The organism is Pseudacidovorax sp. DMC4 (genome assembly GCF_056314265.1).
Window position 1 is genome coordinate 555,981 of record NZ_JBQUYR010000001.1, and the last position, 55,945, is coordinate 611,925.

At 69.9% G+C, this 55,945-nt stretch carries 50 protein-coding genes (2 of these 50 only partly in view); 18 read left to right on the forward strand and 32 right to left on the reverse strand.

Translation table 11 applies throughout. The features are described from left to right. The 4 genes from ACT54X_RS02525 to ACT54X_RS02540 form a co-directional block, all read right to left on the reverse strand. Positions 1 to 469, reverse strand: the 5' end (the start) of a protein-coding gene (locus ACT54X_RS02525) for a pirin family protein (protein WP_476344856.1). The gene continues 479 nt to the left of window position 1, outside the view; the window shows 469 of its 948 coding nt (coding positions 1-469); it begins with the start codon at positions 467 to 469; its stop codon lies beyond the left edge, outside the window. A 43-nt stretch (positions 470 to 512) separates the two neighbouring features. Then, the gene (locus ACT54X_RS02530) at positions 513 to 1,064 is read right to left on the reverse strand and encodes a flavodoxin family protein (RefSeq protein ID WP_294369401.1); all 552 of its coding nucleotides are present in this window, start codon (positions 1,062 to 1,064) and stop codon (positions 513 to 515) included. Between the two features lie 69 nt (positions 1,065 to 1,133). Then, entirely contained in the window at positions 1,134 to 1,556 is a 423-nt protein-coding gene (locus tag ACT54X_RS02535) for a DoxX family protein (protein WP_294369404.1), read from the reverse strand. Positions 1,557 to 1,693: 137 nt separating this feature from the next. Beyond that, positions 1,694 to 2,395, reverse strand: coding sequence for a pirin family protein (locus ACT54X_RS02540; protein WP_354318638.1), 702 nt, complete (start codon positions 2,393 to 2,395; stop codon positions 1,694 to 1,696). 170 nt (positions 2,396 to 2,565) lie between these two features. On the opposite strand from ACT54X_RS02540, the gene ACT54X_RS02545 reads away from it, so the two are divergent. The 8 genes from ACT54X_RS02545 (at position 2,566) to ACT54X_RS02580 (ending at position 10,751) form a co-directional block, all read left to right on the forward strand. Continuing rightward, positions 2,566 to 3,519 carry a LysR family transcriptional regulator gene (locus ACT54X_RS02545; RefSeq protein WP_476344859.1) on the forward strand — a complete coding sequence of 318 codons (954 nt, stop codon included), beginning with the start codon at positions 2,566 to 2,568 and terminating at the stop codon, positions 3,517 to 3,519. A gap of 131 nt (positions 3,520 to 3,650) precedes the next feature. Further along, positions 3,651 to 4,709 (forward strand): NAD(P)/FAD-dependent oxidoreductase, encoded by a 1,059-nt coding sequence (locus ACT54X_RS02550; RefSeq protein ID WP_294369412.1) that lies wholly within the window; start codon positions 3,651 to 3,653, stop codon positions 4,707 to 4,709. Beyond that, positions 4,706 to 5,617: a tRNA glutamyl-Q(34) synthetase GluQRS gene (gene gluQRS / locus ACT54X_RS02555; RefSeq protein WP_294369871.1), complete on the forward strand. Its 912-nt coding sequence runs from the start codon at positions 4,706 to 4,708 to the stop codon at positions 5,615 to 5,617. The genes ACT54X_RS02550 and gluQRS overlap by 4 nt, the downstream gene beginning before the upstream one ends. After that, positions 5,614 to 6,354 carry a tRNA (guanosine(46)-N7)-methyltransferase TrmB gene (gene trmB / locus ACT54X_RS02560; RefSeq protein WP_476344862.1) on the forward strand — a complete coding sequence of 247 codons (741 nt, stop codon included), beginning with the start codon at positions 5,614 to 5,616 and terminating at the stop codon, positions 6,352 to 6,354. The genes gluQRS and trmB overlap by 4 nt, the downstream gene beginning before the upstream one ends. Before the next feature lie 93 nt (positions 6,355 to 6,447). After that, positions 6,448 to 7,035 (forward strand): HD domain-containing protein, encoded by a 588-nt coding sequence (locus ACT54X_RS02565; RefSeq protein ID WP_476344864.1) that lies wholly within the window; start codon positions 6,448 to 6,450, stop codon positions 7,033 to 7,035. Between the two features lie 76 nt (positions 7,036 to 7,111). Beyond that, on the forward strand, positions 7,112 to 7,885 hold the full coding sequence (locus ACT54X_RS02570) for a class II aldolase/adducin family protein (protein ID WP_476344866.1): 774 nt from the start codon (positions 7,112 to 7,114) through the stop codon (positions 7,883 to 7,885). 48 nt (positions 7,886 to 7,933) lie between these two features. Further along, positions 7,934 to 10,216, forward strand: a complete 2,283-nt coding sequence (bglX, locus tag ACT54X_RS02575; protein ID WP_476344868.1) for a beta-glucosidase BglX — start codon at positions 7,934 to 7,936, stop codon at positions 10,214 to 10,216. Between the two features lie 172 nt (positions 10,217 to 10,388). Then, the gene (locus ACT54X_RS02580; RefSeq protein WP_294369423.1) at positions 10,389 to 10,751 is read left to right on the forward strand and encodes a hypothetical protein; all 363 of its coding nucleotides are present in this window, start codon (positions 10,389 to 10,391) and stop codon (positions 10,749 to 10,751) included. Between the two features lie 118 nt (positions 10,752 to 10,869). Here ACT54X_RS02580 and ACT54X_RS02585 read toward each other — a convergent pair whose 3' ends face one another. The 8 genes from ACT54X_RS02585 to ACT54X_RS02620 all read right to left on the reverse strand — a co-directional run bounded on the left by ACT54X_RS02585 (position 10,870) and on the right by ACT54X_RS02620 (position 18,306). Continuing rightward, entirely contained in the window at positions 10,870 to 11,820 is a 951-nt protein-coding gene (locus ACT54X_RS02585; RefSeq protein ID WP_476345101.1) for a Bug family tripartite tricarboxylate transporter substrate binding protein, read from the reverse strand. A 299-nt stretch (positions 11,821 to 12,119) separates the two neighbouring features. Then, complete coding sequence (cynS, locus tag ACT54X_RS02590) at positions 12,120 to 12,563, reverse strand: cyanase (RefSeq protein ID WP_234192256.1); 444 nt, start codon at positions 12,561 to 12,563, stop codon at positions 12,120 to 12,122. A gap of 49 nt (positions 12,564 to 12,612) precedes the next feature. After that, complete coding sequence (locus tag ACT54X_RS02595; RefSeq protein WP_476344870.1) at positions 12,613 to 13,491, reverse strand: ABC transporter ATP-binding protein; 879 nt, start codon at positions 13,489 to 13,491, stop codon at positions 12,613 to 12,615. Further along, on the reverse strand, positions 13,481 to 14,362 hold the full coding sequence (gene ntrB, locus ACT54X_RS02600) for a nitrate ABC transporter permease (RefSeq protein WP_476344872.1): 882 nt from the start codon (positions 14,360 to 14,362) through the stop codon (positions 13,481 to 13,483). The genes ACT54X_RS02595 and ntrB overlap by 11 nt, the downstream gene beginning before the upstream one ends. Before the next feature lie 13 nt (positions 14,363 to 14,375). Then, complete coding sequence (locus ACT54X_RS02605; RefSeq protein WP_476344874.1) at positions 14,376 to 15,752, reverse strand: CmpA/NrtA family ABC transporter substrate-binding protein; 1,377 nt, start codon at positions 15,750 to 15,752, stop codon at positions 14,376 to 14,378. Positions 15,753 to 15,885: 133 nt separating this feature from the next. Then, positions 15,886 to 16,584: a response regulator transcription factor gene (locus ACT54X_RS02610; protein ID WP_294369434.1), complete on the reverse strand. Its 699-nt coding sequence runs from the start codon at positions 16,582 to 16,584 to the stop codon at positions 15,886 to 15,888. Further along, positions 16,581 to 17,786, reverse strand: coding sequence for a sensor histidine kinase (locus ACT54X_RS02615; protein ID WP_476344877.1), 1,206 nt, complete (start codon positions 17,784 to 17,786; stop codon positions 16,581 to 16,583). The genes ACT54X_RS02610 and ACT54X_RS02615 overlap by 4 nt, the downstream gene beginning before the upstream one ends. Positions 17,787 to 17,835: 49 nt before the next feature. After that, entirely contained in the window at positions 17,836 to 18,306 is a 471-nt protein-coding gene (locus ACT54X_RS02620) for a nuclear transport factor 2 family protein (RefSeq protein ID WP_294369435.1), read from the reverse strand. 112 nt (positions 18,307 to 18,418) lie between these two features. Between ACT54X_RS02620 and ACT54X_RS02625 the strand changes: the two genes are divergently transcribed. Continuing rightward, the gene (locus ACT54X_RS02625) at positions 18,419 to 19,018 is read left to right on the forward strand and encodes a TetR/AcrR family transcriptional regulator (RefSeq protein WP_294369437.1); all 600 of its coding nucleotides are present in this window, start codon (positions 18,419 to 18,421) and stop codon (positions 19,016 to 19,018) included. A 6-nt stretch (positions 19,019 to 19,024) separates the two neighbouring features. Here ACT54X_RS02625 and ACT54X_RS02630 read toward each other — a convergent pair whose 3' ends face one another. From ACT54X_RS02630 to ACT54X_RS02640, 3 genes are all read right to left on the reverse strand, one after another. Beyond that, on the reverse strand, positions 19,025 to 20,011 hold the full coding sequence (locus ACT54X_RS02630; RefSeq protein ID WP_294369879.1) for a 2-dehydropantoate 2-reductase: 987 nt from the start codon (positions 20,009 to 20,011) through the stop codon (positions 19,025 to 19,027). Positions 20,012 to 20,091: 80 nt separating this feature from the next. Beyond that, a complete protein-coding gene (gene alaS, locus ACT54X_RS02635) occupies positions 20,092 to 22,716 on the reverse strand; it encodes an alanine--tRNA ligase (RefSeq protein ID WP_294369439.1) in 2,625 nt (874 codons plus the stop codon). A 99-nt stretch (positions 22,717 to 22,815) separates the two neighbouring features. After that, positions 22,816 to 23,361, reverse strand: coding sequence for a 2'-5' RNA ligase family protein (locus tag ACT54X_RS02640; RefSeq protein ID WP_294369444.1), 546 nt, complete (start codon positions 23,359 to 23,361; stop codon positions 22,816 to 22,818). 226 nt (positions 23,362 to 23,587) lie between these two features. Between ACT54X_RS02640 and ACT54X_RS02645 the strand changes: the two genes are divergently transcribed. The 4 genes from ACT54X_RS02645 to ACT54X_RS02660 all read left to right on the forward strand — a co-directional run bounded on the left by ACT54X_RS02645 (position 23,588) and on the right by ACT54X_RS02660 (position 26,450). Further along, a complete protein-coding gene (locus tag ACT54X_RS02645) occupies positions 23,588 to 24,412 on the forward strand; it encodes a ferritin-like domain-containing protein (protein WP_294369447.1) in 825 nt (274 codons plus the stop codon). 44 nt (positions 24,413 to 24,456) lie between these two features. Then, the gene (gene nth, locus ACT54X_RS02650) at positions 24,457 to 25,104 is read left to right on the forward strand and encodes an endonuclease III (protein ID WP_476344881.1); all 648 of its coding nucleotides are present in this window, start codon (positions 24,457 to 24,459) and stop codon (positions 25,102 to 25,104) included. A gap of 72 nt (positions 25,105 to 25,176) precedes the next feature. After that, positions 25,177 to 25,932 (forward strand): alpha/beta fold hydrolase, encoded by a 756-nt coding sequence (locus ACT54X_RS02655; RefSeq protein ID WP_476344883.1) that lies wholly within the window; start codon positions 25,177 to 25,179, stop codon positions 25,930 to 25,932. Further along, positions 25,929 to 26,450 (forward strand): nucleoside deaminase, encoded by a 522-nt coding sequence (locus ACT54X_RS02660; RefSeq protein WP_476344885.1) that lies wholly within the window; start codon positions 25,929 to 25,931, stop codon positions 26,448 to 26,450. The genes ACT54X_RS02655 and ACT54X_RS02660 overlap by 4 nt, the downstream gene beginning before the upstream one ends. A gap of 9 nt (positions 26,451 to 26,459) precedes the next feature. On the opposite strand, the gene ACT54X_RS02665 is transcribed toward ACT54X_RS02660, so the two are convergent. The 4 genes from ACT54X_RS02665 to ACT54X_RS02680 form a co-directional block, all read right to left on the reverse strand. Then, entirely contained in the window at positions 26,460 to 27,047 is a 588-nt protein-coding gene (locus ACT54X_RS02665) for a histidine phosphatase family protein (RefSeq protein ID WP_476344887.1), read from the reverse strand. Then, a complete protein-coding gene (gene cobS / locus ACT54X_RS02670; RefSeq protein ID WP_476344889.1) occupies positions 27,032 to 27,829 on the reverse strand; it encodes an adenosylcobinamide-GDP ribazoletransferase in 798 nt (265 codons plus the stop codon). The genes ACT54X_RS02665 and cobS overlap by 16 nt, the downstream gene beginning before the upstream one ends. Before the next feature lie 7 nt (positions 27,830 to 27,836). Then, positions 27,837 to 28,904, reverse strand: coding sequence for a nicotinate-nucleotide--dimethylbenzimidazole phosphoribosyltransferase (gene cobT, locus ACT54X_RS02675; RefSeq protein WP_476344890.1), 1,068 nt, complete (start codon positions 28,902 to 28,904; stop codon positions 27,837 to 27,839). Positions 28,905 to 29,002: 98 nt separating this feature from the next. Beyond that, a complete protein-coding gene (locus tag ACT54X_RS02680; protein WP_294369882.1) occupies positions 29,003 to 30,469 on the reverse strand; it encodes a cobyric acid synthase in 1,467 nt (488 codons plus the stop codon). Positions 30,470 to 30,652: 183 nt separating this feature from the next. Between ACT54X_RS02680 and ACT54X_RS02685 the strand changes: the two genes are divergently transcribed. Then, positions 30,653 to 31,636: a threo-3-hydroxy-L-aspartate ammonia-lyase gene (locus ACT54X_RS02685; protein ID WP_294369461.1), complete on the forward strand. Its 984-nt coding sequence runs from the start codon at positions 30,653 to 30,655 to the stop codon at positions 31,634 to 31,636. A gap of 210 nt (positions 31,637 to 31,846) precedes the next feature. Here ACT54X_RS02685 and cydX read toward each other — a convergent pair whose 3' ends face one another. The 7 genes from cydX to ACT54X_RS02720 form a co-directional block, all read right to left on the reverse strand. Beyond that, on the reverse strand, positions 31,847 to 31,972 hold the full coding sequence (cydX, locus tag ACT54X_RS02690) for a cytochrome bd-I oxidase subunit CydX (RefSeq protein ID WP_114804163.1): 126 nt from the start codon (positions 31,970 to 31,972) through the stop codon (positions 31,847 to 31,849). Between the two features lie 43 nt (positions 31,973 to 32,015). Further along, positions 32,016 to 33,170 (reverse strand): cytochrome d ubiquinol oxidase subunit II, encoded by a 1,155-nt coding sequence (gene cydB, locus ACT54X_RS02695; protein WP_294369465.1) that lies wholly within the window; start codon positions 33,168 to 33,170, stop codon positions 32,016 to 32,018. A 19-nt stretch (positions 33,171 to 33,189) separates the two neighbouring features. Then, positions 33,190 to 34,779, reverse strand: coding sequence for a cytochrome ubiquinol oxidase subunit I (locus ACT54X_RS02700; protein ID WP_294369470.1), 1,590 nt, complete (start codon positions 34,777 to 34,779; stop codon positions 33,190 to 33,192). Positions 34,780 to 34,833: 54 nt separating this feature from the next. Beyond that, a complete protein-coding gene (cydC, locus tag ACT54X_RS02705) occupies positions 34,834 to 36,546 on the reverse strand; it encodes a thiol reductant ABC exporter subunit CydC (protein ID WP_294369471.1) in 1,713 nt (570 codons plus the stop codon). A gap of 27 nt (positions 36,547 to 36,573) precedes the next feature. Beyond that, entirely contained in the window at positions 36,574 to 38,253 is a 1,680-nt protein-coding gene (gene cydD / locus ACT54X_RS02710) for a thiol reductant ABC exporter subunit CydD (protein WP_476344893.1), read from the reverse strand. Between the two features lie 214 nt (positions 38,254 to 38,467). Next, entirely contained in the window at positions 38,468 to 38,704 is a 237-nt protein-coding gene (locus ACT54X_RS02715; RefSeq protein WP_234192278.1) for a hypothetical protein, read from the reverse strand. A 69-nt stretch (positions 38,705 to 38,773) separates the two neighbouring features. Further along, positions 38,774 to 39,544, reverse strand: coding sequence for an IclR family transcriptional regulator domain-containing protein (locus ACT54X_RS02720; RefSeq protein ID WP_017758064.1), 771 nt, complete (start codon positions 39,542 to 39,544; stop codon positions 38,774 to 38,776). Between the two features lie 152 nt (positions 39,545 to 39,696). Between ACT54X_RS02720 and pobA the strand changes: the two genes are divergently transcribed. Continuing rightward, positions 39,697 to 40,878 carry a 4-hydroxybenzoate 3-monooxygenase gene (gene pobA, locus ACT54X_RS02725; RefSeq protein ID WP_294369482.1) on the forward strand — a complete coding sequence of 394 codons (1,182 nt, stop codon included), beginning with the start codon at positions 39,697 to 39,699 and terminating at the stop codon, positions 40,876 to 40,878. Here pobA and ACT54X_RS02730 read toward each other — a convergent pair. Genes ACT54X_RS02730 through ACT54X_RS02740 form a run of 3 tightly spaced genes read right to left on the reverse strand, consistent with a single transcriptional unit; the run spans position 40,848 to position 49,506 of the window. After that, positions 40,848 to 47,162, reverse strand: a complete 6,315-nt coding sequence (locus ACT54X_RS02730; RefSeq protein WP_476344895.1) for an alkaline phosphatase D family protein — start codon at positions 47,160 to 47,162, stop codon at positions 40,848 to 40,850. The two genes, pobA and ACT54X_RS02730, sit on opposite strands and share 31 nt — an antisense overlap. A gap of 18 nt (positions 47,163 to 47,180) precedes the next feature. Then, positions 47,181 to 48,881, reverse strand: coding sequence for a hybrid sensor histidine kinase/response regulator (locus ACT54X_RS02735; protein WP_476344897.1), 1,701 nt, complete (start codon positions 48,879 to 48,881; stop codon positions 47,181 to 47,183). Beyond that, positions 48,871 to 49,506, reverse strand: coding sequence for a response regulator (locus tag ACT54X_RS02740; protein ID WP_017759062.1), 636 nt, complete (start codon positions 49,504 to 49,506; stop codon positions 48,871 to 48,873). Before ACT54X_RS02740 ends, ACT54X_RS02735 begins: the two co-directional genes overlap by 11 nt. Positions 49,507 to 49,699: 193 nt before the next feature. Between ACT54X_RS02740 and aat the strand changes: the two genes are divergently transcribed. From aat to ACT54X_RS02755, 3 genes are read left to right on the forward strand one after another with little or no spacing between them, the layout of a single operon-like run. Beyond that, a complete protein-coding gene (gene aat / locus ACT54X_RS02745) occupies positions 49,700 to 50,479 on the forward strand; it encodes a leucyl/phenylalanyl-tRNA--protein transferase (RefSeq protein ID WP_476344899.1) in 780 nt (259 codons plus the stop codon). Then, positions 50,476 to 51,210 carry an arginyltransferase gene (locus tag ACT54X_RS02750; protein ID WP_294369494.1) on the forward strand — a complete coding sequence of 245 codons (735 nt, stop codon included), beginning with the start codon at positions 50,476 to 50,478 and terminating at the stop codon, positions 51,208 to 51,210. The genes aat and ACT54X_RS02750 overlap by 4 nt, the downstream gene beginning before the upstream one ends. A gap of 43 nt (positions 51,211 to 51,253) precedes the next feature. Continuing rightward, positions 51,254 to 52,075, forward strand: coding sequence for an IclR family transcriptional regulator (locus tag ACT54X_RS02755; protein WP_017759059.1), 822 nt, complete (start codon positions 51,254 to 51,256; stop codon positions 52,073 to 52,075). A 113-nt stretch (positions 52,076 to 52,188) separates the two neighbouring features. Here the strand turns inward: ACT54X_RS02755 and ACT54X_RS02760 are convergent, their stop codons facing one another. From ACT54X_RS02760 to leuA, 3 genes are all read right to left on the reverse strand, one after another. Continuing rightward, complete coding sequence (locus tag ACT54X_RS02760) at positions 52,189 to 53,340, reverse strand: serine hydrolase (RefSeq protein WP_294369499.1); 1,152 nt, start codon at positions 53,338 to 53,340, stop codon at positions 52,189 to 52,191. A 116-nt stretch (positions 53,341 to 53,456) separates the two neighbouring features. Next, a complete protein-coding gene (locus tag ACT54X_RS02765) occupies positions 53,457 to 54,995 on the reverse strand; it encodes a 2-isopropylmalate synthase (RefSeq protein ID WP_294369501.1) in 1,539 nt (512 codons plus the stop codon). 30 nt (positions 54,996 to 55,025) lie between these two features. After that, on the reverse strand, positions 55,026 to 55,945 hold the 3' portion of the coding sequence (leuA, locus tag ACT54X_RS02770; protein WP_476344902.1) for a 2-isopropylmalate synthase. The gene runs 790 nt beyond the window's last position; only the last 920 of its 1,710 coding nucleotides appear in the window; its start codon lies off the right edge, out of view — the gene reads right to left on this strand; the stop codon is at positions 55,026 to 55,028.

The following is a 55,945-nucleotide window of genomic DNA, read 5'->3' on the forward strand; positions in this document are numbered from 1 at the left end:
GCACGCGCACCGGCACGCCCTCCACCTCGGTCGCCGGAATGTCGGCGGCGGCCGTGTGCGAGAAGCTGGGTTCGACCTCCTCATGCTCGCGCGGCAGCGCGCACCAGAGCTGCAGGCCGTGGTTGACGTAGGTCTCGGTCTTGAGCGCCTCGGGCTTGCGCTCGGAATGCACGATGCCGCGGCCCGCGGTCATCCAGTTGATGGCGCCGGGGCGGATCTCCTGTTCGGTGCCCAGGCTGTCGCGGTGCATCATCGCGCCCTCGAACAGGTAGGTGACTGTGGCCAGGCCGATGTGCGGATGGGGCCGCACGTCGTGCTGGTCCTCCGGGGTTTCGGTGGCCGGACCGAAATGGTCGAAGAAGACGAAGGGGCCGACCGCGCGCCGTTGCGCGGCCGGCAGCACGCGGCGAACCTGAAAGCCGCCGCCCAGGTCCTTGGCATGCGGATGGAGCGTGAGAAGGTCGGACATGGCGGCTCTCCGGTTCGGTTGGCGTGGATGGGATGCAGAGGGATCAGGCCAGCAGCTTCAGCGCGCCTTGCAGGCGCTCGCCGAAGGCGCGGGCGGTCTGCAGGTCGCCAGCCGGGATCTCGGCGGGGCTCGCGTCTGCGGGCGAGGTGGTCATCAGGCCACCGAAGCCACCAACGTAGTTGAGCGAGTCGCGGCTGGATTCCTTCTTGTTGCTCGGCACGATGCCCAGGCCAGCCCACAGGCCGCCGTGCTGCATGGCCAGCTGCCAGAAGTAGGCGATGGTGGCGAACTTGTCGCCGTTCATGGTGGCGCTGTTGGTGAAGCCGGCGAAGAGCTTGTCCTTCCAGCCCTGGACGAACCAGACCTTGGACGAGGCGTCGGCGAACTTCTTGAACTGCCAGCTGGGGGCGCCCATGTAGGTCGGCGCGCCGAAGACGATCAGCTTGGCCGCGGCCAGCGTTTCCCAGCCGCCTTCGGGCAGGTTGCCATCCGCGTCGATGGCGATCACGGCGGCGTTGGCGCCTTCTGCGACGGCCTGCGCGACGCGCTGGGTGTGGCCGTAGCCGGAGTGGTAGACGATGGCGATGTCGGTCATGGGAGTTCCAGGTTCAGAAAGGGATTGGAAAAAGATGGGCCGTGGCGCCAGCACCGCGGCCCGCGGGCATCACTTCTTGTCGATGCTGAAACGGCCGGGGCCGAAGGCAAAGAAGGCCAGGAAGCCGCCGGCAATGGCGAAGTTCTTGAAGAAGTTGGTCTTCTGGGCCATCACCATTTCGGGGGGCACGTTCCAGAAGGCATGGCCCAGGAAGGCGGTGGCGACGGTGAACACGGCCAGGATGATGGCCATCAGGCGCGTCTTGAAGCCGACCAGGAAGAGCAGACAGACCAGCAGTTCGACCACCACGGCGATCACCGCCGCCACCTCGGGCATGGGCACGCCGATCTTGCCGAAATAGCCGACGGTGCCGGCAAAGCCGGTGAGCTTGCTCCAGCCCGCCGGCAGGAACAGCAGCGCGATGAGCACGCGGCCGACCAGGGCTGCGGCGTCCTGGGTCGGGGTGGTGTTGGAGGTCTGGGTGATGGCCATGGAAGTAGCTCCTTGCGTTGAAAAAATCGGTTTGGACAGATTGGAAGCAGTGAAAGATGCCGCCGCATGACGGACGGCACCGCGAAGGGAATCGATGAAGAAACGGCCCGCACAGGGCGGGCCGTCTCATTCTGCGATCACGGCGCCAGGTCGAACACCAGCACCTCGGCGTCCTGGCCGCCGGCCAGGCTCAGCTGCGACTCGGCCGCGATCATCGCCGCATCGCCGCCCTGCAGGCGCTGGCCGTTGACGTCCAGCGCACCGCGGATCAGGTGCACATAGGCCTTGCGGGCCGGGTCGAGCTTCAGCTCGGCCGCCTCGTCGCCGTCGAACAGGCCGGCATAGAGCCGCGCGTCGGCATGCATGCTCACGGCGGCGGCTTCGCCTTCGGGCGCCGCCACCAGGGCCAGCTTGCCGCGCTTGTCGGCCACGTCGACCTGCTTCTGCTCATAGCCCGGCGGGATGCCGCGCACATTGGGTTCGATCCAGATCTGCAGGAAGTGCGTGGTCTGGTCGGCCTTGTGGTTGAACTCGCTGTGCATCACGCCGCGGCCCGCGCTCATGCGCTGGACGTCGCCGGGCGGGATCGATTCGACGTTGCCCATGCTGTCCTTGTGGGCCAGCTCGCCGTCGAGCACGTAGCTGATGATCTCCATGTCGCGGTGGCCATGGGTGCCGAAGCCGGCGCCGGCGGCCACGCGGTCCTCGTTGATCACCCGCAGGTTGCCCCAGCCCATGAAGGCAGGGTCGTAGTAGCCGGCGAACGAGAAGCTGTGAAAGGACTTGAGCCAGCCATGGTCGGCATAGCCACGTTCCTGGGACTTGCGGATCTGCAGCATGATGTTGAACTCCTTCGAATGGGGCTGGCGGTGGCGCCTGCTGCGCCGGCCTTCCCCGGTAGGCGGCACCGAACTGCGCCGCGATGGGATGAACTTTAGGCCGGCGGACCCGGCTTGAAACCGCAGTGCATTGAAGACGTCGTTCAAATTTTTTGAATGACAATCCGGCCATGCCCACCGCCCGCGAAGTCCTCACGCCCGACGCCCTGGCCATGCTGCAGACCGTGGTCGACCGCGGCAGCTTCGCCGCCGCCGCCCGCAGCCTGGGGCTGGTGCCCTCGGCCCTCACCTACCGTGTGCGGCAGATCGAGGACGCGCTGGACGTGCTGCTGTTCGACCGCAGCGCCCGCCAGGCCAAACTGACCGAGGCGGGCCGCGAACTGCTGCGCGATGCGGTGCGGCTGTTGGGCGAGATCGACGCGGTGGCGAACCGCGTGCGCCGCATCGCCACGGGCTGGGAACCTCAGCTGACCATCGCCATCGACAGCGTGATCGCCCGCGACCCGCTCTACGACCTGGTGGGCGCCTTCTATGCCCTGTCGCCACCCACGCGGCTGAAGCTGCGCGACGAGACCCTGCTGGGGACCATCGAGGCGCTGACCAGCGGCCAGGCCGACCTGGCCATCGGCTCGGTGCTCGACGCGGACGGGCTGGGCTTCACCGGCACCGGCATCCGCAGCTGTGTGCTGGGTCAGCTGTCCTTCGTCTATGCCGTGGCACCGAACCATCCGCTCACGCGCACCAGCTTGCCCGTCACCGAGGCCATGATGCGCCAGCACCGCGCCGTCGCCGCCGCCGATTCGGCGCGGCTGTCGCAAGGCATGAACGTCAACCTGCTGGCCGGGCAGGACGTGCTCACCGTGCCCACCATGCAGGCCAAGCTGCATGCCCAGCTGCACGGGCTGGGTGCCGGCTTCCTGCCCGAGCCGATGGCCCGGCCCTATGTGGAGGCCGGCCACCTGGTTGCGCTCCCCACCGAACGCGCCGCCCCCACCACCAACATGCATGCCGCATGGCGCGTGCGCAGCGCCGCCCAGCCAGGCCTGGCGCTGCAGTGGTGGCTGTCGCAGTTCGAGCATACGGGCACGCGCGAGGCCCTGCTGACGCAGCACCGCGGCCGCTGAAGGCGAGGCCACTGGCCGGCGGCCCGACCGTACCGGGGACAAACCCGGTCGCCCTGCGTTGGCGCAGCATGGTGCGTCATCGGTGCGGTTAGAGTCGCACGACCATCCCGCTGCCCGCAACACCTGCCGCCATGCCCCTCACCGACGCCGACCGCCCCGATTTCCAACCCCGCCGAATCGCCATCGTGGGCGCAGGCATCGCCGGCCTCGCGGCGGCGCGCACGCTGGCGCAAGCCGGCCTGGAGGTGGCGGTGTTCGAGCAGGCGTCCACGCCCGGCGGACGGCTGGCCAGCCTGGACAGCCGCACCGGCAGCTTCGACACCGGCGCCCAGTACTTCACCGTCCGTGACGAGCGCTTCCGCCGGGCCCTGGACGCCACCGCCGCGCCCTGCCGCCGCTGGAGCGCCAACGCCGTGCGCGTGCTCGATGCCCTGGGCCGGGTGGTCGAAGCCTCGCTGCCGGGCCTGGAACCGCACTGGGTCGGCCTGCCCCGCATGGACGGCCTGGCCGCCCACTGGGCGGCGCCGCTGGGCCATGCCCTGCACCTGGGCACCACCGTCTCGTGCCTGGAGGCCGACACGCTGCAGCCCGGCCGCTGGCAGCTGCGCACACAGGGCGACGGCGACGACCACGCCGTGCATGCCGGCTTCGATGCCGTGCTGCTGACCGTGCCGGCCGGCGCGGCGCGCAGCCTGTTGCAGCCCGTGGCCCCTGCCCTGGCCGCGCCGCTGGCACCGGTGCGCATCGCGCCCTGCTGGTCGCTGCACATCGCCTTCGCGCAGGCCAGCCAGCCCGGCCTGCCCCACCTGGGACCGCAGTGGAACTGCGCCCGCTCCACCCACCACCGCGTGGCCTGGCTGGCGCGCGAATCGTCCAAGCCCGGCCGCGGCAGCATCGAACGCTGGACGGTCCAGGCCAGCGCCCCATGGTCGGCCGAGCACATCGGCGACGACGCGGCCCGCGTGCAGGCCAAGCTGCTTCGGGCCTTTGCCGAGATCACCGGCATCCGCGTGGAGCCCTCCTTCGCCCACGCCCGCTTGTGGACCGAAGCCAAGACCGAGACGCCGCTCGGCCGCAGCCATCTCTGGAACGCCGCCTCGGGCATCGGCATCGCGGGCGACTGGTGCCTGGGCCACCGGGTCGAGGACGCCTTCGTCTCGGGGCTGGAACTGGCGCTGGCCATCCTCTGAGGTCCGTGCCCGGCTACATCGGCCGCTTCGCGCCCTCGCCCACCGGCCCCCTGCATGCGGGCTCGCTCGTGGCGGCGCTGGCCAGCTGGCTGGATGCACGCGCAGCCGGCGGCTGCTGGCTGGTGCGCATCGAGGACGCCGACACCGAACGCTGCCTGCCCGGCATGGGCGAGCACATCCTGCAGCAGCTGGCCGCCTGCGGCCTGGTGCCGGACGAGGCGCCGGTCTGGCAGACGGCGCGCGTCGGTCGTTATCAGGCCGCACTGGAGCGGCTGATCGGTGCCGGCCTGGCCTATCCCTGCGGCTGCACGCGCCGCGAGATCGACGCGGTGCTGGCCGCACAGGGCATCGGCCACGACCGCCATGGCGAGCGCGTCTATCCCGGCACCTGCCGCCACGGCCTGAACGGCAAGGCGCCTCGGGCCTGGCGCTTCGCCACCTGGCGCATGCTGGCGTCGACCGTCGACTGGACCGATCGACGTCTGGGCGCGCAGCAGCAGGATGTGCTGCGCGAGGTCGGCGACTTCGTGCTGCGCCGCGCCGACGGACCCTGGGCCTACCAGCTCGCCGTGGTGGTGGACGATGCCGAGCAGGGCGTCACCGACGTCGTCCGCGGCGCAGACCTGACCGACAACACGCCACGCCAGATCCTGCTGCAGCGCGCCCTTGGCCTGCCGACGCCGCGCTACCTGCACACCCCGCTGGTGCTGGGTGCCAATGGCGAAAAGCTGTCCAAGCAGAACGGCGCCGCGGCCATCGATACCGGCACGGCCACCGCGGCGCGGTTGGCACTGGACGCCGCCGCGCAGGCCCTGGGGCTCCCCGCTGCACCATTGCGAGATGGTGTCCGACAGGCCCTGGAGGGCTGGGTCGCACCCTGGGCCGCTCTCTACAATCCCGCTCCGTGACCGCCGACGAAACGAACGACTCCGCCGCTGCCCCGCCTGAAGCCGGCGACACCGAACATCCCCACCGCCGTATCCGCAGCTTCGTGCGGCGCGCCGGCCGCACCACCGATGCGCAGGCCCGCGCCTATGCGGACTTCGGCCTGCAGTACCTGATTCCCTACCGCCCCGCCCCGCTCGACTTCGCGCAGGCCTTCGGCCGCGAGGCACCCACCGTGCTGGAGATCGGCTTCGGCATGGGCGAAGCCACCGCGCACATCGCGCGCGTGCGGCCGGGCGACAACTTCCTCTGCTGCGAAGTGCATGAGCCGGGCGTGGGCGCGCTGCTCAAGCGCGCGGGCGAGCAAGGCCTGGCCAACATCCGCATCGTGGCGCACGATGCCGTGGAGGTGCTGCAGCACATGATCCCGCCCGGCAGCCTGGCCGGCGTGCATGTGTTCTTTCCCGACCCCTGGCACAAGAAGCGCCACCACAAGCGCCGGCTGATCCAGCCCGGCTTCGTGCACCAGTTGGCCGAGCACCTGGCCCCCGGCGGCTACCTGCATTGCGCCACCGACTGGCAGCCCTATGCCGAGCAGATGGTCGAGGTGCTGGCAGGCGAGCCGCTATTGGCCAATACAGCCGCATCCGATGCGGGTGGTTTCGCGTCCAAGCCGGACTACCGGCCGCTGACCAAGTTCGAGAACCGGGGCATCAAGCTCGGCCACGGCGTGTGGGACGTCGTCTTCACCAGGCGCTGACCGCATTCGCCGCTCCTGTCGTCTGCCGGACAGACGGCGCCCGCTGCGCAGGCCTACAGTGCCGTCTCCCCCACGACAACGACGGAGACGACCATGGCCCACAGGGCGACTTTCGTGCGCATGCAGGACAGCACGCGCGAGGACTGGCAGGCCATCAGTGGCGAGTTCATGCACTTCGCCAGCGGACTGCCCGAGCGCGTGATGGCGCACCTGAAACTGCTCGAAGGCGACTACGGCGGCTTTCCGGTGGACCGCTACACCCACAGCCTGCAGACCGCCACCCGCGCCCTGCGCGACGGCCGGGACGAGGAATACGTGGTCTGCGCCCTGCTGCACGACATCGGCGACACGCTGGGCGCCTTCAACCATCCGGACATCGCCGCCGCCATCCTGCAGCCCTTCGTCAGCGAAGAGAACCACTGGATGGTCAAGCACCACGGCATCTTCCAGGGCCACTACTTCTTTCACCACATCGGGCTGGACCGCGACCTGCGCGAGCAGTTCCGCAACCATCCGTACTTCGAGCGCACGGCCGAGTTCTGCGAGCTCTACGACAACCCGGCCTTCGACCCCAAGGGCGAGACGTTGCCCATCGCCGAGTTCGAGCCCATGCTGCGCCGCCTGGTGGCCCAGCCGCGCCAGAGCATCTACAAGAAGGCCCTGGCCACAGAAGCGGCTTGAGGCGGCACGCTGTCGCTGCCATCCACCCCCGCGACCATTCGACCCTGCCGCCCACGCGGCGCCCTAGGAGACTCCCATGAATGCCACCACCCAAGCCGAACTCAGCGAAGTCCGCCGCCTCGTCTCCGACGAGGAATGGCAGCTGCGCGTGGACCTCGCCGCCTGCTACCGCCTCGTGGCGCTGTACGGCTGGAGCGACCTGGTCTTCACCCACATCAGCGCGCGCATCCCGGGGCCGGACCATCACTTCCTGATCAACCCCTACGGGATGATGTTCGACGAGATCACGGCCTCCAGCCTGGTCAAGGTGGACATGGACTGCAACAAGCTGATCGACTCGCCGTACCCGGTCAACCCGGCCGGCTTCGTGATCCACAGCTGCATCCACGCCGCCCGCGACGACGTGCAGTGTGTGCTGCACACCCACAGCCGTGCCGGCGTGGCCGTCAGCGCCCAGAAATGCGGCGTGCTGCCCATCAGCCAGCAGAGCACCTTCGTGCTGGCCTCGCTGGCGCATCACGACTACGAAGGCGTGGCCGTGCGCGACGACGAGAAGCCGCGCCTGCAGCAGGACCTCGGCCGCAACAACTACATGCTGCTGCGCAACCACGGTCTGCTGACCGTGGGCAAGACGGTGGCCGACGCCTTCCTGCACATGTACACGTTCGAGAACGCCTGCCGTATCCAGATCGACGCCCAGGCCGGCGGCGAGCTGGTCCATGTCAACCCGCAGATCATGGACGGCATCAGCCAGGTGATGAAGAAGGTCACCACCGGCCAGGGCGCCAACATCGCCTGGCCGGCGCTGCTGCGCAAGCTGGACCGCGAGAGCCCGGGCTACAAGGACTGAGCCCGGCCTTGGGCCGGGGACTTTTGACCTTTGTTGACAATTGGCGGCATGCATCGCCGCCAAGCCCTGCTCCGTCTTGCCTCGCTCCCCATCGCCACCGGCCTCGCCGGCTGCGCCGAGCTCCAGAAACCCGCCGAAGCCCTCGCCGAATCCCTGGCCGCCGATGCCCGCATCGAGGCGCTGATCCTGCGCATGACCATCGAGGAAAAGGTCGGCCAGCTGAGCCTCTACGCCCCTGCCGCCGAGGAGATCCTGGGCAATCCGCAGACCGGCCAGGTGGGCCTGCGCCAGCAGCTCGATGACATCCGCGCCGGCCGCGTCATGGGCCTGTTCAATGGCGAGGGGCTGGCGGCCAAGCGCCGCGCGCAGGAGGTGGCGGTGCGCGAATCGCGCCTGGGCATTCCGCTGCTCTTCGGCGTGGACATCATCCATGGCTTTCGCACTGTGTTCCCCGTGCCGCTGGCCGAGGCCGCGAGCTGGGATCCGTCCCTGTCCGAGCGCACCGCCCGCGCCGCCGCCCGCGAAGGCACGGCCGACGGCTTCCGCTGGACCTTCGCACCCATGATCGACATCGCCCGCGATGCCCGCTGGGGCCGCGTCGTCGAGGGCTATGGCGAGGACGTGCTGCTCACCCGCCGCTTCGCGGCCGCCCGCGTGCGCGGCTTCCAGACGGCGGACCTGTCGCGCGCCGACGCCATGCTGGCCACGCCCAAGCATTTCGCCGGCTACGGCGCGGCCGAAGGCGGGCTGGACTATGCCGCCGTGGACCTGTCGGAGCGCACCCTGCGCGACGTCTACCTGCCGCCCTTCAAGGCCGCCATCGATGCCGGCGCCCTGTCGGTGATGGCGGCCTTCAACGAGATCGGCGGCGTGCCCTCCAATGCCAATCCCTGGCTGCTGACACAGGTGCTGCGGCGGGAATGGGGCTTCGAGGGCTTCGTGGTGTCGGACTACACCGCCGACGAGGAACTGATCGCCCATGGCTTTGCGGCCGACGAGCGCGAGGCCGCCCGCCGCGCCTTCCTGGCCGGCACGGATGTGAGCATGCAGAGTGGCCTGTACATGCGCCACCTGCCGGAGCTGGTGCGCAGCGGCGATGTCTCCATGGCACGGCTGGACCAGGCCGTGCGACGCGTGCTGCGCGTCAAGCAGCGGCTGGGCCTGTTCGAGCAGCCCTTCCGCGGACTGCAGGAGGACGCGCCCGGCGCGCCGCCGCGCTTCGACGGCGCCGCCCACCGCCGGCTGGCCCGCGAGGCGGCGCAGCGTTCCATCGTGCTGCTGAAGAACAGCGGCGACCTGCTGCCGCTGCCCAAGTCGGGCAAGCGCATCGCGCTGATCGGGCCCTTTGCGGATGCGCAGTCGCTCTTCGGGCCGTGGCGGCCCTTTCCGGGCCAGCTGCCACCGGTGGGCATCGAGGACGCGATCCGCGCGCAACTGGCCGATCCGTCGCTGCTGAGCGTCGTGCGTGGCAGCGACGTGGAATCGCCGCTCGATGGCGGCATCGCGCAGGCCGTGGCGGCCGCGCGCCAGGCCGACGTGGTGGTCATGACGCTGGGCGAGAGCGACCAGATGTCGGGCGAATCGCGTTCGCGCACCGACATCGAGGTGCCGCAGGCCCAGCAGCAGTTGGCCGAGGCCGTGGCGGCCACGGGCAAGCCGGTGGTCGTGCTGCTGCGCAACGGCCGTGCGCTGGCCCTGCGCGGCGCGGTGCGCAACGCGCAGGCGCTGCTGGTCACGTGGTTCCTGGGCACCGAGACGGGGCCGGCCATCGCCGACATCCTGTTCGGCGACGCGTCCCCCTCCGGCCGGCTGCCGGTGAGCTTTCCGCAGACGCCGGGGCAGGTGCCCTTCTACTACGCGCACAAGCGCACCGGCCGGCCCGATACGCAGGGCGGGCCCGGGCGCTTCCGCACCCGCTACCTGGATGCGACCAACGAGCCGCTCTACGCCTTCGGGCACGGGCTGGGCTACTCGGCCGTGCGCTACGGCGCACTGGAAGTCAGCCCCGGCCGCATGGCGCCCGACCAGCCGCTGCGTGTGATGGCCAGCGTCACCAACGCCGGCACCCGCGCCGTCGACGAGACGGTGCAGCTCTATATCGGCGCCCGCGCCGCCAGCTTCACGCGGCCCGTGCGCGAGCTCAAAGCCTTCCACCGCGTGCGCATCGAGGCCGGGCAGACCGTGCAGGTGCATTTCCTGCTCACCCGCGAGGACCTGCTCTTCACCGGCGCCGACATGCGCCCCACGGTGGACACCGGCGAGTTCGACCTGTGGGTGGGGCCCTCGGCCATCGCGGGGCTGCACGCCACCTTCATGCTCGTGCCCGGCTGAGTGGATGTCACGGCCTTCCTGCCCCGCATACGGTGGAAGGCCAAGACAGCGGCCACACATGCCCATGTCCCCCTGACAGGGCCCATCGGCCCTCTCCCACAGGGTGCACGACGGTCACCGCGCAAGGTTCTTCCATGCGTTGGCACATCGCCGACCCCAGAAGGAGCACACCATGGCCAGAAGCAGCATCCTGGGCAGCGCGGACAACACCCTGCCCCACGACGACGACACCACCCTGCTGGGCCCGAGCGACAACTCGGACAGCGGCAGCGACACGGTGGGCGAGGACGCCTTTCTCGCACGCCCCGAGGACAGCCCCGGCGGGCCCATGCTGGAGCCGCTTGGCGGCGCCACCGATGCGTCCGGCACCGGCGAGCGCGCGGACGTCGAGGGCACAGTGACGCCCGATGCCGACATCCTGCCCGACCGCATCGTTGGCCCCAACGACGGCATGACAGATGACGACGTGCGCGTCGCCGTAGGAGAAATGGTCGAGGACGACGCGGAAGACGAAGGCGAAGACGACGATGTCTGAACGGCGCTCTGAACCGCGGCGCCCCGCCAGCGCATGAACGAAGGGCGGTCCGACTTGCGTCGGACCGACCTTCTTGTGTGCCGTGCACGCGCCAGAAGCGCGAGCTACGCCAACGTGCTCAATCGGCCTGGATGCCCAGTTCCTTGACCACGCGCGTGAAGCGCTCCAGGTCGGCCGCCGTCGTCTTGGCCAGCACGTCCGGCGCGCCACCGACCGGGATGGTGCCCAGCGTCTTCATCTTGGCGGCCACGTCGGGCATCTTGATGATCTCGTTGATGTGGGTGTTGAGCGTCTTCACGATCTCGGGCGACAGGCCCTTGGGACCGTACAGGCCGTTCCAGGCCGTGACCTCGACGTTCTTGTAGCCCAGTTCGGCCAGCGTCGGCACGTCGGGCGCCAGCGGGCTGCGCTGGGCCTGGGCGACGGCGAACAGGCGCATCTTGCCGTCGGCGAGGTAGGGCGCGATGGGGCCGTAGGTGATCCACGTCAGGGGCACATGGCCGCCGGCGATGTCGGTCAGGGCTGGGGCGACGCCGCGGTACGGCACATGGCGGAAGTTGGCGCCGGTGCTCTTGTTGAACATCTCGCCCAGCACGTGCATGGGCGAGCCGCTGCCGGGGCTGGCATAGGCCAGCTCGCTCTTCTTGGACTCGTCCATCGCCTCCTTCAGCGACTTGGCCTTGGTGCCCGGGCCTGCGGCGATGAACAGCGGCTGCGCGCCCGTCTGGATGATGGGCGTGAAGCCGTTCAGCACGTCATAGCCTGCCTGTGGCGTGGTCTTGAGTACCAGCTGTGCCATGGCGAAGGTGTTGGGTGCCATCAGCAAGGTGTAGCCATCGGGCTGGGCCTTGCCCACGAACGCGCTGCCGATCACGCCGCTGGCGCCGGGCTTGTTGTCCACCAGCACCGGCTGGCCCAGGCGCGGGGCCAGCTTCTCGGCGAAGACGCGCGCCAGCGCGTCGGTGTCGCCGCCTGCCGGATAGGCGACGACGATGGTGATCGGCTTGGACGGCCAGTTGCCCTGCGCCAGTGCGGCGCTGGCGGCAGCGACCAGTCCCAGGCCCAGCATCAGGGCGCGGAGTAGTTTCGTGGGAAAGGACATGATTGATTAATAGGTGAAACGACGATTCTTTTCTGAAATACGACAGCGAGATTAAGGGCTGTCGACGGCTTTGGTATGCGGGTTGTTCCTAGGTTAGATGGCTCTTCTGATTCACATATGAATCAACGATCTATTACAGGAACGTTTATGCAGGAAGCATGCCCAAGCAAAACGCCCCGGCGCAGCCTTCGTCGGGGCGTTTTTCGGAACGCTGGCGGACGGTGGTGCGTCCGGCCGGCCTCGCGCACCGTAGCGATGCGCGAGGCTCAATAGGTCTTGTAGGGCAGGAACTTGCCCGACAGCACCACGTTCACGCGGTCGCCCTTGGGATCGGGTTCGCGCACGATGTCCATCTTGAAGTCGATGGCGCTCATGATCCCGTCGCCAAATTCCTCGTGGATCAGTTCCTTGATGGTGGTGCCGTAGACGTTGACGATCTCGTACCAGCGGTAGATCAGCGGATCGGTGGGCACGGCCGTGGGCAGCGAGCCCTTGTAGGGCACGACCTGCAGCCACTTCTGCTCGTCGGCGCTGAGGCCGAAGATCTCGCCGATGGTGGCGGCCTGGGCGGCGTCCAGCGTCATCTGGCCCAGGCAGGCGGCCGTGACCCATTCCTTCGAGAGACCGACCTGTTCGGCCACGGAGGCCCAGGTGATGCCCTTGGACACCTTGGTGGCGATGATCTTCTCGGTGACGTCGTTGCGGTTCATGCGATGGCTCCTTGTGCAGAAAACGGGGGTTGGAAAAAAGAGAGAGGTGTCAGGCGGCCTGCGCGCGGCTGACCAGGAAATCGACGATGTGGTTGCGCAGCTCGTAGTAGCCGGGCAGCCGGTGCAGGCCGGCCCGCGTGCGCTCGCGCGGCAGCGCCACCTGCACCGATTCGGCAATGCCGCCCGGCCGCCATTGGCCGCCCGGGAGTTCGACGCCGTTGCGCATCAGCAGGATGCGGTCGGCCAGCAGGATGGCCTCGTCCACGTCGTGGGTGATCATGAACACCGTCTGCTGCGTGCGCTGGACGATGGCCAGCAGCTCGTCCTGGATCGTGCCGCGCGTCAGCGCATCCAGGGCGCCGAAGGGCTCGTCCAGCAGCAGCATCTTGGGCTCGATGGCGAAGGCGCGGGCGATGCCCACGCGCTGCTTCATGCCGCCCGACAGCTGCGAGGGCTTCTTGTCCAGCGCGGCCGACAGGCCGACCAGAGCCACGTACTTCTCGACATGGGCCGCCACCTGCGCCCGGCTCCACTGCGGCCAGCGCGACTCGACGGCGAAGGCGATGTTGCGACGCACGGTCAGCCAGGGCATGAGCGCATGGTTCTGGAACACCACGCCGCGCTCCAGGCTGGGGCCGCGCAACTCTCGGCCGCCCATGAACACATGGCCCTGGTCGGCCTCGTCGAGTCCAGCCAGCACGTTGAGGATGGTGGTCTTGCCGCAGCCGGAGTGGCCGATGATGCAGACGAACTCGCCCCGGGCCACGCCGAAGCCCACGTCGGCAAACACCGGGCGGCCGGGCTGGAACACGCGGCCCAGGCCCTGCACCTGCAGGAAGTCGCCCGGCGCTGCTGCGATCGCGCCGGTCGCCGGCACCGGGCCGGCCTGTGCGGAGGGCATGGACATGTCGGCGGCCTCACTCCACATAGGTCACCTTCTTCTGCAACGCCGCGAAGCCCAGGTCCAGCAGCATGCCGACCACGCCGATCAGCAGGATGGCGAAGATCACGTGGGTCAGCGACAGGTTGTTCCACTCGTTCCAGAGGAAGTAGCCGATGCCGGTGCCGCCGACCAGCATCTCGGCGGCCACGATCACCAGCCAGGCGATGCCCATGCTGATGCGCATGCCGGTGAAGATGGTGGGCGCCGCCGCCGGAAGGATCACCCGCAGCGCCCGGCGCATCGGCCGCACCTCCAGGGTGCTGGCCACGTTGAGCCATTCGCGCTTGACCGAGGCCACGCCGAAGGCGGTGTTGATCAGCATCGGCCACACCGAGCAGATGAAGATGACGAACACGCCCGAGACCGACGAATCCTTGATGGTGTAGAGCGCCAGCGGCATCCAGGCCAGGGGCGAGATCGGCTTGAGCACCTGGATGAAGGGGTCGAAGGCCTTGCGCATCAGCGGCGACATGCCGATCAGAAAGCCCGCCGGCACCGCCACCACGCAGGCCAGGGCAAAGCCCAGCCCCACGCGCAGCAGCGACCAGCCCAGCTGGATCGCGATGCCCTTGTCGTTGGGCCCGTTGTCGTAGAAGGGATCGGACAGCTCCTCCACGATGGTGCGTCCCAGTTGGGCGGGCGTCGGAAAGCCGCTGCTCTTCTGGATCCCGGCGGCCGGGTCCTTGCCCATCAGCCTGAGGTAATCGATCTGCTCCTGCGTCAGGCCGGCGGTGCTGCCGGCCGTGGCCACCGGCGCGGTGGCCAGGTGCCAGCCGGCCAGCAAGAGCACGAGCAGCAGCAGCGACACGATGGCCGCACGCACGGTGAGCGAGGACGAGGTCCTGTTCATGGCCATGGAGATGCCCGCCTCAGGCCGTCTTCGCGATGGCAAAGCTCTTGAGGTACGCCTCGGGGCGGGCAGGGTCGAACTCCTTGCCCATCACCTTGAAGCGCGGATAGGCGCCCTCCGGCGCCTTCCAGCCGGCCGCGGCCATCTGCTTCTTCGCATCGGTCAGCAGGAAGACCTTCTCGGCGATCTGGCGGTAGTCGATGTCGCCCTTCACATAGCCCCAGCGCTTCATCTGCGTGAGCATCCACACGGCCATGCTCTGCCAGGGCACGGGGTCGAAGTTGGCGCGGTCGGGCACGTTCTTCACCGCGCCCAGGCCATCGGCGTACTTGCCGGTGAGCACCTGCGCGATCACCGTCTCGGGCTGGTTGAGGTACTGCGTGGGCGCGATCACCTTGGCGATCAGCTCGCGGTCCTTGGGCTGGCTGGCCATGAAGGAGGCATTGATCACCGCGCGGTACAGCGCCGCGAAGGTGGCCGGGTTCTGCTGGATGAAGGCCTCGCTCACGCCGAAGGCGCAGCACGGGTGGCCGTCCCAGATTTCCTTGGACAGGATGTGGATGAAGCCCACCTCGTCGTACACCGCCCGCTGGTTGAACGGGTCCGGCCCCAGGAAGCCGTCGATGTTGCCTGCGCGCAGGTTGGCCACCATCTCGGGCGGCGGCGTGACGCGGATCTGCACGTCGGTGTCGGGGTTCACGCCATGCTCCGCCAGGTAGTAGCGCAGCAGGAAGTTGTGCATGCTGTACTCGAAGGGCACGGCGAACTTCATGCCCTTCCACTGCTTCGGGTCGCGCTTGTCCTTGTGCTTGACGTGCAGCGTGATGGCCTGGCCGTTGGTGTTCTGGATGGTGGCCACCTTCATCGGCACCTGCGTCGAGCCCAGGCCCATGCTGATGGCCAGCGGCATGGGCGACAGGAAGTGGCTGGCGTCGTGCTCGCGGCTGAGCATCTTGTCGCGGATGAGGGCCCAGCCCGCGGTCTTGTTGAGCTGGACGTTGAGGCCTTCCTTTTTGTAGAAGCCCAGCGGGTCGGCCATGATCAGCGGCGTGGCGCAGGTGATGGCGATGAAGCCGATCTTGAGGTCTTTCTTCTCGGGCGCGCGCTGCTCCTGGGCCATGGCCTGCAGCGAGGCCACCGGCAGCAGCGAGGCGATGGCGGCACGGGCGGTGCCGGCACCCACCGCCTGCAGAAAGCGCCTGCGCAGCGGCTCGTGCGGAAAGAGCGCCTTCACCAGGCTCGCCTCCACGAAGTCGCGCGAGGCTTCCTCCACCGACGCGGCGGCGGTCGTGTGGTCGCCGGGCGCGTGGTCCTGGCCGCAGGCGCAGCGCAGCATCAGCGGACGGTCGGCGTCGTAGGGGTCGGAGCGGCGGTCGTTGACAGACAGACGGGACATGCTTCACCTCGTTGATGGAATGTCCTCGCCTTGCAACGCGTGGGCCGGAATGGGCCAACACCGATGCGCCCTCGACAAATCGCGCCCGCACCGTCGAGCCCCTGTAGGGCTGCCACTACACGGGCGGCCGGAATCAGGGCCGGGTGCCGCCCTGGGCCAGCCTTTCGGCGTAGAGCGCGAGCTCGACGTCGTTCTTGGTGCCGGTCTTTTCGAGGACGCGCGCCCGGTAGGTGCTGACGGTGTTGGGCGCCAAGCCCAGGCGCGCACCAATCTCGCTCACGCTGTGCCCCGTCGTGAGCAGGCGGAAGACCTGGTGCTCGCGGTGCGACAGCGCTTCGGTGGCGGCGCCGCCGCGGCCCACGGCGGCCGCCAGCGCCTCGGCAGTGGCAGCCGTCACGTGGATGCCACCGGCCGCCGCCTTGCGCACCGCCGCCACCATCTCGTCCGCATCGGCGCTCTTGTTGAGGTAGCCGGCCGCGCCCAGGCGGATGCAGCGCACGGCGTACTGCCGCTCCGGGTAGGTGGAGATCATCACGACCGGCAGCGTGGGCCAGTCGGCGCGCAGGGCCTGCAGCACGTCCAGCCCGTCGCGGCCGGGCAGCGCGATGTCCAGCAGCACCAGGTCGATGCCGGCCCGGCCGCCCAGGGCGGCCACCTGCGCCAGCACCTCGGGCCCGGTCACGGCCTCGGCGGCGACCACGATCTCGGGCGCGCCGTTGGCCGGATCGCCCAGCACCTGGCGCAGGCCTTCGCGCACGATGCGGTGGTCGTCGCCGATCAGCACGCGTACGGCGGCGGGGCGGGAAGCGGTCGTCGGGGTATTTGGCGTCATGGCGCCGGCATGCGAAGGTGCAGCGTGGTGCCCTGCCCCACCGTGCTGTGCACGTCCACCGTGCCGCCGAAATGCAGGGCGCGCTCCCGCATGCCGCGGATGCCGTAGGAGCCCGGCGCGTGGAAGGCCTGCACGGGCGCGCCCGCGCCGTCGTCGCTCACCATCAGGTGCAGGTTGCCGTCCGCCATGCGGATGTCGATGTCCACGCGGTTCGCCCGCGCATGGCGGCCGACGTTGCTCAGCATCTCCTGGAAGATGCGGAACACCGCCATTGCCGCCGGCTCGGGCAGCTCGGGCGCGCCATCCACGGCCATGCGCCAGCCCAGCGCCAGTTCGGCCGACTGGACGAACTCGTTGGCCTGCCACTCCAGCGCCGCCCACAGGCCCTGGTGGTCGAGGATGCTGGGCCGCAGGTCGGTGATGATGCGCCCCACGTTGTCCACGGCCCGCTCGATGAGCTGGCTCATGTTGTCGCACTTGGCGCGCAGCTGCAGGCGCATCGCTTCGGCCTCGGCCGGTTCGCGCGCCTTCTGCTCGCCCAGGCGGCGGTTGACCCAGTCGACGTCCATCTTCATGGCCACCAGCAGGCTGCCGAGTTCGTCGTGCACCTCGCGCGCGATGCGCGTCCGCTCTTCCTCGCGCACCGAGTCCATCCAGGCCGACAGCGCGCGCACCTGGCTGAGCGCAGCGCTCAGCTCGGCCGTGCGCTCCGCCACGCGTCGCTCCATCTCGTCGCGCGATTCACGCATGGCCTGCGCGGCACGCTTTCGCTCGGTGATGTCGACGAAGGTGATGACGGCGCCGCGCACCGTGTCGCCGTCCACGATGGGATAGCTGGAGTATTCGACCGCGAAGCAGCTGCCGTCGCGGCGCCAGAACACCTCGCTGTCGATGCGGCACGGCAGGCCGCGGCGGAAGGCGTTGAAGATCGGGCAATCGGTGTCGGCATAGACCGAGCCGTCGGGATGCGAATGGTGCGTGAGCTCGTGCATGTTGCGGCCCAGCACCTCGGCGGCGTCATGGCCCAGCAGCTCGGCCCCGGCCCGGTTGATGAACATGCAGTGCCCGTCCAGGTCGATGCCGAAGATGCCTTCGCCGGTGGACTCCAGCAGCAGGCCCAGGCGCCGGTGCCAGGGCACGCCATCGCCCAGGTCCATCGGGGAAAGCGCGCCCGCGAAGGCGCCAGGGTCGTGCACAGCCATGCACCATCCGCATGCAACCGCCGTGCCTGCAAGGTGCACGGCGTGCCGCTCAGAGGCCGAGCTCTTCCAGCCCCGGATGGTCATCGGGCCGGCGCCCCAGCGGCCAGTGGAAGCGGCGGTCGCTTTCGGCGATCGGCAGGTCGTTGATGCTGGCGAATCGCCGCTGCATCAGGCCCTGTTCGTTGAACTCCCAGTTCTCGTTGCCGTAGCTGCGGAACCAGTGGCCCGAGTCGTCGCGCCATTCGTAGGCGAAGCGCACGGCGATGCGGTTGCCGCCGAAGGCCCAGAGGCCCTTGATCAGCCGGTAGTCCAGCTCTCGCGCCCACTTGCGCTGCAGGAAGGCGCGCGCGGCCTCGCGGCCGACCGGGAACTCGGTGCGGTTGCGCCAGACGGTGTCCTCGGTGTAGACCTGGGCCACCCGGTCGGGATCGCGGGAGTTCCAGGCGTCCTCGGCGCCGCGCACCTTCTGGGTGGCGGATTCGAGCGTAAAGGGCGGCAGGGGTGGGCGGGTGTCGGTCATCAGAGTCAGGCTCCTGGGGTGGCAAGGGTGGAAAGCGGCCGATGTAGACAGACCTGTCTATATCGGCGGCCGCACGATACTGCATGTAGACAGACCTGTCTACAATGGCGGCATGCCCTCCCCTGCCCCCCAGGATTCCGAGCTGCCTGCGCGCGACCGCATCCTCTCGACCGCCCACGACCTGTTCTACCGCGACGGCATCCGCGCCACCGGGGTGGACCGGCTGATTGCCGAGTCGGGCGTGGCCAAGCTCACCTTCTACCGGCACTTTCCGAGCAAGGATGCGCTGGTGCGCGCCTTCCTGGACCTCCGGCATGCGCGCTGGATGGCCTGGTTCATCGACGCGCTGGGCCGACATGGCGCCGGCGAGGCCGCGCACGGCAGCGCACACCTCCTGCTGCTCGCCGACGTCCTGGACGAATGGTGCGCGCAGCCGGACTTCCGCGGCTGCGCCTTCATCAACACCGTGGTCGAGCTGGCGCCAGCCCTGCCCGAGGCCGTGGCAGTGGCGCAGGTGCACAAGGCCGAGATGACGCAGGTGATCGCGCAACTGCTGCCGGAAGGGCCGCTGCAGGGCCTGCTGGCCGATGCCGCGGCCCTGGCCTTCGACGGCGCCATCGTGCGGGCACAGATGGCCACCGACGAGGGCGGACGGCAGGCGGCCGTCGCGACGCTGCGCGCCGTGCTGTCCGCACTGGTCGCGCGGCGCTGAGCGCCCTCAGAGCCCCAGCGCCTGCCGCAGTTCGGCTGAACCCAGGCGCGGCGGCGGCGCGGGCCAGCCGCCATCCATCAACGCGACCATGCGCGCGTTGCGCGGCGCATCCAGGCCGTGGCCGCGGGCCAATCGGACCACGGCGCCGCACAGCGCATCGACCTCGGTGCGACGGCCCAGCGCCACGTCGTCGGCCATGCTGGAGCGCGCCTTGGCATCGACCTTGAGCATGGGCGCCGCCACGCGGCGGAAGAGCCAGTCCGGCAGGCGCAGCAGCCCGGGCAACCGGCCGGGCTGCACAGCGGTCATCTGTGCGGGTTCGATGCCCGCGGCACGCAGCACCGCCAACGCTTCGTCGATCAGCGCGGCGAAGCAGCGGCGGTAGCCGCGGTCCAGCAGTTCGTCACGCAGCGGCATGCCCGACAGCGCGTTGACGGGGTTGTTGAGGTTGAGCAGCAGCTTGCCCCACTGCACGCCGGCCATGTCGGCATGCAGGTCCAGCGGCAGGCCGGCGGCCTCGAACACCGGCAGCCAGGGCCGCAGCGCCGCATCGTCCTGTGCTGCCAGCCTGCCGGGCGTGCCGCGGTGGTAGGCACCAGGCGCGAGCTCAGCGATGTTGTAGGGCACCATGCCCGGCAGGGCGCGCAGCGCAGGCGCGGCCGCCTGCACCACGCGGTCGTTGCCGATGCCGTTCTGAAGCGAGAGCACGGGCGTGCCGGCCGGCAGGCTCGCGGCCAGTTCGGCCGCCGCCTGTGCCGTGGCGCCGCCCTTGACCGTGAGCAGCACCAGGGCCGGCCGCGAACCGGCCGGAACGGCCTGCGCCAGGCCCAACTGGGGCGCGCCAACGGTGCGGCGCGCGCCATCGCGGTCGGTCAGCGTGAGCCCCTTGGCCGCCAGCGCCTCCACCACGCGCGACCGCCCCACGAAGGTCACCGGCACGCCTGCGGCAGCCAGGCAGCCACCGACGTAACAGCCAACGGCGCCCGCCCCCATGACCAGCACCTCGCCCGGTACGGACGGCTCGGAAGCGACCGGCACGTTCATCTGTATGGAACGAGCAATGCGGCGGCTGATCAGACCCGCTCGGCCACCCAGCCCTGCACCGAGCCCAGGGCCTTCGGCACGGCCGCGGCATCGGTGCCGCCGGCCATGGCCATGTCCGGCTTGCCGCCGCCCTTGCCGCCCACCTGCTGGGCGACGAAGTTGACCAGCTCGCCGGCCTTGGCCTTGGCCGTGAGGTCGGCCGTGACGCCCGCGGCGATCTGCACCTTGGCACCGTCGACTGCGGCCAGCACCACGATGGCGCTCTTGAGCTTGTTCTTGAGCTGGTCCATGGTGTCGCGCAGCGTCTTGGCATCGGCGCCGTCGAGCTTGGCCGCCAGCACCTTCACGCCCTTGACGTCGATGGCCGAGCCGGCCAGTTCGTCGCCCTGGCTGGAGGCCAGCTTGCCCTTGAGCGCCCCGATCTCCTTCTCCAGCGCACGCACCTGATCGAGCACCTGTGCCAGGCGCGGCTGCACCTCGGTGGCGGGTGTCTTGAGCGTGGCGGCCACGCTCTGCACGGTGCCTTCCAGGCCCTGCAGGTAGGCCAGCGCGTTCAGGCCGGTGACGGCCTCGACGCGGCGCACGCCGGCGGCCACGCCCGATTCGCTGACGATCTTGAACAGGCCGATGTCGCCGGTGCGCTGCACGTGCGTGCCGCCGCACAGCTCGCGGCTGCTGCCGATGTCCAGCACGCGGACGGTCTCGCCGTACTTCTCGCCGAACAGCATCATGGCGCCGGTCTTCTGGGCTTCTTCCAGCGGCAGCACGCGGGCCTGGGTGGCGGCATTGGCCAGCACCTCGGCGTTGACGCGCTGCTCGATCTCGGCGATCTGCACCGCGGTCACGGGCGCGTTGTGGGCGAAGTCGAAGCGGGTCTTGTCGGCGTCGACCAGCGAGCCCTTCTGCTGCACATGCGTGCCCAGCACCTCGCGCAGGGCCTTGTGCATCAGGTGGGTGACGCTGTGGTTGCGGGCCGTCGAAGCACGGCGCTCGCCGTCGACGGCGGCCGTGACGGCATCGCCCACCTTGAGCGTGCCTTGCGTCTGCATGCCGTGGTGGCCGAAGACGTCGGCCTTGATCTTCTGCGTGTCCTGCACGCCGAAGACCACGCCCTCGGCCGTGATCAGGCCCTGGTCGCCGACCTGGCCGCCGCTTTCGGCATAGAAGGGCGTGGTGTCGAGCACCACGATGCCGGCCTGGCCCTGGGCCAGCTGCTGCACGGCAGCGCCTTCGTGGTAGAGCGCGACCACCTTGGCGGCCTCCTGCAGGTGCTCGTAGCCGGTGAAGACGTTGCCAGCGCCGCCGTACTCGACCGCGCGCTCCATCTTGAACTTGCCGGCGGCGCGGCCGGCGGCCTTCTGGCGCTCCATGGCGGCATCGAAGCCGGCCTCGTCGACCGTGACGTCGCGCTCGCGGCAGACGTCCTGCGTCAGGTCGAGCGGGAAGCCGTAGGTGTCGTGCAGCTTGAAGGCGACCTCGCCCGGCAGGGTCTTCTGGCCGCCGGCCAGGGCTGTGTCCAGGATGTCCATGCCGTTGGCCAGCGTCTCGTAGAAGCGCTCTTCTTCGGCCTTGAGCGTGTCGGTGATGTGCTGGGCCTGAGCCTGCAGGCGCGGATAGGCGGCGCCCATCAGCGCAACCAGGTCGGCCACCAGCTTGTGGAAGAAGGGCTTCTTCTGGCCCAGCTTGTAGCCGTGCCGGATCGCGCGGCGGATGATGCGGCGCTGCACGTAGCCGCGGCCTTCGTTGCTGGGCACCACGCCGTCGCTCACCAGGAAGGAGGTGGCGCGGATGTGGTCGGCGATGACCTTGAGCGAAGGATTGGCCAGGTCGGTGCAGCCGGTCTCGCGCGCGGCGGCCTTGATCAGCGCGTCGAAGATATCGATCTCGTAATTGCTGTGCACGTGCTGCAGGATGGCCGCCAGGCGCTCCAGGCCCATGCCGGTGTCCACGCAGGGCGCGGGCAGCTTGACCACGCTGCCGTCTTCCTTCATGTCGAACTGCATGAACACGTGGTTCCAGATCTCGATGAAACGGTCGCCGTCTTCCTCGGGGCTGCCCGGGGGGCCGCCGGGGATGTGCGCGCCGTGGTCGTAGAAGATCTCCGAGCAGGGACCGCAGGGGCCGGTGTCGGCCATCATCCAGAAGTTGTCGGACTTGTACTTGCCGCCCTTGTTGTCGCCGATGCGGATCACGCGCTCGGGCGGCAGGCCGATCTCCTTGGTCCAGATGTCGTAGGCCTCGTCGTCGTCGATGTAGACGGTGGCCAGCAGCTTCTCGGCGGGCAGCTTGAAGACCTGCGTCAGCAGCTCCCAGCCCCACTTGAGCGACTCGCGCTTGAAGTAGTCGCCGAAGCTCCAGTTGCCCAGCATCTCGAAGAAGGTGTGGTGGCGGGCGGTGTAGCCCACGTTCTCGAGGTCGTTGTGCTTGCCGCCGGCACGCAGGCAGGCCTGCACCGACGCGGCGCGCACGTAGGGCCGCTTGTCCTCGCCCAGGAACACGTCCTTGAACTGCACCATGCCCGAGTTGGTGAACATCAGCGTCGGGTCGTTGCCCGGCACCAGCGGGCTGGACGCGACCACGGTGTGGCCCTTGGATTCGAAGAAGTCGAGGAAGGTCTTGCGGATGTCCGCAACCGTGAAGGTGGGCTGGCTCATGTGGTGTGGTCGCTCTGTACCGCGGTGCGCCGCGGCTTGGGGGCGCCTGATGCAGGCCCCGATGGCCGGCCCAAGTGCCTGATTTCGCAGAACATTCGATTATAGGTTTGGGGGGGTGGCCGACCCGCCCCGCAAGGGATAGCGCGCCAGCACCTCGTGGTGTACCGGATGCGGTGGCAGCCAGGAGCGCACGAGCAGGAATTCGTCCACCGCCCAGTCGATGACATCGCCCTGGGGCGCGGCGGCCTCCCAGGCGCGGCGCGCCAGCGTGACGTGGGGTGTCCAGGGCGGCGGCGGGGGTGCCCAGGGGCGCAGCACCTGCGCGATGCGGGCATGCAGATCCACCAAGGCGGGATTCGCCTCGGCCAGCAGCACGGCGACGCCGTTGTGCGTCCAGACGCGGGCCCCACCGAGATGCAGGTGCAGGTGCGAGCCGTCCACGCCGGCCAGCGCCTGCCGGATGCCCGGGATCGCCGTATCCGGCTGCGGACCGAGCACCGCCATCGTCAGGTGCAGCCGGTGCGCCTTCGGCCGCTTGGCTGGCTTGGGCCAGTACCACCGCGCCCGGTGGCCGTCCAGCGCCTTCTGGACCGCCGGGCCGGGCATGAGGAAGACGTAGAGGACGGGCGGACGGAGGTCGGTCATTGGACGAATGTGGGCCTTGCCCGCGGAACGGATCTCCCGGCGAAAGCCGGTCGGAGGCTCAGGGCGCCGGCGGTCATCATGCGGTCAGCTGAATGGCATGCGAATTGGGGCATCATCCAGCACGGCTCGGACGGTTCGTGACGATTTCCTACTGAATGGAAACAGTAAAAGCCCTAGTGTGTCGGCTTGCCGGCACGGCATCCGCCGAAGCCCGCAAGGAGAACCCATGCTGGATGTGCACACCAAACCGCACTGGACCCTGGACGACCTCGACTTCTCGCGCATTGACATCGACAAGGCGCGCGGCGACGACACCCTCTTCTACCTGGCCTGCTCCGCCTCCTTCATCGAGAGCGGCTCCGACCTCTACACCCGCAACCTGATCGACTATTTCGAGGGCGACGACGAGGTGGCCGGCTGGCTGCGCAGCCAGTGGGAGCCCGAAGAGCTGCAGCACGGCAGTGCGCTGCGCGCCTATGTCGAGCACGTGTGGCCGGACTTCGACTGGCAGCCTGCCTACGACGCCTTCCTGGCCGAATACGCCACCTACTGCAAAGTGGAGCTGCTGGCCCCCACGCGCGGCCTGGAGATGTCGGCCCGCTGCGTGGTCGAGACCGGCACCGCCACCTACTACAAGGCGCTGGCGCGCTTCACGCGCGAGCCGGTCTTCCACGACTTGGCCACGCGCATCGCGGCCGACGAGGTCAACCACTACAAGCACTTCTACCGCTACTACCGGCGCTACCGGGCGCAGGAACGGCTGGGCCGCATGCGCGTGTTCGGCACCGTGGCCCGCCGCACGCTGGAGCTCAAGAGCGAGGATGCCGACTGCGCCATCCGCCACATCGCGCCCGCCCGCGCGCCGGCCCAGGGCCATGATCCGCAGTACCTGCGCAAGGTCAGCCAGGACCTGAACCGCGTGATCCGCACGAATCTCGAAGTCGGCCCCACCCTCAAGATGCTGATGCGTCCGCTGGAGCTGCCACCCCGCGTGCAGGCGGCCATGCAGGTGCCGGTGGCCCAGTTCATGCAGAAGGTCTTCCTGCGCTGACCCTGCGCCCGAGCCGCGGGGCGGCGCCCCATAATCGCCGCCCCATGAAAGTCGCCGACATCGGTCCCTTCTTCGCCACGCTCCAGGCCGCCAACCCGGCGCCCGCCACCGAGCTGGAATACACCACCCCCTTCGAGCTGCTGGCCGCCGTGCTGCTGTCGGCCCAGGCCACCGACGTCGGCGTCAACAAGGCCACGCGCAAGCTCTATCCCGTGGCCAACACGCCGGAGGCCATCCTGGACCTGGGCCTCGAAGGCCTGGAGGGCTATATCAAGACCATCGGCCTGTACCGCAGCAAGGCCCGCCACCTGATGGAGACCTGCCGCATGCTGGTGGAGCAGCACGGCGGCGAGGTGCCGCGCAGCCGCGAGGCACTGGAGGCCCTGCCCGGCGTGGGCCGCAAGACGGCCAACGTGGTGCTCAACGTGGCCTTCGGCGAGCCCACCATCGCGGTCGACACGCACATCTTCCGCGTCAGCAACCGCACCGGTCTGGCACCGGGCAAGACGCCGCTGGCGGTGGAACTCAAGCTGGGCAAGCGCGTGCCGGTCGAATATCGGCTGCATGCCCATCACTGGCTGATCCTGCATGGCCGCTACGTGTGCGTGGCGCGCAAGCCGCGCTGCTGGGAATGCGCCGTGGCGGCCTACTGCGACTTCAAGCCGAAGACGCCGGCACCCGCCACGAAGTAGCCCGGGCGCCTTTCTCAACCAGCTGATCCACACAGCCACGCCCACCCGCCCTTTCACCCGACGACCGCCGCCATGACCCGCCACATCGTCCTCATCCACGGTGCCTGGCAAGGCGCCTGGGCCTTCGACGCCTGGCTGCCGCTGCTGCGCGAACGCGGCTGGCAGCCGCATGCAGTGGACCTGCCGGGCAACGGCTGGCCGCCGCTTGGCGATGCGCCCGCCAGCCTCGACGCCTACACCGCCCATGTGGCGGGCGTGATCGACGCCCTGGGCGAGCCGGCCGTGGTGCTGGGCCACAGTGGTGGCGGCATCACCGCCTCGCAGGTGGCCGAGGTGCTGCCCCAGCGCGTGGCCGCCCTGGTCTACCTGGCCGGGATGATGTTGCCTTCCGGCATGGGCTTCGGGGAACTGGTGCGGCAGGTGCAGGCCGAACAGCCCGGCCGCGACTTCTCGGGCATCGGGCCCTGGCTGCAATGGAACGCCGACCGCAGCGCCAGCCGCGTGCCCGCCGAAGGCGCGCTGCGCTGCTTCGTCCACGACTGCGAGCCCGCTGCCGCCGCACAGGCCGCGGCGCTGCTGCGTCCGCAGCCCGAGAGCGGGCGCGCCATGGTCAACCGGCTGAGCGCCGGACGATTCGGCCGCGTGCCCCGGTTCTACGTGGAATGCCTGGACGACCAGTCCGTCTATCACCCGCTGCAGGCGCGCATGCAGCAGCTCAGCCCCGGTGCCCGCCGCCTCACCCTGCCCTGCGGCCATGTGCCGCAGCTGGCCGCCCCGCAGGCCCTGACCGACCTGCTGATCCCCGAACTCGAAGCCCTGCTGCCATGACCGACACCACGCCGACGACCTATCCGCCTCAGGGCCTCGCGCCCACGCACGAGCAGATCCTGCGCCACCTGCGCCGCTCCAACGAGGTGGCGCGCCGTGCCATGGCGCTGGGCCACCATCCCTTCGGCGCGATCCTCGTCGGCCCGGACCAGGAGACGGTGCTGCTGGAGCAATGCAACATCGACACGGTGAACCATGCCGAATCGACGCTGGCGCGCGTGGCGGCCACCAACTTCACGCCGGAGTTCCTGTGGAGCTGCACGCTCTACACCGCCGTGGAACCCTGCTGCATGTGCGCCGGTACCGCCTACTGGGCCAACATCGGCCGCGTGGTCTTCGGCATGACCGAGCACCAGCTGCTCGAGGCCACGGGCGACCATGCCGAGAACCCGACGATGAGCGTGCCTTCGCGCTATGTCTTCGACCATTGCCAGAAGCCGGTCGAGCTGATCGGGCCGGTGCCGGAGATCGCGGACGAGACGGTGGCGATGCAAAAGGCGTTCTGGGCGAAGCGCTGACTGAAAGGCTCAAGGCGCTGCCAACGGCGAGCAGCGGCCGAACTCCACCGGCGTGGACGGCCAGTCCGCGGCAATGGCGATGCGCCTCCGGCCCTGGCTCAGCAGTTCGACAGCGCGGATCACGCCGGCATGGGTGATCCAGAGTTCTGGCCGGCGCGCCTGATGCCATTCGTCCCAGGCGCCGCCGATGCGGTCCAGGAAGCGGTGCACGCTCTCGCCATGCAGCCCGGGTGGCGTCTCGCCGAAGTCCCCGGTCCACGTCTCCATGGCGTCACGGCCGATGTCCGACCACAGACGGCCCTCCCAGGCGCCGAAGTCCATCTCGGCCAGGCGTGGGTCGGTGCTCGGCATCAGGTCCGGACGCAGCGCATGGAGCGCAAGCGCCAGGTCCTGGCAGCGACGGGCGGGCGAGCAGCGCAATGCCACACCCTGCGGCAGCAGCCGCGCTGCCTGCGCCGCGGCCTCCTGCGTGGCCACCGGGTCGGCCTCGACCTCGGTGATGCCGTAGCACAGCCCCGGCGCCACCAGCACGCGCGCATGCCGCATCAGCCACAGCGCGGGCAGCGCGCCCTCCGCACGGTTCACCACGGCCGCCATGCCAGCGCCAGGTAGATCGCCAGCTCGCACAGCTGCTGCGTGGCGCCCAGTCCGTCGCCCGTGAAGCCGCCGAGCCGGCGCCGCAGCAGGCGGAACATCCACGCCGCCGCGGCTGCGCCCAACAGCAGCGCTGCAAGCCCGTTCAGCAGGCCCTGGGCGGCCAGCAGCAACAGGGCGGCAGGCACGGACCAGGCCAGGCCCACCGCCAGCGCCCCGGCCGGCAAGGCATCGGCCAGCGGCTTGGACTTGGAGGTCGCGCTGTCTCCCACATGCGCAAGGCCCCGGATGAGGATGAGGGGCGCCAGCCGCGACAGCACGTGTGCGGCGAGCAACGACGCCACCGCCGCCGCCGCGCCCTGCTCCGCCAGCGTGGCGAGCAGCGCCGTCTTGAGGCCCAGTGCCAGCACCAGCGCCAGCGCGCCGAAGCTGCCGATGCGCGAGTCCTTCATGATCTCCAGCGCGCGCTCGCGCTGCGCCGAACCACCGAGCCCATCGGCCGTGTCGGCCAGGCCGTCCTCGTGGAAGCCGCCGGTCGCCCAGACCGTCACGGCCGTGGCCAGCACGGCGGCAGCCAGGGCGCCCATGGGTCCGCGCAGGCCGGCCAGACCCAGCGCAAACACCATGGCCGCGATCAATCCGACCACCCAGCCGATGCCTGGAAAGTGCGCGGCGCTGGCCCGCAGCATCTGCGGGCTGTAGCCCACCCAGGCCGCCAGCCGGCCCGTGACCGGGATGCGGGTGAAGAACTGCAGCGCGAGCAGGAAGTGCCGCACGCCGTTCATGCGGGCCTCATTCCGACTGGCGCGACACGCCGGCCGACTCGAAGCTGGCCATCTCGCCCAGGATGCGGCAGGCCGATTCGAGCAGCGGCCAGGCCAGCGCGGCGCCGGAGCCCTCGCCCAGGCGCAGGCCCAGGTCCAGCAAGGGCTGCAGCCCCAGTGCCTGCAGCAGGCACGCATGTCCCGGCTCGGCCGAGCCATGGGCGGCGACACAGCGCTGCACCACCTGCGGCCGCAGACCCTGCGCCACCAGCACGGCGGCGCTGGCGATGAAGCCATCGACCACGATCACCCGCCGCTCCTCGGCCGCCTGAAGCACGGCGCCCACCAGCGTCGCGATCTCGAAGCCGCCGAAGGCGCACAGCGCCGCCAGCGGCCCCTGCGCATCCGCATGCCGCGCCAGCACTTGGCGCAGCACGGTGCGCTTGCGGGCCAGTCCGGCGGCATCGAGGCCGGTGCCGGGGCCGGTGCAGGCATCGATGTCCGCGCCCGTCAGGCGAGACAGCAGCAGTGCCGCGGCCGAACTGTTGCCGATGCCCATCTCGCCCAGCAGCAGCGCATTGCCGGGCAGCCCGCGCACCACCTCGCGGCCGTTGGCGATGGCCTGCGCGCATTGCTGCGGCGTCATGGCAGGGCCCTGCGATGCATCGGCCGTGCCGGCACCGACGCGGCGCGAGAGCAGGCCCGGCGCAGGCTCGAAGGGCTGGCGCACGCCGCAGTCCACGACGGTGAGCGCCAGCCCGTGCTGGCGTGCCAGCACGCTCACGGCCGCACCGCCGGCCAGGAAGTTGTGGACCATCTGCCAGGTCACGTCGGCCGGATAGGCCGACACGCCCTGCTGCGCCAGGCCATGGTCCGCAGCGCAGACCAGCACCTGGGGCTGTGTCAGTGTGGGCGTGGCGCTGCCGAGGATCAGGCCCAGGCGCAATGCCAGGACCTCCAGCCGGCCCAGGGCGCCCAGGGGCTTGGTCTTGTTGTCGATGGCAGCCTGCAGGCGCTCGGCCAGTGCGGCGTCGTGCAGGTCGGCAACGGGGGGCAGGTCGAGGTCCTGCAGCAAGGAGTCTGGTGAGAAGGTCATTTCAGTTTCAAGGGCGACGGCCGGGGGCACCAGCCGCCGCAGGCGCCTCTGTCAGTGTCCGTCAGGGGCGCTGAGCGCCGCCAAGTCCCGCCGCCGGGTCACGGGTCGATCAGCCCGGCCAGCACGCCGGGCGCGAAGTGTCGGTCGATGTAGTCGGCCAGGCCGTCGAAGGTGGCATCGAGCGTGGGCACCTGCGCGCCGAACAGCGCGCGCACCGCGCCCGCATCCTCGAACAGGCCGTGCAGGTAGAGGCCCAGCACGTTGCCCGCGGTGTTCTGCCAGCCCAGGCCATCGGGCAGCACCGGCTGACCCTGGGACGCCAGTTGCGGATGCACGCCGGTCTGGCCGTGGTGGATCTCGTAGCCCGCCAGCGGCACCTGGGCAAGCGCGGACCAGGGGCCGGTCACGGCCTCGAAACAGGTGCGGCGAAGGCGCACGGTCTTCTCCCGTGCGAACACGGTCACCAGCGGCAGCAGCCCCAGGCCGGGCGCGTTTCCGTCGATGCCATGCGGATCGACCAGCGCCTCGCCCAGCATCTGCAGGCCGCCGCAGATGCCCAGCACCCGCCCGCCCGCCGCGGCGTGCGCGGCGATGGCGCGGTCCAGGCCCTGGGCCCGCAGCCAGGCCAGGTCGCTGGCGGTGGCCTTGGAGCCCGGCAGCACGATCCAGTCGACGCCCGCCAGCGCCTCGGGCGTGCGCGCCCAGACGAGCCGCAGGCCCGGCACCTTCTTGAGCGGCTGGAATTCGTCGAGGTTGCTGATGCGCGGATAGGCGACCACGGCGACCGTGAGACCGCCGGGTGCACGGTCGCCGCTCGGCCGGTCGTCGAACACGCCGTCTTCCTCCGGCAGCCCGTGCTGCCACCACATGGGCAGCGTGGCGACGGTGGGCACGCCGGTGAGGCCCTGCAACTGCTCGGGGCCGGGTGCCAGCAGCGACGCGTCGCCGCGGAAGCGATTGAGCACGAAGCCGGTCAGACGGGTACGGTCGGCCTCCGGCATCAGCGCCCAGGTGCCGTAGAGATGCGCGAAGGCGCCGCCGCGGTCGATGTCGGTCACCAGCAGGCAGCGCGCATCGGCATGGCGGGCCATGCGCAGGTTGACGATGTCGCTGGCCATCAGGTTGATCTCGGCCGGCGAGCCGGCGCCTTCGAGCACCACCACGTCATGGTCGGCCGCCAGGCTGTCGAAGGCCTCGGCGATGCGCGGCCACACGGCGGCGCTGCGTTCGCGCCAGGGCGTGCGGGTCAGCACCTCGTGCACCTCGCCCATCAGGATCACCTGGCTGGCGGTGTCGCGCTCGGGCTTGAGCAGCAGCGGGTTCATGCGCACGTCCGGCACGGCACGCGCGGCCAGGGCCTGGAAATACTGGGCACTGCCGATCTCGCCGCCGTGGTCCGCGTCATGGCGGGCCGGCACCACGCGGGCGTTGTTGCTCATGTTCTGCGCCTTGAAGGGCGCCACCCGCAAGCCCTGCCGCGCATACCAGCGGCACAGCGCAGTGGCCAGCCAGCTCTTGCCGGCACCGCTGGTGGTGCCGAGGACCATGACGCAGCGCGCGCCCATCAGCGGCCTGGGCGCCATGCGCTGGGACGGATCGGCAAATGGAGGCAGCAGGCGCAGGGCATCGAAAAATCATAGCCGCCGCGGCATGGGCGATCCGGCCGGCGGGGCAGTCGGCCTGTTCTGCTGCAGTGCCCTTCGATCTGTTCCGGCTCCTGCGCGGTCCGGCGTGGCATGCTCCGGTGCATGACCGAGCTGACCCTCCCCACCTACGACGATGTGGCCGCTGCGGCCGCGCGCATCGACGGCCATGCCCACCGCACGCCCGTGATGCGCTCGCGCACCGCGGACGCCGAACTCGGCGCCCAGGTCTTCTTCAAGTGCGAGAACCTGCAGCGCATGGGCGCGTTCAAGTTCCGGGGTGCCTTCAACGCGCTGTCGAAGCTGGACGCCGCGCAGCGCCGCGCCGGCGTCGCGGCCTTCTCTTCGGGCAACCACGCGCAGGCCGTGGCGCTGGCCGCGCGCGAGCTGGGCATGCCGGCCGCCATCCTGATGCCCGAGGATGCGCCGGCCGCCAAGATCGCCGCCACCCGCGGCTACGGCGGCGAGGTCATCACCTACGACCGCTACACGCAGGACCGCGAGCAGCTGGCCCGCGGCCTGGCCGAGCAACGCGGCATGACGCTGATTCCGCCCTACGACCACCCGGACGTGCTCGCCGGCCAGGGCACGGCCGTCAAGGAGCTGATCGAGGACACGGGCCCGCTCGATGCGCTCTTCGTCTGCCTGGGCGGCGGCGGGCTGCTGTCGGGCTCGGCGCTGGCGGCGCGGGCGCTGTCATCCCAATGCAAGGTGTACGGCGTGGAGCCCGAGGCCGGCAACGATGGCCAGCAGTCGCTGCGCACCGGCCGCATCGTGCACATCGACACGCCCCGCACCATCGCCGACGGCGCGCAGACGCAGCACCTGGGCGCCTACACCTTCGCCATCATCCGCCGCGACGTCGACGACATCCTCACCGCCACCGACGCGCAGCTGGTCGAGGCCATGCGCTTCTTCTTCACGCGCATGAAGCTGGTGGTCGAACCCACCGGCTGCCTGGGCTTCGCGGCAGCACGGGCCATGAAGGACTCGCTGCGCGGCCAGCGCGTGGGCGTGATCCTGAGCGGCGGCAATGTGGACATGGCGCGCTTCAGCGCATTGATGGCGGAACCGGCCGGCACCCGCTGAGCCGCGCGGCAGGCAACAGGACTTCTGTTTTTCACGGCCCTTTGCGTGACCCACGCCGCATGAAACCGGCACGGCTACAAGAATCCAATGGCCGCGGAGCAGGCCACGCAAGTGCACCCGCGGAACTGGCTTTGCTAGGCCGCGGGGTGCGCCCCCCTCCAAGCCGAAGGCGCCAGAGAGGGGGGAGCCGCGAAGCGGCATGGGGGGTGTCTACTTCGGCGGGTCCAGCTTGTCATGGCGGATCGCATCGTCTTCCATCAGCTCGAACCACATCGCGTTGAGCACGGCGAAGGCCGCCGCGAGCGGCAGGCCGAGGAGCCAGGAGAAATACCACATGGTGTTGTTCCTTCGTGTTTGTAGATAAGCAGTGCAGGCACGCTCAGTAGGCGTGGCCGCGCTCCTCGCGGATCGCATCGGGATCGACCTTGCCGCGCATGACCGAGAACACCCAGCTGGTATAGGCCAGGATGATCGGCATGAAGACCAGCGTGCAGACGAGCATGATGAAGAGGGTGAGGTGGCTGGACGAGGCGTCCCACACGGTCAGGCTGGCCCGCGGGTCCAGCGACGAGGGCAGCAGGAAGGGAAACATCGACACGCCCACGCTGACGATCACGCCCGCAATGGCGAGGCCGCTGGCCAGCAGCGCCGACAATTCGCGCCGAGCCATGAAGCACAGGGCCGCAAGCAGCGCGCCCGCCACGCCCAGGGCCGGCACCAGCCACAGCGCCGGATGCGCCGCGTAGTTGGCGAACCAAGCGCCCTGCCCCACCGCCACCGTCTTGAGCAGCGGTGCCGAAGGGCCAACCGGGTTGATGGGGCTCGTGATCTCGTAGCCGCCCACGAAGCGCGCCAGCAGCAGGCCGGCCACCCCATACAACACAGCCGTCAGCGGCGCGGCCACGATGCCGATGCGGCGTGCCCGCTCGGCCACGGCGCCGCCCGTCTTCAGCTGCAGCCAGGCCGCGCCGTGCATGGCCAGCATGGCCACCGACAGCACACCGGCCAGCAGCGCATAGGGGTTGAGCAGGCCGAGGAAGCTGCCCTCGTAGAAGATGCGCATGTCGTCGCTGAAGCGGAAGGGCACACCCTGCAGCACATTGCCCAGCGCCACGCCGAAGATCAGCGCTGGCACGAAGCCACCGACGAAGAGCGCCCAGTCCCAGCGCGAGCGCCAGGCCGGGTCTTCCTTCTTGCTGCGGAACTTGAAGCCCACGGGCCGAAGGATCAGCGCCACCAGCGTGGCGAACATCGCCAGGTAGAAGCCCGAGAAGGAGACGGCATAGATGTGCGGCCAGGCGGCGAAGATGGCGCCACCGCCCAGGATCAGCCAGACCTGGTTGCCCTCCCACACCGGGCCGATGCTGTTGATGACGACGCGGCGCTCGGTGTCGTCGCGGCCGACGAAGGGCAGCAGCATGGCACTGCCCAGGTCGAAGCCGTCGGTGAGCGCGAAGCCCACCAGCAGCACGCCCAGCAGAGCCCACCAGATGAGGCGCAGGACGTCGTAGGAAATCAGTTCGTGAAGGATCATGATGCAGCTCCTGCGGTGATCAGCGCACCAGCGCCAGTTCGGGGGCGGCCTCGGCGCGCAGTGCGGCGGGCGGCGGCACGGGATGCTCCTGCGGCCCCTTGCGGATGGCCTGGAGCATCAGCTTCATCTCGATGACCAGCAGCACGCTGTAGATGGCCACGAAGCCCAGCAGCGTGGCCAGCACGGTGCCGGCGCCCAGGTTGGAGACGGCCACGCCCGTGGGCAGCACCCCTTCGATGATCCAGGGCTGGCGGCCGAACTCGGCCACGAACCAGCCGCATTCCGCGGCGATCCAGGGCAGCGGGATGGCCCACACCGCCACCTTCAGCAACCAGGGATGCGCCTCCAGCCGGCGACGCGCCGACAGCCAGAAGAAGGCCGCCGTGAGCACGATGAAGAACAGGCCCAGCGCGACCATGACGCGGAAGGTCCAGTACAGCGGCGCGACCTGCGGCACGGTGTCCCAGGCGGCCTTGGCGATCTGCTCGGGCGTGGCCTGGCGCGGATCGTCCACATAGCGCTTGAGCAGCAGCGCATAGCCCAGCTGCCGGCCGTTCGCCTCGAAGGCCGCCTTGGCTTCGGGCGGCACGGTGCCGCTGGCGCCGGCGGCGCGGATCTTCTGCAACGCGTCGTAGGCCACCACGCCCTCGCGGATGTTGACCTCGGCGCGCTTGACCAGGTCGTCGATGCCGGGAATTTCGGTGTCGAGCGAGCGCGTGCCGATCAGGCCCATGACCCAGGGAATGTGCACGGCGAAGTGCGTCTCGCGCGCCGCCTGGTCGGGGAAGCCGAAGGCGGTGAAGGCGGCGGGCGCGGGCTCGGTCTTCCACATCGCCTCGATGGCGGCGAGCTTCATCTTCTGGTGCTCGGTGGAGAGGTAGCCGCTCTCGTCGCCCAGCACCACCACCGACAGGGAGGCGGCCAGGCCGAAGGAGGCCGCAACGGTCATCGAGCGCTTGGCCAGGTGCACATGCCGACCCTTGAGCAGGTACCAGGCCGAGATGCCCAGCACGAAGAGCGCCGCCACCACGTAGGCGGCCGAGACCGTGTGCACGAACTTGGCCTGCGCCACCGGGTTGGTCAGCACGGCGAAGAAGTCGGTCACCTCCATGCGCATGGTCTGCGGGTTGAACTGCGCGCCCACCGGGTTTTGCATCCAGCCGTTGGCGATCAGGATCCACAGCGCCGACAGGTTGGAGCCCAGCGCCACGCACCAGGTCACGATCAGGTGCTTGAGCTTGGACAGCCGCTCCCAGCCGAAGAAGAACAGGCCGACGAAGGTGGCTTCGAGGAAGAAGGCCATCAGCCCCTCGATGGCCAGCGGCGCGCCGAACACGTCGCCCACGTAGTGGCTGTAGTAGCTCCAGTTCATGCCGAACTGGAACTCCATGACGATGCCGGTGGCCACGCCCATGGCGAAGTTGATGCCGAAGAGCAGGCCCCAGAACTTGGTCATGTCGCGCCAGAGGGTGCGGCCGGTCATGACGTAGACGGTCTCCATGATCGCGATCAGGATCGCGAGCCCGATGGTCAGGGGAACGAAGAGAAAGTGGTAGAGGGCCGTGACTGCGAACTGCAATCGTGAGAGGCCGACGATGTCGAGGTCCATGGTGAGACTCCTTCTGAAATGCTTGGCGTCGGAATGCGGGGAATGGCGATGGCCTCAGTCGTCGCGCAATGCGGCGAGGGCGGCGTCGAAGGCGGGTGTGCCGCGCCGCAGGTCGGCGCGCAACGCGCCGGCCTCGATGCAGAGCAGGCGGTCGGCGAGCCGCGCCTCGCGACGCAGATGGGTGGCGATGAGCAGCGTGCGGCCCTGCGCGCGCGCGTCCAGGCGGCGCAGAACCTCGCGGGCGGTGACGGCGTCGAGCGCCTCGGTCGGCTCGTCGAGCAGCCACAGCGGCGCGTCCTGCAGCAGCAGGCGGGCCAGCGACAGGCGGCGCATCTGGCCGCCCGACAGGCCCAGCCCGCCTTCGCCCAGGGAAGTGTCCAGGCCTTCGCGCAGGCGGGCGACATCCGCCTGCAGGCCGGCGTCGGCGAGCGCCGCGCTCAACTGCGCGTCGGTGGCGTGGGGTGCGGCAAGCGTGAGGTTGTCGCGCAGGCTGTCGCGGAAGAGCTCGGGCCGCTGGGTCATCCAGGTGGCGCGCGGTGCCTGGACCTGGCCGGCGACCGGCGCGCGTTCACCCGCCACCAGCGCGAGCAGCGTGGACTTACCGGCGCCACTGGGCCCGATGACTGCCACGCGCTCGCCGGACTGGATGTGCAGCGACGACAGTTGCAGGACGGGGCGTGCCCCGCCGTCTCGGCGCACCACGATCCCTTCGAGATGGATGCCGCCGTCGGCCGCGGCGCCAGGGCGGACCTGCGGCGCATCGCCCGACGGTGCGGACTCGGCCGCCGCCACGGCCGGCGCCAGCCGCCGGGCCGCCAGCCAGGTGCGGCCCGACTCCAGCGCGCCGCGGCGCAGCGCCGCCATCGGCTCGCCTGCGGCCAGCGCCATGAGCATCAGCAGCGCCGCGGCCGGCGCGCCGATGCGGCCCTGCTCCACCAGCCAGGCGGTCGCCAGCAGCACGCCCACCAGCGTGGCCGTGTGCATCAGTCCGTGCGCGAAGCTGGCCCGCGCTTCCAGCCCGGCCATGCGCAGGTCGGTGGCGGCCAGGCGCCTGTCGGCCTCGGCCAGCGCTTCGCACTGGGCCGTCAGCCTACCGGCCATGGCCAGTTCGGTCTGCCCCGCCACGAGGTCGACGGCACGGGCGCGCAGGCGCTCCAGCGCCAGAGCCCGGCGCACCGCCACGGGGCGGGCCCGGCGCGCGACCACCCATGCACTGCCCCAACCTGCCACCAGCAGCCAGGCGGCCAGGGCCAGGCCCAGCCGCAAGTCGTGCAAGCCGGCCACGACACCGGCCATCGCCGCCGCTGCCAGGCTGACGGCAAGCGGCACGGCCATGCGCAGGTAGAGGGCGTCGAGCGCATCGATGTCGGCCGTCAGACGCTGCAGCAGCCGCGCGGGACGCAGCAGCAGGCGTTGGGCCGCCTCGGGTTGCGCCCAGCCGCGCAGCAGACGCTCGCGCAGGCCGGCCAGCACGCCGAGCGTGGCGTCGTGCGTGACGAGCCGCTCGGCATAGCGCGCGCCGGTGCGGCCCAGGGCCAGCAGCCGGATGCCCGCCGAGGGCATGAAGACGTCGAACACCAGCGCCGTCGTCAGTTGCAAGCCGGCCAGCGCCGTCGCCGTGATGAACCAGCCCGACAGGCCCAGCAGGCCGATGCCGGCGAGGCTGGTGAGCACGGCCAGCCCGGCGCCCAGCCACAGCGCCCCGCGCCGCTGGCCGATGAAATGGCGGCGCAAAACCTGGAGATCGTGGGTGGCAGAACGGGTCATGGCGTGGGCTCCTGATGGATCGCGGCTTCAGGCCGCTTCGCGCAGCGGCGCCGCGTCGAGGCGGAGCACACGGTCCATGCGCGCAGCGAGGCGCGGGTCGTGGGTAGCCAGCACCAGCGTCCGGCCGCGACTCAGGGTGAGCAGCGCGTCGATGACGCGGTCGGCCGTCTCGGCATCGAGGTGGGCGGTGGGCTCGTCCGCCAGCAGCAGGCCGGCTTCGTCGTTCACGGCCAGCCGGGCCAGGGCGAGGCGGACGGCCTCGCCACCCGACAGGCCCACACCGGCCTCGCCAAGGCTCTGGCTGGGACGGCCGGCGGCCACGTCGGCGAGGCCTGCGAAATCGATGGCGCGGGCGACGGCCTGCGCGTCCGCGACCGGCCGACCCAGGTCCACGTTGGCGTCGAGGGAGCCGGCGAACACATGGGCACGCTGCCCCATCCAGCCCATCCGGCGGCGCAGGCCCGGCGCATGGGCTTCGTCCATGGGAACGCCGCCGATGAAAACCTGCCCCGCCTGCGGCGCGACAAGCCCGGCCAGCAGCGACAGCAGGGTCGTCTTGCCCCCACCACTGGGCGCGAGGATGGCCAGGCGTTCACCGGGGCGGACGTCGAGGTCGAACGCGTCGAGCACCGGCCGCTCGCCCGCCGGGGCAAAGCGCAGCCCCCGCACGCGCACGCCCAGCGCACCGGCAGGCGCCGGCTCTGCCGGCAGGGCAGCGTCAGACTGCCCGGGAAGCCTCGGCCCCGCGCCATCGAGTGACGCCAGCGCCTTGCGCGCGGCCTCCCCGGCCGCACGGTCATGCCACACGGCCGACAGCTCGCGCAGCGGTTCGAAGAAGGCGGGCGCCAGCAGCAGGATGAACAGGCCCTGCCCCAGGCTGAGCGTGCGGCCCCAGCTGCCGAACTGCAGATGCCCCAGCAGATGGAAGCCCACATAGACAGCCACCATGGCCACGCCCAGCGCGGCGAACAGCTCCAGCACCGCCGACGACAGGAAGGCGATGCGCAGCACGGCCATCGTGCGGCGGTGCAGATCCTGTGCCGAGGCCCTCAGCCGCAGCGCCGTGTGATCGACCGCGCCCAGCGCGCGCAGGGTGGAGAGGCCCCGCAGCCGGTCGAGCAGGAAGGCGTTCATGTCGCCCTGTCGCGCCAGTTGCGCTTCCGACGCGGCCTGTGCACGGCGGCCGACCAGCGCCATGAACAGTGGGATCAGCGGCGCGGCCACCACCAGGATGGCCGCGGCCACCCAGGACAGGGCACCCACCGCCAGCGCGATGGCGAGGGGCACCACCATGAGCCTCAGCCGCACGGGCTGGAAACGCGCCAACCAGGGCACGATGGCCTCGGCCTGCTCCGCCAGCGCGCTGGCCGCCAGGCCGGAGGCCGGCCGGTCGCGGTCGACCGGCGATCCGCCAGCGAGCGCCGCCGTTGCCGCGCGCCTCAGGGCACCGAGCGCCTGCCGCGCATCTTCAAAGGCGCGGCGCACACCCCATGCATCGAACGCCGCGCGCAGCAGCCCGACCGCCGCCACGCCACCCGCCAGCGCAAGCACGCCATGCAGGCCGCCGCCGTCGGCAAGCCTCTGGACCGCCCAGGCCAGCAGTGCCGCCTGCGGCAGCCACAGCAGGGCGGCCATCGCCTGCGCCGCGGCCGCCATCGACATCCGGCTCGGCAGCCGGTCGGGATCAACGGACGTGGATTCAGTCATGGCGAAGCGGTAAATGTTGAAATTTCAGTAATTACCGAAATTTCAATCATGATAAGTCGCCATGGGTCCGTTGACCCACCTCAAGCGGCAAAAGGTTTACTGCGACTGTAGGAATTGACTGGCGTCCAGGCGCACGACGCCAGCAGCCCCGGGGCTTGTGGTCGTGGCCTGGGCAATGGCGGCCGGCCGGCCCCGCCCTTCGGGCCGCGACGGCTCAGCCCACCTCGGCTTCGCGGGGAAAGCGTTCCATCATCTGCCGCCCCAATGGCGTGATGGCAGACACCGTGGCCGCCGGCTGGTGATGGCCGGACAAGGTCCGCACGGGACGGGGGATCACCGCCTGCACATGGCCGGCGAGCGCCAGCATGCGGATGGCGTCGATGTCGCCGCCCTCGGTGAAGGAAACAGGAAGCTGCGCGCTGGCCAAGCGGTGGAGAAGGGACAGAGGCATGGGCGAAATGTTGGGCCCGGCCGGGACCGGCGTCGCGCAACAAATTCACACAAAGTCAATTTTGCTTTATCAGAGCAGCGCCCGCAGTTCGCGCGCAGCCTCCGCGAGCAAGGGCAGCATGCTTCGTTCCAGCGCCTCGGGCGGCTGCAGCCCGCCCGACAGGACGAGGTTCAAGGCGGCCACGGTCCGGCCTTGCATGTCCCGCAGCGGCACCGCCAGGGCCTGCACGCCCAGTTCGTGTTCCTCGCTTGCCAGCGCATGGTCGTCCTTGCGGATCTGCGCCAGCCGCCGGCGCAGCTCTGCAGGCCGGGTCAAGGTGTGCGGCGTGAGCCGCGCGAGGCTGCGCCCCTTGAGCCAGGCCGAAAGCGCCGCCGGCGCCATGGCCGCCAGCAGCAGTTGCCCCGTCGACGTGGCATGCGCCGGCAGCCGGGCGCCCAGGTGCAGGCCGTAGGCCAGCACGCGCGAAGGCGCGCCATAGCTGCCGCTGCGGGCGACGATCACCACCTCCTCGCCATCGAGCACGACGGCGGAGAAGGACTCCCCCGTCTGTGCCGACAGCCGGTTGAGCGTGGGCTGCAGCGCCCGCGGCAGGCGCGACGAGGCCAGGTAGCTGCCGGAAAAACGCAGGACCCGCGGCGCCATCCAGAAATAGCTGCCGTCGGTCTCCAGGTAGCCCAGGTGCGCCAGCGTGAGCAGGTGCCGCCGCGCCGCCGCCCGGGTGAGCCCGGCACGCTGGGCGGCCAGCGTGGCGTTCAGGCGCTGACGCTCGGTGTCGAAGCTTTCGAGCACCGCCAGGCCCTTGGCTAGGCCCTCGATGAAGTCCGCCTTGGCGATGGTCATGGATCGGCTCCTTGGATCAGCGATGTTGCGCGATCATCGCGCAACCCAACGAATCATCGCGCGGCACAGCCTGACGGGCCGCCGGATCGGGACGGCTTTTTTCTACGCTTCGGCCCATCCCTTTGTTGCCCCTGGATCAGGAGACCCTTCCCATGCGTACCCAAGTCGCCATCATCGGCGCCGGCCCGGCCGGCCTGCTGCTGGGCCAACTGCTGCACGTTGCCGGCATCGACAACGTGATCGTCGAACGCCAGACCGGCGACTACGTGCTCGGCCGCATCCGCGCCGGCGTGCTGGAGCAGGTCACGATGGACCTGCTCAAGAAGGCCGGCGTCGATGCCCGTGCGCACGCAGAAGGCCTGCCGCACCACGGCATCGAGCTGCTCTTCCAGGGCCAGCGCCACCGCATCGACATGCACGCGCACACGCAGGGCCGGCAGGTGATGGTCTATGGCCAGACCGAGGTCACCCGCGATTTGATGGACGCCCGCGCCGCCGCCGGCCTGACCACCCTCTACGGTGCGGCCAATGTCAGCCTGCACGACTTCGACGGCGAGCGACCCCGCGTGCGCTACGAGAAGGACGGCGCCACGCACGAGCTCGAATGCGACTTCATTGCCGGCTGCGACGGCTACCACGGCGTGAGCCGTGCCAGCGTGCCGGCCAGCGCGGTCAAGCTCTACGAGAAGATCTATCCCTTCGGCTGGCTGGGCATGCTGGCGGACGTGCCGCCGGTGTCCGACGAGCTCATCTACTGCAACACCCCGCGCGGCTTCGCGCTGTGCAGCATGCGCAGCCGCACCCGCAGCCGCTACTACGTGCAGGTGCCGGTCGAAGAGAAGGTCGAGAACTGGAGCGACGACGCCTTCTGGAACGAGCTGCGCCTGCGCCTGGACCCGGAAGGCCGCGAGCGCCTGGTGACCGGCCCCGCGCTGGAAAAAAGCATCGCCCCGCTGCGCAGCTTCGTCGCCGAGCCGATGCGCTTCGGACGGCTGTTCCTGGCCGGCGATGCGGCGCACATCGTGCCGCCCACCGGCGCCAAGGGCCTGAACCTCGCGGCCTCGGACGTGGGTTACCTGTACCAGGCGCTGGAGCGCTACTACGGCGAGCGCAGCACCAGCGCGCTCGACCGCTATTCCGACCTCTGCCTGCGCCGCATCTGGAAGGCCGAGCGCTTCTCGTGGTGGTTCACCTCGCTGATGCACCGCTTCCCGGACACCGGCGACTTCGGCCAGAAGATCCAGGAGGCCGAGCTGGACTACCTGGTGCACTCGCCGGCGGCCTCGACCTCGCTGTCCGAGAACTACGTCGGCCTGCCGCTGGAATCGTTCTGAGCGGCACCCCGTGGACGCGGCCGGCGACTCGGCAGCGTCTCGCGGAGATGGATCGTGTCGAAGGCCGCGGCTTCCTGCCCGCGCAGGTGCAGCTCCAGCGCCAGCGTCCAGTGCCCGTCGGCGCCTTCGGACTGCCGGACGGCCAGCCAGCCTTCCCCGTCCCAGGCGCCCACGCCCTCGACCTGCAGCGTGAGGCCGCCAACGAGCGGAACCGACTCTTCGAGCAACACGGTGTCGGCCAACGAGTTGGCGAAGCGCATGGGTGCATGCAGGGGCGGTGCCACGATGGCGAGGCCCTGCAGGTCGAGCCCGATGTGCAGCCGCGCCACGGCCGAGCAGTGGTAGTCGCTGGACAGCAGCACCACGTTCTGGATGCGGTGCCGCACCAGGAGGTCGAAGAAGCGTTGCCGGTCGGCGGGCGACATCTGCCAGTTGTCGGCCTGCCGCGGCGCGGGGCGGCCGGCAAACTCCCGCAGGCCCGGCGCAATCACCGAGCCGCACATCACCCACTTCGGTGCATCGCCGTGCATCTGCTGCTCACGGCACAGCCAGTTCTCCAGCAGCCTCCAGCCGGTCTCCGACAGCAGCCGACGCGTGCCGAGTTGCCGCGAGGTGCGCGCATCCAGCATGAAGGCGGAGATGTCGCCGCAGCGGAAGGCGCCGTGGTGGCGCGCGTCGTCGGCGTCGCCTTCCGCGGCCGGAAAGGGATCCGGCCCGTGGGCGCGCTGGAAGGCGCGGTAGGCCGCGCGTGCGGTGAGCGCCCGCCATAGGCCGCCCTCGCCCAACCACAGCTGCTCGCGCGTCCAGTTGTCGACGATCTCGTGGTCGTCCAGCACCATGAAGAGCGGCAGCCGCTGGGCCAGCGCGCGGAAGCCGGGCGAACCCATGGCGTCGCGGTAGCGCGGCAGGATGCGCTCCAACTCTGAGGCCGTGTCGAAGAGGCCGGCACGCGCATCGGCATAGACCTGGTCGCCGAGCATGGCCATGAAGCGGGCGTCGCCCGTGCGGGCATGGGCGTGCGCCAGCGCTGCCAGGCTGGCGTCGGCACGCGCCGATTCGAAGCCCGTGATGCCCGGATGCCGGCACCCCGCGGCAAGGAAACAGGTGCCCCCCTCCGCGGGCCGGCGCAGGGCATCGGCCACGTGCAACCTTGCCTGCTCAGGCGTGGCCAGTTCACGGTCCACCCGCGACAGCGTGGCCGGGTCGGCGCGGCGCGCGGCGGCGGCGCGGCGCTCCAGCTCCGCCCGCAGCACGGCCACCAGGCCATCGGCATACGCATGCGGCAGCGGCGCGCCCTGCTCGACCACCGGGCCGATCAGGCCGTCCTCAGGCAGCACGACCTCGTCCGTGGTCGGGGGGACTGCGAAGGGCGCGGGCACCCGGTCCTCGGGCAAGGGCATGCGCCGGGCGGCGCGGACGAGCAGGCTCTGGTCGATGGTCAGGCGGAAGGGCGTGGCAGCGTCCGCGGCGGCGGCCGACACCATGCCCGGCGTCTGCCCGGTCAGCACCGCCAGGTCATGGGTGGCCTGGGCATCCTCATCCAGCATTTCTCTGGGCTCCCGGACACCGTTGGATGCCGACGGGGGCGTCTGGCCCGGCACGCCCGCAGGCACCAGCGGCGCGGCACCCGTCGGCCCGGCGCTGGCGTCGAAGGTGTAGAGCCCGAAGACGTCGATGTGCACGCCCTCCACGTCCGCAGGCAGCACCACATCGGCGACGAGCACGCTGACCGGAAAGGCCGTGCCCGGCGGCACGGTGTCGGACACCTGAGCCGGCGGCCGTGTCTGCAGGACCACGGTCCTCAGAGGCCAGGCCTGCGAGAGCCGCCATGACTCCCCCCGGAGCCGGCCGCACGCCAGCGTCATGCAGCCCACCAGGAGGCCGCCATGGCGGCGCCGGAATTCGGCCCACACCCGCACCACCGTCGCGCCGCCCTGCCCCGGCCGCACCCAGCCCATCAGCGGACCGGTCGCCGGCAGTTGCGCCCCGGCATGGCGCTGCACCTGCGGCGGGACCAGCGGGCGCGTCCACGCATCGGCCAGGAACTGCTCGATGCGCGGAAAGACCTGCTGCGCTGCGGCGCGGCCGATGGTGCAGTCGAAATGCGCGAAGCCCGGCAGCGGGTGGGCCGTGACCCGCGGCATGGGCTGAGCCGGATCGGAGGCGATCGAGCGCCCTTCCTCGCCGAAGACCCGGCGCAGCTGATCGGCGCTGCGCGCGAGGGAAGCGACGTCGAACAGCTGGTTGTCGCTGCCGTGCATGAGCATCATCGGCATGTCGAAATAGCGCCGGACCTTGTCGTCCGAGAGATAGTCGCGGCCATCGTCGTCCACCAGCCGCTCGTGCTGCACGCACTTGGCGCCATGCAGGAAGACGCCGAGGTTGGTGCGGCCGAAGTAGATGTCCAGCCGCTCGTGGAAAGTCTCGCCCAGGCGCCCGTGATCGAACAGCGGACTGAGCAGCCCGGACATGCGCTTGCAGGTGGTGGTGTCAGGCTGCTCGACGCGCAGATCGGCTTCGTGCGGGCAGGCCTGAGTCTTGTGCGGACAGTGCTGGGCATGCGGGCACGCCGGATCGTCGTGCGGGCAGGCCTCGCCGCGGGGAACGCAGGGCAGGTCTGCGTGCGGCATCGTGGCGAAGAGCCGGTCCAACAGCCCGTGCAGCAGGTCGGGCGTGCCGACGCCGGCGGCGAACTCCAGGAACTCGCGGCCGAGCACGTTGTGCATGAAGGCGCCCAGCTGCAGGCGCTGCTGCGCCGAGTTGGAGCCGATCACATAGGGTTGGAACTGCGAAAAAACGGCCCCGCCCAGGCGATGCACCTGGCCGTCGCCCTCGGGATGGCGCACGGCCAGGTGTCCGCCGGCCAGCGACATCGCCAGCGAAGCAGCGCCCACGCAATGGCTGAAGGCGTGGATGCGCAGCAGCTCGGGCGCCAGGTCGAGCTCCTGGCCCAGCTCTGCGCACACGCGGGCCACGGCCGACGGAATGTCGAAGGCCGCGATGTCGTCCATGGTCGAGAAGCGGGCGGAGGCATCCAGCAGCGGACTCACGCGGTACTCCAGCAGCCACAGGTCCCAGCCCTCGTCGTACAGCCGCGCCGCCAGCGCATCGGCGCCCATCAATGGCTCGACGAAGGGCAGCGTCGACTGGGCAAAGCCGTTGATCATCAGCAGCGCACGCACGCGGCAGGCCCCCTGCCCGTCGGGGGCGTGCACTTCGGGCCGGGGCTGCCGGTAGCGCACCAGCGCCAGGTCCATGGGCGAGGCCGCCGGATCCGCCAGCCGCGCGCGCACGCGCAGCCGGATCGGCGCACAGGGCGGCACCTGGCCGTGCCGACGGGTCTGCAGTGGAGGAAAGCCGCCATGGGTCCAGTCCTCGGGGAAATGCAGCCAGACCTGCTCGGCTTCGCCACCTGCCGGGGGCGCAGGCGGCACGGTGCGCCGGGCGTAGTCCGGCGCGCGGAAGTCCAGCAGCCGCGTGCGCAGCAGCCCGCGCGCGAGCATCAGCGGATAGCCCAGCGCAGCCATCGTCGCCGTCACGCTGTCGCGGCCGCTGTGCAGCTGGGGCAGCAGGTTGCGGGCGATGTCGGGCATGTCCATGCGCAGCCGGCCCTGCAGCAGGACTTCGCCGGACGCGTCGCTCAGCGACAGGGGCAGTTCGCCCAGTTGGCTCCAGACGCTGGGGCGCGGCACGGCGGGCCAGCCACCGGCCCATGCAGCGCGGCACCACTGCCCCAGGTCCTTCCAAGACGCTGCGCCATCGATGACCTTGGTGCCGCGCAGATGAAGCGGCGGCTCGTCCCTGGCCTTGTCCTGGTCCTTGTCCTGGTCCTTGTCCTCGACCTCCATGCGCAGGACCATGCGGTAATCGAAGACCCGCACTTCCGCGGCCTGCCACAGCATCCGGGCCACCCGCCACAGGTTGGCGGGTTTCAGCGAGAAGCTTCCGCCGCCCTCCTTGCCGGAATCCGGCAGCCAGCGGCTGAGGGTGTAGGTGAGGACCAGCCGCAGCCAGCGACTCGCATGCCGCCGCCAGGACTCCGGCTGGCGGGCATACAGGTCGGCATGGCCCTCTTCCACCCACAGCGTGCGCCGTGCGCGGCCTTCGAGCTGCACCAGCAGGCGCGAGGCCTCGTAGGCCGCGGAGGACGCCGTCCCCGAGGGCTGGACGAGCGCCCGATGGCGCGGGTCAGCCAGGAAGCGCGCCCAGTCGCTCACCTCCATCTGCACGAAGAGCGAGGCGGCATCGCCGACGGGCACCGCGTCCCGAGGCCAGGGCCCGCACCATTGCTGCGAGGGCGACGGCTGCACCGGGCCGCGAAGCACCTCGCGCAGCGACGCACCCGGGGCGACGGCGCCGGCGGTGCTCGTCGGCCTGGGCGCGGGCAGGACCGGCGCAGGCAACGGCCGAGGCACGGCGCCGGCCGGCGGGGGCATCCATGCCGCCGACCCGGCATGCAGGCGCTGCACCAGGTCGGCGCAGCTGCGCTCGGCCAGGGCGGTGATGGTGAGCATGGGATTGACACCGAGCGACGTCGGAACCACCGAGCCGTCCATCACATACAGGCCTTCGTGCACATCGCTGCCCTGCGGTCCGCGGAAGACCTGCCCCAGGTGGTTGCACACCCCTTGCACCGCATCGTCGCCCATGGGGCAACCGCCGAGCGGATGGACGGTGACCAGCAGCTGGCCCATGCCGGCCCCGCCCAGCAGGCCGTCCAGGGTGGGCGGCAGGATGCCGCTGCCCGGATTGCGCAGGTAGCGCCCATCCTGGCCCGTGGCGGGCGCCACGCGGGCCCGGTGCAGCGGCGGCGCGGACGCCGCCTCGGGACGCGGCCACTGCCAGCGGATGCGGTCGCTGCGCGTGTCCAGGTCGATACGGGCCGGGCTGTCGTCGTGACCCATGCCCAGCAGCGTGAGCGAGTGGGTCAGGACCTTCGGCTGCGGCGCCAGGTCGTCCACCTCCGTCGATGCCGGACCGGCGGGGTCGTCCAGCCGGGCGAGCGTGGTGAGCGTCTGGATGAGTTCCTGGAACACGGGCGCCAGCAGCCCCGGCACGCCGCCATCCTGAACCAGGGTCGAGCGTCGCTCGTCCGCGGCATCCCGGAAGCGGATCATGGCCGAGATGGTGGGCCCCGCCGGTTCGGGGTTTGGGCCGGCGGCGGTGTCGCCCAGCGCGTTGGCCGGCGCATCCAGCTCGGCAATGCAGGCGACGTCGTCGCCGTTGCCGGACACGCGCTCGCCAAGCCGGTCGCTGGTGGCGAGCGGCGCGCGTGGCGCACCCTCTGGCGTGGAACGGGAGCGCAGTAGGATCTCCGTGCTGCCGAAGGTGCCGGCGGCCAGCACCACCTGCCGTGCGCGCAGTTCATGGACCCAGCCGGCGCGGGCCGCGGCGCCTGCATGCTGGCGCTGGCCCTCGTACAGGCTGCGCTCGGCCGTGCGGACCACGCGCAGCACCCAGGGGAAGTCGCCATCCTCCTCGCGATGGACGCTGAGCACCGTCACGCCCGCGAAGAGCCGCGCCCCCGCCCGCCGGGCAGCGGGCAGGTAGGTCTTGGTGAGCGTCAGCTTGGCGTCGTCGTTGCATCCGCTGACGCAGTTGCCGCAGCCGGTGCAGGCCGACCGCGGGCCCAGCGCGCCCTCGTGCGCCGTGACCTGCCAGGGATGCAGGCAGACGGCGATGGGCACCTCCTCGAACTCGGGCCGGACCGCGGCGGAATCGCCCCGGGCCGGCCGGGAGGGCAGCCGGTCGTGCAGTCCGCGCAGCGCCTGGTACTTGCGCGTGCCCTGCGGGTCGAAGCAACGCTGGCCGTCCTCCGGCCTGGACAACTCCAGCATGGCACGGGCGCGGTCGAACCACGGCTGCAGGTTGGTGCGCCGGATGGCGGCAGGCCAGTGCTCGGACTGGAACACCACCGCTTCGGGCTGCAGGCCGACACCGGCGTTGATCAGGCTGCCGCCGCCCAGTCCGTTGCCCACGAGGGCCGCGGCGCCCTGCCCCACCCGGAAGTCGAAGAGCGCATCCTCATAGCCGGCCCCCTGGACGCCGGTCGCGCCCTGCCACTGGGCGCGCACGTACTTGCCGGCATCGCTCAGGTCGCTCGGGAATTCGCCAGCCACGTATTCCTGCCCGCGTTCGAGCACGACGACATTGAACGCGGCTTCGGCCAGCCGCAATGCCGCCACCGAGCCGCCGTAGCCGGAGCCCACGACGACGGCGTCGAAACGTCGCTGCTCATCGGGCGCTTCGAGCAGCGCCTCCAGGTTGTCGGAGAGCCACTGCATCGATCACCCTTTCGTTCATCATTCGTCCATGGCGCGGAACAGGCCCAGTACGGCGCGCAGCTCTTCGGGATCCACCGGCTTTTCCAGCACCGGCAGGCCCTCGTCGGCCAGTCGCTGACGAATGACCGCATCGGATTCGCCCGTGACGATGACGCAGCCCATCTCGGGCTGATCGCGGCGCAACGCCTCCAGGGCCATCAGGCCGTTTTCCGAAGGGCCGAGGTGGTAGTCGGCCAAGGCCACATGCGGCGGTCCCAGGCGCTGTACCGCAGCGGCCACCTCGCTGCCGCTGCGGCAGGTGGCGACCACACAGCCCCATTGCTCCAGCAGGGCGCGGGTGGCGTCGAGCACCGTTGCCTCGTCGTCCAGTACCAGCACGCGCAGGCCCTGCAGGTCGGGCAGCACCACCTCGGGCTCGACGGCCTGCTCGTCGCTGGGTTGCGCCAACGGCAGCATCAGGGTGACCCGCGTACCGGAGCGCCGGACCGGGTCGACGAATTCCATGTGCAAGCGGGCGTTGAGCAGCCTGGCCAGGCGCTGCACGATCGACAGCCCCAGCCCCATGCCGGACGAGACCACGTGGCGGCTGCGATAGAACTCGTCGAACACCCGGTCCTGCTCCTCCACCGGGATGCCCGGGCCCGTGTCGGAGACCTCCAGCATCACGCCATCGGGCTGCGTGGACAGCGCCAGACACACCCCGCCATCGGCGCCATGCTTGAGCGCGTTGTCGAGCAGGTTGCGCAGCACCCGCTCGAGCAGCGCCAGGTCGGTGCGGACATGCGCCGTCTCGGCCCGGCATTCCCAGCGCCGGCCGCCTTCGAGGCACAGGGCGCGGTACTCGATGTCCAGGCGCGCAACCAGCGGCGCGATGGGCACGTAGCGCAGTTCGGGCCGCAGCGCCCCGCTGTCCATCCGCGAGAGATCCAGGATGGCGGAGAAAAGCTGCTGCAGCCCCTCCAGCGCAATGGCCAGGGCCTCGCGCGCCCGGTGGATGTCCTCTGCGGTGGTGGCACGCGCCAGCACCCCGCCCAGCAGCCCGATGGCATGCAGCGGCTGGCGCAGGTCGTGGCTGGCCGTCATGATGAAGCGGGTCTTGGCGGCGTTGGCCGCCGACAGCTGCTTGACCAGTTGCGCGTTCTCGGCGCGGATGGCGATGCCCTCGGCCACGCGGCGGGAAAAGCCGTGGGCGAAGACGCTCAGCACCAGCCAGTACATGAAGAGGCCGCCGAAGATCGCCGGAGCAAGCTGGGGCGTGAAGTCCCGCGCCCAACCCGCGGCCACGCCCCCCAGCATCAGCCCCAGATAGCCGGCGTACAGCCGAGGCACGATGCCCAGGGATGACATGCCCGCTGCACCCCAGCAGCAATAGAAGAGCGTCACCAGCAATCGCGTCTCGGTCTGCATGCGCGGAAGCCCCAGCAGGGGCAGGCTGACCAGGGCAAAGGCCAGCAGCAACGAGGAGGCCCAGAGGATGCGTCGTGCGCTGCGCGTGGGACGCCCTTGCGACAGCCAGCGGGCCGCCACGGCCATGACGCGGTTGCGCAGCAGCAGAGACCCCGCCGCGGCCACGCTCCAGGCGAGAACGCCTGATGCACCCACATCCCGCCATGCGACCGCGGCGAGGATCAACACACCCACCAGGGCCAGCCTGGCCGCGGCGGCGGCCTGGGCCAGGGCGAAGCTGATCAGGTCGCGGTCGTGCGCCTCAGCATCCAAGCGTGATGCCTCGCCGATGCGCTTCCACCACCGCCTGCGCACGGGAGCTGACATTGAGGGCCCGGAACACCGCCACCGTGTGGCTCTTGACCGTGCCTTCGGACAGGCCGAGCGTGCGTGCCACCTGCTTGGCCGACATGCCGTGCAGCAGGCAGTTCAGCACGTCGCGTTGCCGGGCCGACAGCGACAGCCCATCGTCCGGCACCGCGCGGCCCCGGCCGCCGGCCTTGGCCGTGATGCTTTCGGGCAGCGCAAGCCGGCGGCCGCAGACATCCTTGAGCGCCTGGAAGAGCACCGTCTCGCTCGCCGACTTGAACAGATAGCTGGAAGCACCGGCCTGCAGCGCCGCATCGACGCTCTGGGGGCTTTCGTCCGCAGAAAGGACGAGCACGGCCAGTTCCGGCCGCAGTTGCTTGACCTCCGACAGGACGCTCAGGCCGGACATGCCCGGCAACTGAAGGTCGAGCACCAACAGGTCGAAGTCGCGGCGCCCACGCAGAACCTCGACGAGGTCGCGGGCGTTGCCGGTCTCGGTGACATCGCTGGTGGGATCGACCTGACGCGCGAGCAACCGCAGTGCCGTCCGGATGGGCGGATGGTCATCACAGATCAGCAGGCGGAACACGCAAGCTCCAGGAAAGGCGGATCGCCTCGAATAGTTCTCCACGCCGGCAAAGCCTTGGGCCGGCGCCCTCATGGCTGCCTCGCGGCGGCCGGCCGAGAGTGTGCCGCAATCCAGGCCCTTACCCTTCGCCTTTTTGGGGGAAATCGGAGGGTGCGGCCCATTGGAAGCGGCGCGTGCCGGGATCGCGCCCGGCATGCGCCAGAATCCAGCCGTGGCACGACTTCCCCGCAAACTGCCGTGGCTCGCCGCTGGTGAGCCGCTCCCACCGCCAGCAACCGCGTGGGGGCCCCAAGATCCCGTTCCGGGCGTCGTGGCGGCCGGCGGCGCACTGGACGTGCCGACGTTGCTCGACGCCTATGGCCACGGCATCTTCCCGTGGTTCGGCGACGACCAGCCCATCCTGTGGTGGAGCCCGGACCCGCGGATGGTGCTCCGGCCTGGCGCCTTCCGCTTGCACCGCTCGCTGCGCAAGACCCTGCTGGCGTTTCGCCAGCAGGCGCCGCGGTGCGAGATCCGCATCGACCATGCATTCGCCGACGTGATCACCGCCTGCGCCGAGGCGCCCCGGGCGGGCCAGTCGGGCACCTGGATCCTCCCCGAGATGCAGCAGGCCTATGTGGCACTGCACCGCGCCGGCCACGCGCACAGCGTGGAGACCTGGATCGACGGACAACTCGCGGGCGGCCTCTATTGCGTGGCATTGGGCCGGGCGGTCTTCGGCGAATCGATGTTCGCGCGGCGCACCGACGCCTCGAAGATCGCACTGGCGGCCCTGGTGGCCTTCTGCCGCAACCACGGCGTGCAGGCCATCGACTGCCAGCAGAACACCGCCCATCTGGCCAGCCTGGGCGCGAGCGAATGGCCACGGGCGCAGTTCCTCGCCCATATCGGCGATGCATGCAGGCAGCCGCCCATTCCTGCATGGCAATTCGACCCCATATACTGGAACGAACTTCTGCCGGCACAGCAATGACGCTCCTCAAGGATCTGCCGCTCCAGACGCTGCAGTTCTACGCGACAGCGCCCTACCCCTGCAGCTATCTGCCCGACCGTCAGGCGCGCTCCCAGGTGGCCACGCCCAGCCACCTCATCAACAGCGACGCCTACTCCGACCTGGTGCTGGGCGGCTTCCGCCGCAGCGGAATGTTCACCTACCGCCCCTACTGCGACGGTTGCCGCGCCTGCATCCCCCTGCGCATCCTGGCGGAACATTTTGCTCCCAGCCGCAGCCAGCGCCGCGCCGCGCAACGCCACCAGCATCTGCAGGCCCGGGTGCTGCGACTGTGCTTCGTGCCCGAGCACTACCAGCTGTACCTGCGCTACCAGAACGGCCGCCACGCCGGCGGGGGCATGGACCACGACAGCATCGACCAGTACACCCAGTTCCTGCTCCAGAGCCGCGTCAACTCACGGTTGGTCGAGTTCCGCGAGCCGGCCGACGACGGCAGTCCCGGCGCCCTGAAGATGGTGTCCATCCTGGACGTGCTCAACGACGGACTGTCGGCCGTCTACACCTTCTACGAGCCGGAGGAAGGTGCTGCCTATGGCACCTACGGCGTGCTCTGGCAGATTGCCCAGGCGCGCGAACTCGGCTTGCCGCACGTCTACCTGGGCTACTGGATCGAGCACAGCAACAAGATGGCCTACAAGGCCAAGTTCGCCCCCCACCAGATCCTGGTGGACGGTGAATGGCGCGAAGTTTGATTTCACGCTATAAAATGGCGGCCGTTTGGTTCAGTGCCGTCCCATGAGAAAGAACAACACCGACGTTCCTGCCACGCCCGTCATCCAGGTCATCGAGCGCATGTTCGCCCTGATCGACGTGCTGGCGTCTCGCGAGGACGCGATCTCCCTCAAGGAGATCAGCGAAAAGACGGGGCTCCATCCCTCCACCACCCACCGCATCCTCAACGACCTCGCCGTCGGACGTTTCGTGGACCGGCCGGAACCGGGCAGCTATCGCCTCGGCATGCGGCTGCTCGAACTGGGCAATCTGGTCAAAGGCCGGCTGAATGTTCGCGACGCCGCCCTGGGGCCGATGCGCGAATTGCACAAGCTCACGCAGCAGCCGGTCAACCTGAGCGTGCGGCAAGGCGATGAGATCGTCTACGTGGAGCGGGCCTACAGCGAACGCTCCGGCATGCAGGTGGTGCGGGCCATCGGCGGCCGTGCGCCACTGCACCTCACCTCCACCGGCAAGCTGTTCCTCGCCGCCGACGAACAGCAGCGCGTGCGCAGCTACGCGACGCGCACTGGCCTCGCAGGCCACACCCGCAACAGCATCACGCAGTTGCCTGTCCTTGAGCGCGAACTCGCCCGGGCGCGGCAGTACGGCATCGCGCGGGACAACGAGGAACTGGAACTCGGAGTGCGCTGCATGGCGGCAGGCATCTACGACGACCAGGGCAAGCTCGTGGCGGGCCTGTCCATCTCGGCCCCCGCCGATCGGCTCGATGACGGCTGGCTCCCCAAGTTGCAGGCCACGGCGAACGAGATCTCGGGCGCGCTCGGCTACTCGGATGCGACGCCGCCCTCTGCCGACATGGCACAGCCGGCCAGGGCGGCCTGACGCCACAGCGTCGTTCACGGTTCCCGGCGCGCCGCGGGTACGCCGACGCAAAACGCAAAGGGCCCTCGAGAGGGCCCTTGGTTCATCTGGAGCAGCCCATACTGCCCCGGGGGTCAGCCAGAAATCTGGCTGCTGGCCGTATGCATCGGCGCGAAGCGGTTGGTCTCCACCCAGCGGCGAACGCGCTCGGCATCGGCGATCCGGCTGAACTTGCCGGCAGAGTCCAGGAACACCATGATGAGCTTGCGGCCGGCGACGCGCGCCTGCATCACCAGGCACTGTCCGGCCTCGGAGATGTAGCCCGTCTTCTGCAGACCGATGTCCCAATCGGGGCTGCGCACCAGCCGGTTTGTGGTGTTGAACTGCAGCATGCGGTTGCCCACCTCCACCTGGTATTCCGGCGAGGTCGTCAGGCTGCGCACCAGCGAATCCTGCGACGCGACAGCCACGAGAAGGGCCAGGTCCTGGGCCGTGGACTGATTGCTGCTCGACAGACCCGTGGGCTCGACATAGCGGGTGTCCTTCATGCCGATCATCCGCGCCTTGGCATTCATCACGCTCACGAAGGTGGCCAGACCGCCTGGGTAGGTACGCCCCAGCGCATGAGCGGCCCGGTTCTCGCTCGACATCAGGGCAAGATGCAGCAGTTCGCCGCGCGGCAGCGTGGTGCCCACGGCCAGGCGCGAACGGCTGAACTTCTCGGTGTCCACATCGTCCTGGGTGATGGTGATCGGCTCGTCCATCGGCAACTTCGCCTCGCTGATCAGCAGGCCCGTCATGAGCTTGGTGATCGAGGCGATGGGCAGCACGGCATGGTCGTTCTTGCTCAGCAGCACTTCGCGGGTGTCCTGGTCCATCACCAGCGCCACGCTCGACTTCAGGTCCAGCGGGTCCTGCGAGTGATGAAGGCCAGCGAGTTGGCCATAGGACTGGCGGGGCGGCTCGGCGACGCGCACCACGGAGCGACGCTGCACGGCCACCACCGTCTTGCCGCCACTCTTTCGCACCGTCGCGACCACATTCCGGCCACCGCGCACGGCACGCTCCTCGGTGCGGGTCTTGGACGCCTTGGTGGCGGGCTTGGCCGCGACCTTGCTGGTGGCAGTTGGCCGCTTGGCCGCGGCCTGCTGCTTCTTGCCAGTGGCATGGGCGGCGGGCGTCAGGAAGGAAACTGCGCAAAGCGCCACGGCCAGAAGGCGCAGCGCGGGCAAGTACCGCTGTGAAGGAATTCGGGGCAAAACAGGCTGCGCGGGGGCTTCGGCCATCAACTACTCCAGCGGCATGGAAATCTACAAGGTGCCGCAGTCTATCGAATACAAAAAAGAGACGCAAATCAGTGACTTGCGCCCCCTTCTTCATGCAAGCCGAAGAGCGCTCGAAACTAACCCTGCGCCGCCACGCGCTCAGTCTGGCTGTGCAGCTTGTTCAGGGCGCTGAGGTACGCCTTGGCCGAGGCCACCACGATGTCGGGATCGGCCCCGACACCGTTGACCACGCGCCCCGCATTCTGCAGCCGCACCGTCACTTCGCCCTGGCTTTCGGTCGAGCCACTGATGGCATTGACCGAGTACAGCACCATCTCGGCGCCACTCTTCACATGCGACTCGATGGCCTTGAGCGAAGCGTCGACAGGGCCGTTGCCGCCCGATTCGCCCACCACCTCCTTGCCCTGGTCGATGAAGACCACACGGGCATGAGGCTGCTCACCGGTCTCGCTGTGCTGTGAGAGCGACACAAAGCTGAACTGCTCGTCAACGTTCGACTGCTGCTCGGCGCTGACAAGGGCAAGGATGTCCTCGTCGAAAATCTCCGCCTTGCGATCAGCCAGTTCCTTGAAGCGCAGGAAGGCGGCGTTCAGGTCGGCCTCGCTGTCCATCGAGACGCCCAGGTCTTGCAATCGCTGCTTGAAGGCGTTGCGGCCGCTGAGCTTGCCCAGCACGATCTTGTTGGCCGTCCAGCCCACGTCCTCGGCGCGCATGATCTCGTAGGTGTCGCGGGCCTTGAGCACGCCATCCTGGTGGATGCCGGAGGCATGCGCGAAGGCATTGGCGCCCACCACGGCCTTGTTGGGCTGCACGACGAAGCCGGTGGTCTGGCTGACCATGCGGCTGGCCGCCACGATGTGCTGGGTATCGATGTTGAGGTCGAGTCCGAAGTAGTCCTTGCGGGTCTTCACCGCCATCACGATCTCTTCGAGCGAGCAGTTGCCCGCGCGCTCGCCCAGGCCGTTGATGGTGCATTCGACCTGGCGGGCGCCGCCGATCTTCACGCCGGCCAGCGAGTTGGCCACCGCCATGCCCAAGTCGTTGTGGCAGTGCACCGACCAGATGGCCTTGTCGCTGTTGGGAACACGTTCGCGCAGCGTCTTGATGAACTGGCCGTAGAGCTCGGGGATCGCGTAGCCCACCGTGTCGGGCACGTTGATGGTCGTGGCGCCTTCGGCGATCACGGCCTCGAGCACGCGGCAGAGAAAGTCCACGTCGCTGCGGTAGCCGTCCTCGGGGCTGAATTCCACATCGGCCACCTTGTTGCGGGCGAAGCGCACGGCCAGCTTCGCCTGCTCCAGCACCTGCTCCGGCGTCATCCGCAGCTTCTTCTCCATGTGCAGCGGCGACGTGGCGATGAAAGTGTGGATGCGCGCCCGCGCCGCGCCCGCGAGGGCGTCCGCGGCGCGCGAGATGTCGCGGTCGTTGGCACGCGAGAGGCCGCACACGGTGGAGTCCTTGATGGCGTTGGCGATGGCCTGCACCGCCTCGAAGTCGCCATTGGAGCTGGCGGGAAAACCAGCCTCGATCACGTCGACCTTGAGCCGCTCCAACTGGCGCGCGATGCGCAGCTTCTCGTCACGCGTCATCGAGGCGCCTGGCGACTGCTCGCCGTCGCGCAAGGTGGTGTCGAAAATGATCAGCTGGTCGGTCATCATGGGCTCCTTGTCCGTGTACGTTCTGCGTCAGGCCACCTCGGCGGCAACCGACGATTGTGCCTGCTGCGCCTCTGCACCTCCGGCACGCTGCATGCCCGAGACGATGGCCTTGAGCGCGGCGGCCGTGGTGTCGGCATCGATGCCGACGCCGAACACCGTGCGCGAATCGCCCATGCGCATCTCCACATAGGCCACCGAGCGCGCGTCGGCCCCGGCGCCGATGGCATGCTGGTGGTAGTCCATCACGCGGATCGGCTGTCCGATGGCCTCGGCCACGGCCCGGCTGAAGGCATCGATGGGCCCGTTGCCGCGGCCTTCGATGGCCACTGATTCGCCGGCCCACATGAGTTCGCCACGCAGCACGGTGAGCGCCTGGTCGCCCTCGCCTTCCACGGACTGCACGCGCTGGCGCAGGCCCTGGGCGCCGTCCATGCGGTACTCGCGGCGGAAGATGCTCCAGAGGTCGGCCGCGCCCAGTTCCTTGCCTTCCACGTCCATCACCTGCTGCACCACCTGGCTGAACTCGATCTGCAGGCGGCGCGGCAATTCGAGGCCGTATTCGCTTTCGAGCAGGTACGAGATACCGCCCTTGCCCGACTGGCTGTTCACGCGGATCACGGCTTCGTAGCTGCGGCCCACGTCCTTCGGGTCGATCGGGAGGTAGGGGATGTCCCAGATGTCGCCGTCCTTGCGCGCCGAGAAGGCTTTCTTGATCGCATCCTGGTGCGAGCCCGAGAACGATGTGTAGACCAGGTCACCCACATAGGGATGGCGCGGGTGCACGGGAATCTGGTTGCAATGCTCGACCGTAGCGCGGATGTCGTCGATGTGCGAGAAGTCGAGGCCCGGCGACACGCCCTGCGTGTAGAGGTTGAGCGCCACGTTCACGACGTCGAGGTTGCCGGTGCGCTCGCCATTGCCGAAGAGACAGCCTTCCAGGCGGTCCG

What these genes read in the sequence shown, in the direction of transcription:
- ACT54X_RS02595 (WP_476344870.1), bottom strand. Translation starts at nt 13,491, where the DNA reads ATGTGGAGTGAGGCCGCCGACATGTCCATGCCCTCCGCACAGGCCGGC.
- cobS (WP_476344889.1), bottom strand. Translation starts at nt 27,829, where the DNA reads ATGAACGGCGTGCGGCACTTCCTGCTCGCGCTGCAGTTCTTCACCCGC.
- ACT54X_RS02645 (WP_294369447.1), top strand. Translation starts at nt 23,588, where the DNA reads ATGCTGGATGTGCACACCAAACCGCACTGGACCCTGGACGACCTCGAC.
- ntrB (WP_476344872.1), bottom strand. Translation starts at nt 14,362, where the DNA reads ATGGCCATGAACAGGACCTCGTCCTCGCTCACCGTGCGTGCGGCCATC.
- ACT54X_RS02605 (WP_476344874.1), bottom strand. Translation starts at nt 15,752, where the DNA reads ATGTCCCGTCTGTCTGTCAACGACCGCCGCTCCGACCCCTACGACGCC.
- cydB (WP_294369465.1), bottom strand. Translation starts at nt 33,170, where the DNA reads ATGATCCTTCACGAACTGATTTCCTACGACGTCCTGCGCCTCATCTGG.
- ACT54X_RS02570 (WP_476344866.1), top strand. Translation starts at nt 7,112, where the DNA reads ATGAATGCCACCACCCAAGCCGAACTCAGCGAAGTCCGCCGCCTCGTC.
- ACT54X_RS02720 (WP_017758064.1), bottom strand. Translation starts at nt 39,544, where the DNA reads ATGACCATCGCCAAGGCGGACTTCATCGAGGGCCTAGCCAAGGGCCTG.
- aat (WP_476344899.1), top strand. Translation starts at nt 49,700, where the DNA reads ATGCGCCAGAATCCAGCCGTGGCACGACTTCCCCGCAAACTGCCGTGG.
- ACT54X_RS02535 (WP_294369404.1), bottom strand. Translation starts at nt 1,556, where the DNA reads ATGGCCATCACCCAGACCTCCAACACCACCCCGACCCAGGACGCCGCA.
- cydD (WP_476344893.1), bottom strand. Translation starts at nt 38,253, where the DNA reads ATGACTGAATCCACGTCCGTTGATCCCGACCGGCTGCCGAGCCGGATG.
- ACT54X_RS02680 (WP_294369882.1), bottom strand. Translation starts at nt 30,469, where the DNA reads ATGGGCGCGCGCTGCGTCATGGTCCTCGGCACCACCAGCGGTGCCGGC.
- ACT54X_RS02685 (WP_294369461.1), top strand. Translation starts at nt 30,653, where the DNA reads ATGACCGAGCTGACCCTCCCCACCTACGACGATGTGGCCGCTGCGGCC.
- ACT54X_RS02630 (WP_294369879.1), bottom strand. Translation starts at nt 20,011, where the DNA reads ATGGGGGCGGGCGCCGTTGGCTGTTACGTCGGTGGCTGCCTGGCTGCC.
- ACT54X_RS02565 (WP_476344864.1), top strand. Translation starts at nt 6,448, where the DNA reads ATGGCCCACAGGGCGACTTTCGTGCGCATGCAGGACAGCACGCGCGAG.
- ACT54X_RS02715 (WP_234192278.1), bottom strand. Translation starts at nt 38,704, where the DNA reads ATGCCTCTGTCCCTTCTCCACCGCTTGGCCAGCGCGCAGCTTCCTGTT.
- ACT54X_RS02585 (WP_476345101.1), bottom strand. Translation starts at nt 11,820, where the DNA reads ATGCTGGGCCTGGGACTGGTCGCTGCCGCCAGCGCCGCACTGGCGCAG.
- ACT54X_RS02545 (WP_476344859.1), top strand. Translation starts at nt 2,566, where the DNA reads ATGCCCACCGCCCGCGAAGTCCTCACGCCCGACGCCCTGGCCATGCTG.
- ACT54X_RS02655 (WP_476344883.1), top strand. Translation starts at nt 25,177, where the DNA reads ATGACCCGCCACATCGTCCTCATCCACGGTGCCTGGCAAGGCGCCTGG.
- ACT54X_RS02755 (WP_017759059.1), top strand. Translation starts at nt 51,254, where the DNA reads ATGAGAAAGAACAACACCGACGTTCCTGCCACGCCCGTCATCCAGGTC.
- ACT54X_RS02700 (WP_294369470.1), bottom strand. Translation starts at nt 34,779, where the DNA reads ATGGACCTCGACATCGTCGGCCTCTCACGATTGCAGTTCGCAGTCACG.
- ACT54X_RS02530 (WP_294369401.1), bottom strand. Translation starts at nt 1,064, where the DNA reads ATGACCGACATCGCCATCGTCTACCACTCCGGCTACGGCCACACCCAG.
- cobT (WP_476344890.1), bottom strand. Translation starts at nt 28,904, where the DNA reads ATGACCTTCTCACCAGACTCCTTGCTGCAGGACCTCGACCTGCCCCCC.
- ACT54X_RS02660 (WP_476344885.1), top strand. Translation starts at nt 25,929, where the DNA reads ATGACCGACACCACGCCGACGACCTATCCGCCTCAGGGCCTCGCGCCC.
- ACT54X_RS02620 (WP_294369435.1), bottom strand. Translation starts at nt 18,306, where the DNA reads ATGACCGACACCCGCCCACCCCTGCCGCCCTTTACGCTCGAATCCGCC.
- ACT54X_RS02625 (WP_294369437.1), top strand. Translation starts at nt 18,419, where the DNA reads ATGCCCTCCCCTGCCCCCCAGGATTCCGAGCTGCCTGCGCGCGACCGC.
- ACT54X_RS02750 (WP_294369494.1), top strand. Translation starts at nt 50,476, where the DNA reads ATGACGCTCCTCAAGGATCTGCCGCTCCAGACGCTGCAGTTCTACGCG.
- nth (WP_476344881.1), top strand. Translation starts at nt 24,457, where the DNA reads ATGAAAGTCGCCGACATCGGTCCCTTCTTCGCCACGCTCCAGGCCGCC.
- ACT54X_RS02665 (WP_476344887.1), bottom strand. Translation starts at nt 27,047, where the DNA reads ATGGCGGCCGTGGTGAACCGTGCGGAGGGCGCGCTGCCCGCGCTGTGG.
- ACT54X_RS02540 (WP_354318638.1), bottom strand. Translation starts at nt 2,395, where the DNA reads ATGCTGCAGATCCGCAAGTCCCAGGAACGTGGCTATGCCGACCATGGC.
- ACT54X_RS02550 (WP_294369412.1), top strand. Translation starts at nt 3,651, where the DNA reads ATGCCCCTCACCGACGCCGACCGCCCCGATTTCCAACCCCGCCGAATC.
- cydX (WP_114804163.1), bottom strand. Translation starts at nt 31,972, where the DNA reads ATGTGGTATTTCTCCTGGCTCCTCGGCCTGCCGCTCGCGGCGGCCTTC.
- ACT54X_RS02730 (WP_476344895.1), bottom strand. Translation starts at nt 47,162, where the DNA reads ATGCAGTGGCTCTCCGACAACCTGGAGGCGCTGCTCGAAGCGCCCGAT.
- ACT54X_RS02615 (WP_476344877.1), bottom strand. Translation starts at nt 17,786, where the DNA reads ATGGCTGTGCACGACCCTGGCGCCTTCGCGGGCGCGCTTTCCCCGATG.
- ACT54X_RS02580 (WP_294369423.1), top strand. Translation starts at nt 10,389, where the DNA reads ATGGCCAGAAGCAGCATCCTGGGCAGCGCGGACAACACCCTGCCCCAC.
- ACT54X_RS02760 (WP_294369499.1), bottom strand. Translation starts at nt 53,340, where the DNA reads ATGGCCGAAGCCCCCGCGCAGCCTGTTTTGCCCCGAATTCCTTCACAG.
- alaS (WP_294369439.1), bottom strand. Translation starts at nt 22,716, where the DNA reads ATGAGCCAGCCCACCTTCACGGTTGCGGACATCCGCAAGACCTTCCTC.
- ACT54X_RS02640 (WP_294369444.1), bottom strand. Translation starts at nt 23,361, where the DNA reads ATGACCGACCTCCGTCCGCCCGTCCTCTACGTCTTCCTCATGCCCGGC.
- pobA (WP_294369482.1), top strand. Translation starts at nt 39,697, where the DNA reads ATGCGTACCCAAGTCGCCATCATCGGCGCCGGCCCGGCCGGCCTGCTG.
- ACT54X_RS02610 (WP_294369434.1), bottom strand. Translation starts at nt 16,584, where the DNA reads ATGACGCCAAATACCCCGACGACCGCTTCCCGCCCCGCCGCCGTACGC.
- ACT54X_RS02765 (WP_294369501.1), bottom strand. Translation starts at nt 54,995, where the DNA reads ATGACCGACCAGCTGATCATTTTCGACACCACCTTGCGCGACGGCGAG.
- cynS (WP_234192256.1), bottom strand. Translation starts at nt 12,563, where the DNA reads ATGAACCGCAACGACGTCACCGAGAAGATCATCGCCACCAAGGTGTCC.
- cydC (WP_294369471.1), bottom strand. Translation starts at nt 36,546, where the DNA reads ATGACCCGTTCTGCCACCCACGATCTCCAGGTTTTGCGCCGCCATTTC.
- bglX (WP_476344868.1), top strand. Translation starts at nt 7,934, where the DNA reads ATGCATCGCCGCCAAGCCCTGCTCCGTCTTGCCTCGCTCCCCATCGCC.